This is a genomic window from Variovorax ginsengisoli (assembly GCF_030486595.1).
Taxonomy (GTDB): Bacteria; Pseudomonadota; Gammaproteobacteria; order Burkholderiales; family Burkholderiaceae_C; genus Variovorax; species Variovorax ginsengisoli_B.
The window spans coordinates 54848-108442 of sequence record NZ_JAUJZH010000025.1 but is presented as its reverse complement, the minus strand read 5'-3'; the positions used below and the strand labels follow the sequence as shown (position 1 = coordinate 108442).

General features: G+C 67.5%; 60 protein-coding genes, 1 tRNA gene and 1 riboswitch (2 of these 62 only partly in view). Of the genes, 25 read left to right on the top strand and 36 right to left on the bottom strand.

All coding sequences use genetic code 11. From position 1 onward, the window contains the following. The 8 genes from QZH52_RS28265 to QZH52_RS28230 all read right to left on the bottom strand — a co-directional run. A protein-coding gene (locus QZH52_RS28265; protein ID WP_301814155.1) for an ArnT family glycosyltransferase crosses the window boundary here: on the bottom strand, positions 1-1012 show its 5' portion. The gene continues 614 nt to the left of window position 1, outside the view; only the first 1012 of its 1626 coding nucleotides appear in the window; its start codon is at positions 1010-1012; the stop codon falls past the left edge of the window. A 132-nt stretch (positions 1013-1144) separates the two neighbouring features. Beyond that, a complete protein-coding gene (locus QZH52_RS28260; RefSeq protein ID WP_301814154.1) occupies positions 1145-1687 on the bottom strand; it encodes a DUF2514 family protein in 543 nt (180 codons plus the stop codon). A gap of 239 nt (positions 1688-1926) precedes the next feature. Further along, complete coding sequence (locus QZH52_RS28255) at positions 1927-2256, bottom strand: glycoside hydrolase family 19 protein (protein ID WP_301814153.1); 330 nt, start codon at positions 2254-2256, stop codon at positions 1927-1929. Positions 2257-2622: 366 nt separating this feature from the next. Continuing rightward, positions 2623-2766, bottom strand: coding sequence for a hypothetical protein (locus tag QZH52_RS28250; RefSeq protein ID WP_301814152.1), 144 nt, complete (start codon positions 2764-2766; stop codon positions 2623-2625). Between the two features lie 125 nt (positions 2767-2891). Beyond that, positions 2892-3167 carry a hypothetical protein gene (locus QZH52_RS28245; protein ID WP_301814151.1) on the bottom strand — a complete coding sequence of 92 codons (276 nt, stop codon included), beginning with the start codon at positions 3165-3167 and terminating at the stop codon, positions 2892-2894. Further along, a complete protein-coding gene (locus QZH52_RS28240; protein WP_301814149.1) occupies positions 3167-3439 on the bottom strand; it encodes a hypothetical protein in 273 nt (90 codons plus the stop codon). The genes QZH52_RS28245 and QZH52_RS28240 overlap by 1 nt, the downstream gene beginning before the upstream one ends. A 73-nt stretch (positions 3440-3512) precedes the next feature. Continuing rightward, complete coding sequence (locus QZH52_RS28235) at positions 3513-3896, bottom strand: hypothetical protein (protein ID WP_301814148.1); 384 nt, start codon at positions 3894-3896, stop codon at positions 3513-3515. Between the two features lie 183 nt (positions 3897-4079). After that, positions 4080-4478, bottom strand: coding sequence for a hypothetical protein (locus tag QZH52_RS28230; RefSeq protein WP_301814147.1), 399 nt, complete (start codon positions 4476-4478; stop codon positions 4080-4082). On the opposite strand from QZH52_RS28230, the gene QZH52_RS28225 reads away from it, so the two are divergent. Both QZH52_RS28225 and QZH52_RS28220 read left to right on the top strand, forming a co-directional pair. After that, complete coding sequence (locus QZH52_RS28225) at positions 4459-4611, top strand: hypothetical protein (RefSeq protein ID WP_301814146.1); 153 nt, start codon at positions 4459-4461, stop codon at positions 4609-4611. The genes QZH52_RS28230 and QZH52_RS28225 overlap by 20 nt on opposite strands. Before the next feature lie 24 nt (positions 4612-4635). Beyond that, positions 4636-5196, top strand: coding sequence for a tyrosine-type recombinase/integrase (locus QZH52_RS28220; protein ID WP_301814144.1), 561 nt, complete (start codon positions 4636-4638; stop codon positions 5194-5196). 97 nt (positions 5197-5293) lie between these two features. On the opposite strand, the gene QZH52_RS28215 is transcribed toward QZH52_RS28220, so the two are convergent. The 10 genes from QZH52_RS28215 to QZH52_RS28170 form a co-directional block, all read right to left on the bottom strand. After that, a tRNA-Pro gene (locus QZH52_RS28215) sits at positions 5294-5370 on the bottom strand. A 26-nt stretch (positions 5371-5396) separates the two neighbouring features. Further along, complete coding sequence (locus QZH52_RS28210) at positions 5397-5870, bottom strand: MerR family transcriptional regulator (RefSeq protein ID WP_286524348.1); 474 nt, start codon at positions 5868-5870, stop codon at positions 5397-5399. A 63-nt stretch (positions 5871-5933) separates the two neighbouring features. Beyond that, positions 5934-6305: an integration host factor subunit alpha gene (locus QZH52_RS28205; protein ID WP_286507527.1), complete on the bottom strand. Its 372-nt coding sequence runs from the start codon at positions 6303-6305 to the stop codon at positions 5934-5936. After that, positions 6302-8734, bottom strand: a complete 2433-nt coding sequence (gene pheT / locus QZH52_RS28200; RefSeq protein WP_301814141.1) for a phenylalanine--tRNA ligase subunit beta — start codon at positions 8732-8734, stop codon at positions 6302-6304. Before pheT ends, QZH52_RS28205 begins: the two co-directional genes overlap by 4 nt. A gap of 23 nt (positions 8735-8757) precedes the next feature. Then, complete coding sequence (gene pheS, locus QZH52_RS28195) at positions 8758-9834, bottom strand: phenylalanine--tRNA ligase subunit alpha (protein ID WP_286367343.1); 1077 nt, start codon at positions 9832-9834, stop codon at positions 8758-8760. A 134-nt stretch (positions 9835-9968) separates the two neighbouring features. After that, the gene (rplT, locus tag QZH52_RS28190) at positions 9969-10328 is read right to left on the bottom strand and encodes a 50S ribosomal protein L20 (RefSeq protein WP_012747009.1); all 360 of its coding nucleotides are present in this window, start codon (positions 10326-10328) and stop codon (positions 9969-9971) included. A gap of 24 nt (positions 10329-10352) precedes the next feature. Then, the gene (rpmI, locus tag QZH52_RS28185; RefSeq protein WP_028253491.1) at positions 10353-10556 is read right to left on the bottom strand and encodes a 50S ribosomal protein L35; all 204 of its coding nucleotides are present in this window, start codon (positions 10554-10556) and stop codon (positions 10353-10355) included. A 151-nt stretch (positions 10557-10707) separates the two neighbouring features. Further along, positions 10708-11331, bottom strand: coding sequence for a translation initiation factor IF-3 (gene infC / locus QZH52_RS28180; RefSeq protein WP_286507742.1), 624 nt, complete (start codon positions 11329-11331; stop codon positions 10708-10710). Between the two features lie 99 nt (positions 11332-11430). Continuing rightward, the gene (gene thrS / locus QZH52_RS28175) at positions 11431-13338 is read right to left on the bottom strand and encodes a threonine--tRNA ligase (protein ID WP_301814135.1); all 1908 of its coding nucleotides are present in this window, start codon (positions 13336-13338) and stop codon (positions 11431-11433) included. Between the two features lie 220 nt (positions 13339-13558). Continuing rightward, the gene (locus QZH52_RS28170; RefSeq protein ID WP_286524358.1) at positions 13559-13870 is read right to left on the bottom strand and encodes a putative quinol monooxygenase; all 312 of its coding nucleotides are present in this window, start codon (positions 13868-13870) and stop codon (positions 13559-13561) included. 113 nt (positions 13871-13983) lie between these two features. On the opposite strand from QZH52_RS28170, the gene QZH52_RS28165 reads away from it, so the two are divergent. Next, on the top strand, positions 13984-14946 hold the full coding sequence (locus QZH52_RS28165; RefSeq protein WP_301814134.1) for a GlxA family transcriptional regulator: 963 nt from the start codon (positions 13984-13986) through the stop codon (positions 14944-14946). A gap of 270 nt (positions 14947-15216) precedes the next feature. Here the strand turns inward: QZH52_RS28165 and aceA are convergent, their stop codons facing one another. Further along, positions 15217-16548 (bottom strand): isocitrate lyase, encoded by a 1332-nt coding sequence (gene aceA / locus QZH52_RS28160; RefSeq protein ID WP_286532817.1) that lies wholly within the window; start codon positions 16546-16548, stop codon positions 15217-15219. A gap of 249 nt (positions 16549-16797) precedes the next feature. Then, a complete protein-coding gene (locus tag QZH52_RS28155; RefSeq protein ID WP_301814131.1) occupies positions 16798-17193 on the bottom strand; it encodes a gamma-glutamylcyclotransferase family protein in 396 nt (131 codons plus the stop codon). Between the two features lie 30 nt (positions 17194-17223). Between QZH52_RS28155 and QZH52_RS28150 the strand changes: the two genes are divergently transcribed. Beyond that, the gene (locus QZH52_RS28150) at positions 17224-18150 is read left to right on the top strand and encodes a DMT family transporter (protein WP_286524361.1); all 927 of its coding nucleotides are present in this window, start codon (positions 17224-17226) and stop codon (positions 18148-18150) included. A gap of 172 nt (positions 18151-18322) precedes the next feature. After that, the gene (locus tag QZH52_RS28145) at positions 18323-18748 is read left to right on the top strand and encodes an SWIB/MDM2 domain-containing protein (RefSeq protein ID WP_286524872.1); all 426 of its coding nucleotides are present in this window, start codon (positions 18323-18325) and stop codon (positions 18746-18748) included. Positions 18749-18827: 79 nt separating this feature from the next. On the opposite strand, the gene QZH52_RS28140 is transcribed toward QZH52_RS28145, so the two are convergent. Beyond that, a complete protein-coding gene (locus QZH52_RS28140) occupies positions 18828-20555 on the bottom strand; it encodes a thiamine pyrophosphate-binding protein (protein WP_301814130.1) in 1728 nt (575 codons plus the stop codon). Positions 20556-20660: 105 nt separating this feature from the next. Here QZH52_RS28140 and QZH52_RS28135 point away from each other — a divergent pair, with 105 nt between their 5' ends. The 9 genes from QZH52_RS28135 to QZH52_RS28095 all read left to right on the top strand — a co-directional run bounded on the left by QZH52_RS28135 (position 20661) and on the right by QZH52_RS28095 (position 29787). Continuing rightward, positions 20661-21308: a TetR/AcrR family transcriptional regulator gene (locus tag QZH52_RS28135; protein WP_301814127.1), complete on the top strand. Its 648-nt coding sequence runs from the start codon at positions 20661-20663 to the stop codon at positions 21306-21308. 132 nt (positions 21309-21440) lie between these two features. Beyond that, on the top strand, positions 21441-22214 hold the full coding sequence (locus QZH52_RS28130; protein WP_286507517.1) for an ABC transporter permease: 774 nt from the start codon (positions 21441-21443) through the stop codon (positions 22212-22214). Positions 22215-22248: 34 nt separating this feature from the next. Continuing rightward, a complete protein-coding gene (locus QZH52_RS28125; protein ID WP_301814126.1) occupies positions 22249-23253 on the top strand; it encodes an ABC transporter substrate-binding protein in 1005 nt (334 codons plus the stop codon). A gap of 10 nt (positions 23254-23263) precedes the next feature. After that, positions 23264-24046: an ABC transporter ATP-binding protein gene (locus tag QZH52_RS28120; protein ID WP_286524369.1), complete on the top strand. Its 783-nt coding sequence runs from the start codon at positions 23264-23266 to the stop codon at positions 24044-24046. Between the two features lie 9 nt (positions 24047-24055). Next, positions 24056-25501 carry an enolase-like domain-containing protein gene (locus tag QZH52_RS28115; RefSeq protein WP_301814124.1) on the top strand — a complete coding sequence of 482 codons (1446 nt, stop codon included), beginning with the start codon at positions 24056-24058 and terminating at the stop codon, positions 25499-25501. Positions 25502-25534: 33 nt separating this feature from the next. After that, a complete protein-coding gene (locus QZH52_RS28110; protein WP_301814123.1) occupies positions 25535-26512 on the top strand; it encodes a tripartite tricarboxylate transporter substrate binding protein in 978 nt (325 codons plus the stop codon). Positions 26513-26535: 23 nt separating this feature from the next. Continuing rightward, a complete protein-coding gene (locus tag QZH52_RS28105; protein ID WP_286532803.1) occupies positions 26536-27699 on the top strand; it encodes a Gfo/Idh/MocA family protein in 1164 nt (387 codons plus the stop codon). Positions 27700-27712: 13 nt separating this feature from the next. Then, positions 27713-28900, top strand: a complete 1188-nt coding sequence (locus QZH52_RS28100) for a dihydrodipicolinate synthase family protein (protein ID WP_301814122.1) — start codon at positions 27713-27715, stop codon at positions 28898-28900. Positions 28901-28908: 8 nt separating this feature from the next. Continuing rightward, on the top strand, positions 28909-29787 hold the full coding sequence (locus tag QZH52_RS28095) for a sugar phosphate isomerase/epimerase family protein (RefSeq protein ID WP_301814121.1): 879 nt from the start codon (positions 28909-28911) through the stop codon (positions 29785-29787). Positions 29788-29793: 6 nt separating this feature from the next. Here QZH52_RS28095 and QZH52_RS28090 read toward each other — a convergent pair whose 3' ends face one another. The 3 genes from QZH52_RS28090 to QZH52_RS28080 are packed head-to-tail and all read right to left on the bottom strand — an operon-like array spanning position 29794 to position 31176. Then, positions 29794-30354, bottom strand: a complete 561-nt coding sequence (locus QZH52_RS28090) for a hypothetical protein (RefSeq protein ID WP_301814112.1) — start codon at positions 30352-30354, stop codon at positions 29794-29796. After that, positions 30338-30523: a hypothetical protein gene (locus tag QZH52_RS28085; protein WP_301814110.1), complete on the bottom strand. Its 186-nt coding sequence runs from the start codon at positions 30521-30523 to the stop codon at positions 30338-30340. The genes QZH52_RS28090 and QZH52_RS28085 overlap by 17 nt, the downstream gene beginning before the upstream one ends. A gap of 2 nt (positions 30524-30525) precedes the next feature. Beyond that, a complete protein-coding gene (locus QZH52_RS28080) occupies positions 30526-31176 on the bottom strand; it encodes an FMN-binding negative transcriptional regulator (protein ID WP_301814109.1) in 651 nt (216 codons plus the stop codon). Positions 31177-31362: 186 nt separating this feature from the next. On the opposite strand from QZH52_RS28080, the gene QZH52_RS28075 reads away from it, so the two are divergent. The 4 genes from QZH52_RS28075 to QZH52_RS28060 all read left to right on the top strand — a co-directional run bounded on the left by QZH52_RS28075 (position 31363) and on the right by QZH52_RS28060 (position 34404). Further along, positions 31363-31812 carry a GNAT family N-acetyltransferase gene (locus tag QZH52_RS28075; RefSeq protein ID WP_301814107.1) on the top strand — a complete coding sequence of 150 codons (450 nt, stop codon included), beginning with the start codon at positions 31363-31365 and terminating at the stop codon, positions 31810-31812. 48 nt (positions 31813-31860) lie between these two features. After that, positions 31861-32436: an NnrU family protein gene (locus QZH52_RS28070; RefSeq protein WP_301814106.1), complete on the top strand. Its 576-nt coding sequence runs from the start codon at positions 31861-31863 to the stop codon at positions 32434-32436. 11 nt (positions 32437-32447) lie between these two features. Beyond that, positions 32448-33542: a DNA glycosylase AlkZ-like family protein gene (locus QZH52_RS28065; protein ID WP_301814097.1), complete on the top strand. Its 1095-nt coding sequence runs from the start codon at positions 32448-32450 to the stop codon at positions 33540-33542. Positions 33543-33647: 105 nt separating this feature from the next. Further along, positions 33648-33806: riboswitch (FMN riboswitch) on the top strand. A gap of 85 nt (positions 33807-33891) precedes the next feature. After that, a complete protein-coding gene (locus QZH52_RS28060) occupies positions 33892-34404 on the top strand; it encodes a 6,7-dimethyl-8-ribityllumazine synthase (RefSeq protein ID WP_286532786.1) in 513 nt (170 codons plus the stop codon). Positions 34405-34423: 19 nt separating this feature from the next. Here QZH52_RS28060 and QZH52_RS28055 read toward each other — a convergent pair whose 3' ends face one another. Continuing rightward, positions 34424-35671 (bottom strand): MFS transporter, encoded by a 1248-nt coding sequence (locus QZH52_RS28055; RefSeq protein WP_301814096.1) that lies wholly within the window; start codon positions 35669-35671, stop codon positions 34424-34426. An 89-nt stretch (positions 35672-35760) separates the two neighbouring features. Between QZH52_RS28055 and QZH52_RS28050 the strand changes: the two genes are divergently transcribed. Next, on the top strand, positions 35761-36615 hold the full coding sequence (locus QZH52_RS28050; protein WP_286524395.1) for an AraC family transcriptional regulator: 855 nt from the start codon (positions 35761-35763) through the stop codon (positions 36613-36615). A 13-nt stretch (positions 36616-36628) separates the two neighbouring features. On the opposite strand, the gene QZH52_RS28045 is transcribed toward QZH52_RS28050, so the two are convergent. Continuing rightward, entirely contained in the window at positions 36629-38023 is a 1395-nt protein-coding gene (locus QZH52_RS28045) for a coniferyl aldehyde dehydrogenase (protein WP_301814094.1), read from the bottom strand. Between the two features lie 70 nt (positions 38024-38093). On the opposite strand from QZH52_RS28045, the gene QZH52_RS28040 reads away from it, so the two are divergent. After that, positions 38094-39806: a SulP family inorganic anion transporter gene (locus tag QZH52_RS28040; RefSeq protein WP_301814092.1), complete on the top strand. Its 1713-nt coding sequence runs from the start codon at positions 38094-38096 to the stop codon at positions 39804-39806. On the opposite strand, the gene arfB is transcribed toward QZH52_RS28040, so the two are convergent. Genes arfB through clpB form a run of 3 tightly spaced genes read right to left on the bottom strand, consistent with a single transcriptional unit; the run spans position 39775 to position 43174 of the window. After that, positions 39775-40188 carry an alternative ribosome rescue aminoacyl-tRNA hydrolase ArfB gene (gene arfB / locus QZH52_RS28035; RefSeq protein ID WP_286524403.1) on the bottom strand — a complete coding sequence of 138 codons (414 nt, stop codon included), beginning with the start codon at positions 40186-40188 and terminating at the stop codon, positions 39775-39777. The genes QZH52_RS28040 and arfB overlap by 32 nt on opposite strands. 26 nt (positions 40189-40214) lie before the next feature. Next, positions 40215-40547: a hypothetical protein gene (locus QZH52_RS28030; RefSeq protein ID WP_286524405.1), complete on the bottom strand. Its 333-nt coding sequence runs from the start codon at positions 40545-40547 to the stop codon at positions 40215-40217. 5 nt (positions 40548-40552) lie between these two features. Next, a complete protein-coding gene (gene clpB, locus QZH52_RS28025) occupies positions 40553-43174 on the bottom strand; it encodes an ATP-dependent chaperone ClpB (RefSeq protein ID WP_301814088.1) in 2622 nt (873 codons plus the stop codon). Between the two features lie 91 nt (positions 43175-43265). Between clpB and QZH52_RS28020 the strand changes: the two genes are divergently transcribed. Continuing rightward, positions 43266-44258, top strand: a complete 993-nt coding sequence (locus tag QZH52_RS28020; RefSeq protein ID WP_436411641.1) for a Bug family tripartite tricarboxylate transporter substrate binding protein — start codon at positions 43266-43268, stop codon at positions 44256-44258. A gap of 3 nt (positions 44259-44261) precedes the next feature. Here the strand turns inward: QZH52_RS28020 and QZH52_RS28015 are convergent, their stop codons facing one another. Next, positions 44262-44741: a molybdenum cofactor biosynthesis protein MoaE gene (locus QZH52_RS28015; RefSeq protein WP_301814086.1), complete on the bottom strand. Its 480-nt coding sequence runs from the start codon at positions 44739-44741 to the stop codon at positions 44262-44264. Between the two features lie 251 nt (positions 44742-44992). Here QZH52_RS28015 and dapA point away from each other — a divergent pair, with 251 nt between their 5' ends. Further along, positions 44993-45886 carry a 4-hydroxy-tetrahydrodipicolinate synthase gene (gene dapA / locus QZH52_RS28010; RefSeq protein WP_301814085.1) on the top strand — a complete coding sequence of 298 codons (894 nt, stop codon included), beginning with the start codon at positions 44993-44995 and terminating at the stop codon, positions 45884-45886. Here the strand turns inward: dapA and moaD are convergent. The 6 genes from moaD to QZH52_RS27980 are packed head-to-tail and all read right to left on the bottom strand — an operon-like array spanning position 45873 to position 51925. Next, complete coding sequence (gene moaD / locus QZH52_RS28005) at positions 45873-46124, bottom strand: molybdopterin converting factor subunit 1 (RefSeq protein WP_301814084.1); 252 nt, start codon at positions 46122-46124, stop codon at positions 45873-45875. The two genes, dapA and moaD, sit on opposite strands and share 14 nt — an antisense overlap. A 2-nt stretch (positions 46125-46126) precedes the next feature. Continuing rightward, positions 46127-47374, bottom strand: a complete 1248-nt coding sequence (locus QZH52_RS28000) for a molybdopterin molybdotransferase MoeA (protein ID WP_301814082.1) — start codon at positions 47372-47374, stop codon at positions 46127-46129. Next, positions 47367-47912: a molybdopterin-guanine dinucleotide biosynthesis protein B gene (mobB, locus tag QZH52_RS27995; RefSeq protein WP_286532716.1), complete on the bottom strand. Its 546-nt coding sequence runs from the start codon at positions 47910-47912 to the stop codon at positions 47367-47369. Before mobB ends, QZH52_RS28000 begins: the two co-directional genes overlap by 8 nt. Before the next feature lie 15 nt (positions 47913-47927). Next, positions 47928-49346: a threonine synthase gene (gene thrC, locus QZH52_RS27990; protein WP_301814080.1), complete on the bottom strand. Its 1419-nt coding sequence runs from the start codon at positions 49344-49346 to the stop codon at positions 47928-47930. Then, positions 49346-50668, bottom strand: coding sequence for a homoserine dehydrogenase (locus QZH52_RS27985; RefSeq protein WP_286532710.1), 1323 nt, complete (start codon positions 50666-50668; stop codon positions 49346-49348). Before QZH52_RS27985 ends, thrC begins: the two co-directional genes overlap by 1 nt. Before the next feature lie 30 nt (positions 50669-50698). Beyond that, positions 50699-51925 (bottom strand): pyridoxal phosphate-dependent aminotransferase, encoded by a 1227-nt coding sequence (locus QZH52_RS27980; RefSeq protein WP_286532708.1) that lies wholly within the window; start codon positions 51923-51925, stop codon positions 50699-50701. Between the two features lie 66 nt (positions 51926-51991). On the opposite strand from QZH52_RS27980, the gene QZH52_RS27975 reads away from it, so the two are divergent. From QZH52_RS27975 to QZH52_RS27965, 3 genes are all read left to right on the top strand, one after another. Then, positions 51992-52366: an Mth938-like domain-containing protein gene (locus tag QZH52_RS27975; protein WP_286524426.1), complete on the top strand. Its 375-nt coding sequence runs from the start codon at positions 51992-51994 to the stop codon at positions 52364-52366. 174 nt (positions 52367-52540) lie between these two features. After that, positions 52541-53017 carry a peroxiredoxin gene (locus QZH52_RS27970; protein ID WP_286507466.1) on the top strand — a complete coding sequence of 159 codons (477 nt, stop codon included), beginning with the start codon at positions 52541-52543 and terminating at the stop codon, positions 53015-53017. Positions 53018-53207: 190 nt separating this feature from the next. Beyond that, positions 53208-53595, top strand: the 5' end (the start) of a protein-coding gene (locus tag QZH52_RS27965) for a PhoH family protein (protein WP_301814077.1). The gene runs 1352 nt beyond the window's last position; only the first 388 of its 1740 coding nucleotides appear in the window; it begins with the start codon at positions 53208-53210; the stop codon falls past the right edge of the window.

Sequence of the window (53595 nt, the reverse complement as noted above, 5' to 3'; positions counted from 1 at the left end):
ACGCGGCAAATGCGACCGCGAAGACCGCTAGCGCGCGCCGACGCGATCGAGCCCAAATCGGGGACGAGGCGACCAACAGCGCCGTCGAAAGGAGCAACCACGGGCGCCCTATCGCCGTCGCCCCGCCCGGGCCAGTGAGGTAGTAAAGCGCATGCGCTCGCCGAGAGATATTCAGGGCGAAGACGGAAGCGTTGGTTCCGAGGACTGCCTCTGCCACGTACTCATAGATACTGCGAAAGCCGACAATGTAGTAAGGCAGCGCGAGCAGCATGCCTAGGCCGCCGAACAGGACCACGCGCTTCGAGATGCGCTTGGCATCGACCACCGACCTTGCGAACAGCGCAACGACGGCGATCGCCGCTGTGCCAAATACGAACACCGTGACCGGCGCCAACGTTGGCTTCGCGAGCAGTGCACCCGCGAAAAGTGCTGACGTGGTCAAGCCCGTGGCGCGATCCCCTTCACGCCAACGAGGGTCAGCAACGATCATGAAGGTACCTATCGCAGTGAACAGCGCGCACAGCATGTCAGGGCGGAACTCCACGATCAGCATGCCGAACAGTGGAACGCCGAGGAATGCCGCCGCGAGCACGACAGACACGTCCAAGGACAGCGACCGAACCGCCGTGCCCAAGAACAGCCGGATCATCAAGGTGAGCGGCAGTACATTCATCGCGTCTGCGGCCCACGGATGCCGGCCCAACAAACCAAACCCGAGCATTGCCAGAAGGGTCTGCAACGGCGCATGGGGCGGCACCGTGAAGAGATTCTTCAACGTGGCGGCGAAACCCTCTCGATAAAGGATCTCCAACCTCGCGAGCGCGTCAGTGAAATAGGCGACATCGTCGTAGGTCACCGGTACTGAGAGCACGCCGCTATGCAATGACGACTGGATCTGAAAGGCTGCGAAGAGGCAAGCCAGACAGAACGATAGAAGCCAAAGGGTGCCGGGACGAAGAGCATCTCGCGCCGCGTCGGCGACGGGCGCTCCAACTGTAGTTCTGTTTTCCATCGGTTCCGATTTGCTTCGGCGTGGTTATAGCAGACGGGTCGAGGGAGACGAACTGTATCGCGCGCAGCAAATGAGAAAAGGCCCCCCGGCCGAAGCCGAGGGGCGCAGTAGGCGCGGAATGATGGTCAGGGCTTAGGGAGGGGCTTGCCCTTGGGCAGGCTGTAGTCCGTCGGCGTAGCGCTCGCAGGTGGCCCCAGCAATCCGGAGCGCATCAGCGTATCGCTCGACCTTTCCCGCTCGAGCGTCAGCCCGTTCAAGCAGCCCTGCGAGCACTCCGATGGGATCTCCAGCAGGCTCACCCTGCCCTCGGCCGGCAGCGGCGGGATCCGCGCGCGCTCGATCGGCGGCGGCGCGGAAGGCGGCAAGCTGGCCGGACAGCCGCTCAGCAGCGATATCAGCGCGGCCAGCAGCAGCACGCGCAGCAACAGTTTCGGTTCGAGCATCATCGACGACCTTTCGGGTGTTGTCCTGGTAGCGCTGCTCCTCCGCGCGCTCGGCGCGGGCGGCCAGGCGGGCGGTTTCGGCCGCGGCGGCCCTGTAGTCGGCGAACTCGGACCGCAGTTCGGACAGGTCGGCCTTCCCGCCTGCCACGCGCAGCGTCTGCACGCCGGCGAAGGCCACCACCGCGGCGAAGGCGATGGCCAGCCAGAACTTGGGCGAGAGCAGCAAGGTCATAGGAAGCCCATGTAGACGGCCAGGATCGCCATGCCGACGATGAAACCGACGGCCGTGCCGACCATGATCCAGTAGGTCATAGCGTCCGCCGGCCGGCGCAGAGCCGGCATTGAATGCGGGTTGCCAGCCCGAGGAACGGCCGCAGGCAGTCGCCACACACGTTCCAAGTCGTGGGACGGTCGTAGTCCTCCGGCCAATCTCGCGGCTGGGCGGCGGCCCGGCGCTCTTCGATGTCGAGGTCAGGCGGGATCACGGGACATGGCTCCCTGCACAAGCCGCTTGAGGCGCTGCACGTCGCCCAGGCCGATGACGCCGCCGTTCACGCGCTGGCGGATGTTCGTGGTCTCGCCGAGCATGCTGTCGGGGATCTTGTCTTCCCACCACGCGATGCAGGCATCGAGCGCGAAGCGCGGCTGGCACAGCAGGTCCGGGATACCGACCAGGTCCTGCCCCATCAGGTCGCCGACGCGCTGGTAGTTGGCCAGGCCCGTGATGCCGATCGGACTCCGGCCGCGGTAGGTCCAACCGTCGTCCGAGCGCGAGTTGCCCATCCGGCCGCCGTAGACCATGTTCGCCAGGGTCGGTCTTCGGATTGTTCGCGTAGGGCAGCGCCTCGACGATCGTCCGGAACCGCGACGGCCACACTTGGACGATGCGCGAGGCGCTGTAGTTCAGTTTCTCTTCCATGCGCTGCAAGCCCGCGCTCTCGTGCAGGATCTGGGGCAGCAACTCGACGATGTCTGCGTCACCATTCGAGAAGGTGCCGTCCTTGATCTCGTCGGCGAACACCGGGCCCCAAGCCGAGGCGACTGATCCCAGGCCTCCGCAGGCCAGCAGGATCGCCGTCCATTGCGGCGCCGTGCGGCGCCGTGCGGCGGGTCATGATGGGTCAGCCTTCGTCGGTTCGGCCGTCGGGACCTCGATGCCCTGTGCCTTCAGTCGGAGCACGATGCCGACGACGAAATCCAGCCGGGCGAGATGCCGATGAGGCCCAGGATCGAAGACTTCTGGTCGTCGGTGAGCGCCATCCAGCCCGGCGCGGCCGCGGCGCAGATCAGATTCCACAGGACGCTCAGCATCTTGAGAGAGCTGCGCCACTGGGGGACGAGGGTCTTGTCGAAGAATGCGGTGATGGCGTTATGGGAATCCTTTCAGACAAAGCAAAACCCGCCGAAGCGGGCTGCGGGGTGGTGGTCGAGGCGCCCTATCGAGCAGCCTTCTTGTCGGACTCGAGGTTGTCGATCCGAAACTTCAGGATGGCGAGCTCACCCTGAACGGTGGCGGCTTGGCCGTTGCCCGCCTTGACCGCGATCTTCAGATCCGTCATGTCTTCGCCGAGCTGGCCCAGCTTGAAGTACATCCCGCCGATCAGCAGCGCCAGTGAAAAGGCCACCGTCAGTAGCCAGTTCAGCGGCAACTTCATGTCGATCACGCGCGTGACGCGCGGCAGGTCTCCAGGTTGGGTGTCGATCTGTCTCATCAGCTGTGCACCCCTCGCGGGTCGATGCTGTCGAGCAGGCCCTTGCGGACCTTGAGGGCCAAGCGCTGGCGCCAGCTAGGCGGACCGTTGCTCAGGCGCCAGAGCCGCGCGGACAGCGTCCATTCCTTCCTGGCTGGCCACTCCCAGAAGATCAGCGTGCCGAAGATCAGGTGGAACAGCAGGTCCATCAGCAGGCCCTCGACGAGCGCCGAGAAGCCGAGGACGGTCTGGCCGCGCGTGCGTCGTGGACCATCTTCAGGTTCATGGCGCACACGAAGTTGATCCACAGCTGGCGAGCCGCTACGAGCCCGATCAGCACCAGCCACAAAGGCGAAAGAGCAAGGGTCATGATGGAAGCTTCAAGGTGGGAAGCATTGCGATGAGCTCGGCGGGCGTGGGCTCAGCGGCCTCGCCCGCCTGGACCTGCGCCAACAGCGCGTAGCACTGCTGATAGGTCGCGTCCATCCAGGTCGCGAACGCAACGCCCTCGTCGTGGAACGGACCGGGATAGCCGGCTCGATGCGCGGCGGTGACGATGCTGTCGTAGCCCTTGGCTTTCGCCGCGGCGTTCAGGTGGGCGTCGACAGCCGCGAGATGAACCGCGGCGCGCTCCTCGATCGTGGGACCTGGCGGCTGGTCGGCCTGGTTCGTTTCGGCCCATTCAAGGTAGGCGCGATAGTCCGCGTTCTCGTCGGACAGCGGGATAGATGCACCATCGGCCTGGCGCAAGATGAACGTCGGGTAGATCGTTTACATCAGATCTCCGCATCGAAGGCAATGGAGCCACCAGACCCATTGCCTGCGTACAGCAGGCTGGCATTTCCAGCCGCCAGCCCGGATGCGACGTTGATCTGCACCAATGCGCTGTCGCTTGAGATGCCAAGGATGGACGAACCCGTAGGGGCAATCAGACTACCTGCCCCGTTGGTGGGGAAGAGGTTGCCCGAACTCAATGTTGGAGAGCCCCGCATCGTCACCGGGAACTGGATGAAGAACGCGGCGCTGGTCCCGCTGAACGCCAAGCCCGTCGCGACAAGCCCCCTGCCCAGCGTTCGTGTTGCGGTAGTAGTAGCGACGGCCGAGCATCAGCTCGAGCGTCGGATGGCGCTGCTCGAACGGCGTCGCGACCGAACCCAACTCGAACTGCACCTTCGACACGGCGCCTACGAACTTGACGGTGACGTTGGCGGCAGCCGTGAGCGAGGCCGTCTGCGCGCCGTTGGCGATTGCCGTGCCGTTCACAGACGCAGTTCCCGCGCCGACCCAGGACAGCGTGTAGACACCGCCCTCGATGTTGCTGCCCTCGATCACCTGCTCGCACCTGCACGACAACAAGGGCCGGGCGGCGTCTGCCGACAAGGACATCCAGCTGCTGTCGCGCATGTTTCGCCTGGCGCGCGTGCGCTGGGGCCTGACCACCTTCAACCCCTGCGAGGCCATCTAGTACCTGCCGGAAGGGCCGCGCACGATGGACGTGAGCAACAAGCGCTACGCCGACATCTACGCTGCCGCCAGCCAGGTCCTCCAGTGCATGCTGGAGATCTCGACCCAGACGGGCGCCCGCGAGGGGATGATCTTCGACATCCGGATCGGCGACTTCGACCAGGACCAGATCGAGCTGCGCGTCACGAAGAAGCGCAACGAGAAGGGCCATACGGCCAAGAGCTACACGATGACGCTCGACCTCTGGCGGGCCCTCGGCCGGGCGCTCGAGCTGCGCAAGAAGCGCCGGGGCGGCGCCGCCAGCCTGCCGAGCGACTACCTGTTCATCACGAAGAACGGCAAGCCCTACGGGAAAGCGTCGTTCAAGAGCCTCTGGCGCGTGGTGCGCACGAAGCTGAAGCTGGAGGCCCGCGAGATCACCTTCCACGACATGCGCGCCAAGGCCGGCTCGGATTCGGTGTCCGACGTGGCCGCGCACGAGCTGCTGCACCACGAAGACGTGAAGGTCACGAAGCGGGTGTACCGCCGCAAAGTGCCCTCTTCCACCCCTTTGCCGTCTGCAATTGGGGGGCGCGGGAAGGGCTGATTCGGGTCGGGTTTGTCACGGACCCCCGAATTTGTCACGGACAAAGAGAAACGGGTCACGCCTTGTGAGCGTAACCCGTTGATCTATCTAACGATTTTGGTCGGTGTGAAAGGATTCGAACCTTCGACCCCTTGCACCCCATGCAAGTGCGCTACCAGGCTGCGCCACACACCGAAGCTCTCGATTATAGCCGCCTGAATTCAGTGACTCGCGCCGAGCAGCTCACGAATTTCAGTCAGTTCGCGCCGCAAGTAGAGCAATTGCGACAGATCGATGGTGCGACCCGGTGCTTCGACGCCCTCGGGCGGCGGCTCGATGCCATCTTGCACCGCGGCGTCGAACTCCTCCTGGTCGATCTCGATCGCCTCCATGCCCTCGAGCGGAATCTCGCCGGCGCGGCGCCGGTCACGCTCGGTCTGGACCAGTTCCTGCAGCTTGTTGCGCGCCCCGCTGATCGTGAAGCCCTGGTCGTAGAGCAGGTCGCGGATGCGACGGATCATCAGCACCTCGTGGTGCTGGTAGTAGCGCCGGTTGCCGCGCCGCTTCATCGGGCGAAGCTGCGTGAACTCCTGCTCCCAGTAGCGCAGCACATGCGGTTTGACACCGCACAACTCGCCCACCTCACCGATCGTGAAGTAGCGTTTGACGGGGATCGGCGGGAGTGTTTTCTCCATTGAAATCAAGACAGTGCGAGCGAAACCTCATAGGTTACTCCACCGGCGCACGGAGCACCAATGTTATTCGGCGCCGACGCTCCATTCCACCTCTTGCGGCGCCGCGGCGTCGATGCTTCCGTGGATTTGTTCCTTCAGCTTGGCGCTCGCGTGGAAGGTCGCGACGCGCCGCTCGCCGATCGGAATGGCCTCGCCGGTGCGCGGATTGCGCCCCGGCCGCGGCGCCTTGACCCGGATCTGGAAATTGCCGAAGCCCGAGATCTTGACGTCGGTGCCTTCGATCAGGCTGCCGGCGATCAGGTCGAAGAAGGCTTCCACCATGTCCTTGGACTCGCGCTTGTTCAAGCCGATCTGCTCGAACAGCAGGTCGGCCAGGTGCGCCTTGGTCAATGCCGGCGTTTCGAGGGCTTCGAGCGTGAAATCCATGGCGTTCATACCCGCAGTCGGGCGCCGATGCGGGCGCCGAGTTGATCGATGATCTTGCGCACCGCCGCCTCGACCTGCTCGTCGGTCAGCGCACTGTCGCTGTTGAAGCCGAGGCGCACGGCCATGCTCTTCTCGCCGGCCGCCAGGCCCCCGGCTGCCACCGCGCCGTCGCGGCCGACCGTCGGGCGGTAGATGTCGAACAGCGCGAGATCACGCAGCAGGCTGGCATCGGAAGCAGCGCGGATGGCACCCATCAGCGCGTCGTGCGTGACCGACTCGGCAACCACCAGCGCGAGGTCGCGTTCGACCGGCTGCAGCTTGGGCACCGGCTGGGCCAGCGGCAGCGGCCGCGCCGTGACCGCATCGAGTTCCAGTTCGAACAGGATCGGCACCTGCGCGAAGTCCCATTTCTGGCGCCAGCGCGGATGCAGTTCACCGACGACGCCGATGGCGCGGCCATCGAGCAGCACACGCGCCGCGCGTCCGGGATGCAGCGCCGGATGTTCGACCGGCTCGAAGTCCGGCACGCGCGGGGCCAGCAGGGCCTCGACGTCTCCCTTGATGTCGAAGAAATCGACCCGTTCGGCCTTGCCTTCCCAGCGACCCTCGGCGGCATCGCCCCAGGCCAGGCCGGCCACCCGCATCGGCTGGTGGATGCCCTTGACAGTGCTGTCGGTGGTGACGACCGAGGCGTCGCGCAGGAACACCCGGCCGAGCTCGAACACGCGCACCTGGGTCGCCCTGCGATCGAGGTTGAACTTGAGCACCTGCAGCAAAGAACCGAGCAGCGACGAGCGCATCACGCTCATCTGGCTGGCGATCGGATTCAGCAGCTTGATCGGGTCGGCGTTGCCCGCCAGATCCTGCTCCCAGTGCGCCTCGACGAAACTGAAGTTGATGGTCTCCTGGTAGCCCAGGTCGGCCAGCCGATGGCGCACCTCATAGCGGCCGCGCTCGGCCTCGGGCCGCACCCGCGCGGTGATCGGCGCCAGCGGCGGCGTCGTCGGCAGGTTCTGGTAGCCCACCAGGCGCGCGACTTCCTCGATCAGGTCTTCCTCGATCAGCAGGTCGAAACGGTGCGGCGGCGGCGTCACGATCAGCGTGCCGTCGCCCTGCTCCACCGGCAGCGACAGGCGGTGCAGGGCATCGGCGCATTCGGCCTGCGTGAGCGGCATGCCGATCACGCGCGCCGCGCGGGAAACGCGCAAGGTCACGGGCTTCGCCTCGGGCAGCCGCAGGGTCTGGTCGTCCATCGCACCGGCTTGGCCGCCGCAGATCTCGACCACCAGTCGCGTGATGCGCTCGATGATCTCGACGGTGCGGCTCGGATCGACGCCGCGCTCGTAGCGATGCCCGGCATCGGTCGAGAAGTTGAAGCGGCGCGAACGGCCCTGGATGCTCTCGGGCCACCAGAAGGCAGCCTCGATGTAGATGTTGCGGGTGTCGTCGGACACCGCCGTGGCGTCGCCGCCCATGATGCCGGCCAGCGACTCGACCTCGCGCTCGTCGGCGATCACGCCGACCTTGTCGTCGACCGTGACCGTGTTGCCGTTCAGCAGCTTGAGCTGTTCGCCGGCCTTGCCCCAGCGCACCGTGAGGCCGCCGTGGATCTTGTCGAGGTCGAAAATGTGGCTGGGCTGGCCGTACTCGAACATCACGTAGTTCGAGATGTCGACCAGCGGCGTCACGCTGCGCTGGCCGCAGCGGGCCAGCCGGTCGACCATCCAGGCCGGCGTCGCGACCTTGGTGTCGACGCCGCGCACGATGCGGCCCGAGAAACGGCCGCAGAGATCAGGCGCTTCGACCTTGACGGGCAGCTTGTCGGCGAAGGCCGTCGTCACCGGCGCGATCGCCGGCTTCCTGAGCGGTGCGCCGGTCAGCGCGGCCAGTTCGCGCGCGATGCCGTAGACGCTCAGGCCATGCGCCAGGTTCGGTGTCAGCTTGAGGGTCAGCAGCGCATCGTCGAGCTTCAGGACCTCGCGGATGTCGGCCCCGACCGGCGCATCGGCTTCGAGTTCGAGCAGGCCGCCGTGGTCCTCGCTGAGCTGGAGCTCGCGCGCCGAGCACAGCATGCCCTGGCTCTCGACGCCGCGCAGCTTGCCGAGCTTGATCAGGAAGGGCTTTCCGTCCTCTCCCGGCGGCAGTTCGGCACCGACCAGCGCCAGCGGCACCTTGATGCCGACGCGCGCATTCGGCGCGCCGCAGACGATGTTGAGCAAGGCGCCCTGCCCGGCATCGACCTGGCACACGCGCAGGCGATCGGCGTTCGGGTGCTGGACGGCTTCCTTGATCTCGCCGACCACGATCTTGCTGAACGGCGGCGCCACCGGCCGGCGCTCCTCGACCTCGAATCCGCCCATCGTGAGCGTCTCGGCCAGGGCTTCGCTGCTGAGCTGCGGGTCGCAGAATTCGCGCAGCCAGGACTCGGGGAATTGCATCTCGTCGTACTCGTTCTAGTCGTTTATTGGAATTGGCTCAGGAAGCGCAGGTCGCCGTCGAAGAACAGGCGCAGGTCGTTGACCCCGTAGCGCAGCATCGTGAGCCGGTCCGGCCCCATCCCGAAGGCGAAGCCGATGTAGCGCTCGGGGTCCAGCCCCATGTTACGCACCACGTTCGGATGCACCTGGCCCGAACCCGCGACCTCGAGCCAGCGGCCGGCCAGCGGACCGCTCTGGAACTGGATGTCGATCTCGGCGCTCGGCTCGGTGAAGGGGAAGAAGCTCGGACGGAAGCGCAGCACCAGGTCGTCGCTCTCGAAGAAGGTGCGGCAGAAGTCGGTGAACACGACCTTCAGGTCCTTGAAGCTCACGTTCTCGCCCAGCCACAGGCCTTCGCACTGGTGGAACATCGGCGAGTGCGTGGCGTCGCTGTCGACGCGGTAGGTGCGGCCCGGCGCGATTACGCGGATTTCGGGCGCCTTGACCGTGCCGGTGGTGTCGGCGGCCGCGGCCTCGAATTGCGCGGCGTACTTCTTGACATGCTGGTTCGCATAGCGCACCTGCATCGGGCTGGTGTGCGGACGCAGGTTGTAGGGCACGCCGTCCTCGCCGTCGATGTCGACGTAGAAGGTGTCCTGCATGGAGCGCGCCGGATGGTTCGGCGGGTTGTTGAGCGAGGTGAAGCTGTGCCAGTCGCTCTCGACCTCGGGGCCGTCGGCGACATCGAAACCCATGCTCGAGAAGATCGCCTCGATGCGCTCCATCGTGCGGCTCACCGGATGCAGACCGCCGGCCACGCGGCGGCGGCCCGGCAGCGTGACGTCGAGCGCCTCGGCCCGCAGCTGCACCGCGAGCTCGTCGTCGGCCAGCTGCTGGCGGCGCTCGGTGAGCGCGGCCTCGATCGCCTGCTTGGCGACATTGATCTGGGCGCCGCGCGACTTCTTCTCTTCGACGCTGAGTGCCGCCATGCCTTTCATCAGCTCTGTGATGCGGCCGGACTTGCCGAGGAACTGCGCCTTCGCGTTCTCGAGTTCGGCCGGGGCCTTGGCTTCGGCGAAGGCGGCGCGGGCGGTGTCGACCAGGGAGTCCAACTCGTTCATGGAGAAATTCTTCGAGATCAATAAAGAAATGCGAGGGCTGCCGCGGGATGAAAAAAGGGCTGGAGCCCTTTCAAGCGCCAGCCCTTGACGTGGGCGCAAATCGCCGTCCGGAGACGGCGCTCTGCTGTGCAGGATCAAGCAGCCAGCTTGGCCTTGACCTGCTCCACGATGCCGGCAAAAGCGGCCTTGTCGTGCACAGCGATATCGGCCAGCATCTTGCGGTCGATCTCGATGCCCGCCTTGCGGATGCCGTTGGCGAACTGGCTGTAGGTCAGGCCCAGTTCACGGGAGGCGGCGTTGATACGCGCGATCCACAGTTGACGGAACACGCGCTTCTTGGTGCGGCGGTCACGGTAGGCGTATTGGCCTGCCTTCATCACCGCCTGCTTGGCGATGCGGAAGACATTGCCGCGGCGACCGCGGAAACCCTTGGCGAGTGCGAGAACCTTCTTGTGGCGGGCGCGAGCCGTTACACCACGTTTGACGCGAGGCATGTGTGTACTCCTTGTTCGTCTGGATTAAATGCCGCTACCGGGCAACATGGCGGCCATCGAAACCATGTTGGTCTCGTGAACTGCCGTGGCACCGCGCAGGTGGCGCTTGTTCTTGGTGGTCTTCTTGGTCAGGATGTGACGCTTGAAGGCTTGACCGCGCTTGACGGTGCCACCGGGACGAACGCGGAAACGTTTTTTCGCGCTGCTCTTGGTCTTCATTTTGGGCATGTGAATGCTCCTTTAGTTTGTGCTCGTGAGGCGCCGCGGAAACTCCGCGGGCTTGTTGGCCCCGAGACACTTCTTCATCCCGCCGCCGCCTTCACCCGAAGGCAAAGGCCACAGCGAAATCCCTGTAACAACTTGCCGGCTGATGCCGGACTCAGGCAGCCGCGGGCGCCGCCGTCGGCGCTGCCGCCGCATCGGCAGCCGGCTTGGCCGCCCCACCCGCCTTCTTGCGGCCCGGCGCGATCATCATGATCATCTGCCGGCCCTCGAGCTTCGGAAACTGCTCGACGACGATCAGGTCGGCGAGTTCGTCCCGAATGCGCTGCAACAGCGCCAGGCCGAGTTCCTGGTGGGTGATTTCACGACCGCGGAACCGCAGCGTGATCTTGCACTTGTCACCATCCTCAAGAAAGCGCCGGATGTTGCGCATCTTGATGTTGTAGTCACCATCGTCGGTACCGGGCCGGAACTTGATTTCCTTGACCTCGATGACCTTCTGCTTCGACTTCGCCTCGGCCGCCTTCTTCTGCTCGTGGTACTTGAACTTGCCGTACTCGATCAGGCGGCAGACGGGCGGATTGGCCGCCGCGACGACTTCGACCAGGTCGACGTCTTGTTCACCAGCCAGGCGCAAGGCCTCGGCGAGACTCACTACACCCAATGGCTCGTTCTCGGGCCCGATCAGGCGGACTTCCGGGGCCATGATTTCCCGGTTCAGGCGGTGTTGGCGTTCCTCGCGGTGGCGGCGGTCGCGGAATGCAGTAGCGATGGTCAGAATCCTTAAAACAATATGCTACAAAAAAATGTAGCGATTGCCTTCAAAGTCCGCGCCCACAAGCCCCCTGATCAAAAAATCAGCCCTTGAACTCGTTCAAATTCAAAGCTTGTGTTGGATGTCGTGGGCGATCTTTTGGGAGAACGCTTCCACCGACATGGCACCGAGGTCAAGATTGCCCCGGGCGCGCACTGCGACGGCACCTGCTTCCTTTTCCTTGTCGCCTACGACGAGGATGTAAGGCAGCTTTTGCAACGAATGCTTCCGTATTTTATACGTAATCTTCTCGTTGTGCAGGTCGAGCGCCACCCTAAGCCCTTGATTCTGCAGCGTTTTGGCAACTTCCCCAGCGTAATCGGCCTGGTTTTCGCTGATGTTGAGCACCGCGACCTGCACCGGAGCGAGCCAGGCAGGCAGTGCGCCGGCATGGTGTTCGATCAGCATCCCGATGAAGCGCTCGAGGCTGCCGACGATCGCGCGGTGCAGCATCACCGGGTGGGCGCGGCCGCTGGATTCCGTGACGTACTCGGCGCCCAGGCGCTCGGCCATGTTGAAGTCGACCTGCATCGTGCCGCACTGCCAGTGGCGGCCGATCGCGTCGCGCAGCGTGTATTCGATCTTGGGGCCGTAGAAGGCGCCCTCGCCCGGCGAGATGACGAACTCCACGCCCGAGCGCCGCAACGCCTCCATCAGCGCGTTCTCGGCCTTGTCCCACAGCTCGTCGGAGCCGATGCGGTTGTCGGGCCGCGTCGCGACCTTGTAGAGGATGTCCGTGAAGCCGAAATCGGCATACACCTTGAGCAGCTGCGCCGTGTAGGCCACGCATTCCTCGAGGATCTGGTCTTCCGTGCAGAACACGTGGCCATCGTCCTGCGTGAAGCCGCGCACCCGCATGATGCCGTGCAGGCCGCCGGATGGCTCGTTGCGGTGGCACTGGCCGAACTCGCCGTAGCGCAGCGGCAGGTCGCGGTAGCTGCGCAGGTCCGACTTGAAGATCAGCACGTGGCCCGGGCAGTTCATCGGCTTCAGGGCGTAGTCGCGCTTCTCGGACTCCGTCGTGAACATGTTCTCGCGGTAGTTCTGCCAGTGGCCCGTCTTCTCCCACAGGCTCCTGTCGAGGATCTGCGGACCCTTGACCTCCTGGTAGCCCGTCTCGCGGTAGATCTTGCGCATGTACTGCTCGACCTGCTGCCAGATCGACCAGCCCTTCGGGTGCCAGAACACCAGGCCCGGCGCGGCCTCGTCGATGTGGAACAGGTCGAGTTCCTTGCCGAGCCGGCGGTGGTCGCGCTTCTCGGCTTCCTCGATCCGCTTGATGTAGTCGTCGAGCTGCTTCTTGTCGGCCCAGGCCGTGCCGTAGATGCGCTGCAGCTGCTCGTTCTTGGCGTCGCCGCGCCAGTAGGCGCCGGCCAGCTTCGTGAGCTTGAAGACCTTCAGGAAGCGCGTGTTCGGCACGTGCGGGCCGCGGCACATGTCGACATATTCCTGGTGGTAGTAGAGGCCCATCGCCTGCTCGTCGGGCATGTCCTCGACAAGGCGCAGCTTGTAGTCCTCGCCGCGGGACTTGAAGACGTCGATCACCTCGTCCCGCGGCGTCATCTTCTTGACCACGTCGTAGTCCTGCGCGATCAGCTCGCGCATCCGCTTCTCGATGGCCTCCATGTCCTCGGGCGTGAAGGGGCGCTCGTACGAGATGTCGTAGTAGAAGCCTTCGTCGATCACCGGGCCGATCACCATCTTGGCCGTCGGGTAGAGCTGCTTCACCGCGTGGCCGACCAGGTGGGCCGTCGAGTGGCGAATGATCTCGAGGCCCTCGTCGTCCTTGGGCGTGATGATCTGCAGCTTCGCCGAGTGGTCGATGATGTCGCTGGCGTCGACCAGCCGGCCGTCGACCTTGCCGGCGACCGTCATCTTGGCCAGCCCGGGACCGATCGATTTGGCAACGTCGGCCACCGAAACCGGGCCGGGGAACTCGCGCTGCGAGTTGTCGGGAAGCGTGATCTGGATCATTGGAAAACCTCGTCGAGAAAAACAAAAAAGCGCGGTACGAGACCGCGCTTTGCTCTGGTTGATGGGCCGGGGATTTCCGGCGCGCGCGGCCTACCGGCCTTTTCCTTCGGGGAAAAGACCGCTCGTTGCGTGCGGTGTAGTTCGCGGTGTCATAACCAGGGTGCCTTTCTCGCTCTTGTGGGGTGCTGAGATGGAGCCGCAGATTCTATCCGCAGCGCCGTCAGCTCGCCGCGGCGGCGTTTTTGAGGCCCAGGACCTCGATCGGCTCGATGGACGGCGGCTTGGCGAACAGGTCCGGCGCCTTCGCCATGAGCGCCTGGGCGATCGGGCCGCTCAGGTGGGCCTGGCGCCCGGCTTCGTCCTCGAAGGCGTCGAAGACGCCGAAGACGCTGGGCGACAGGCGCAGCGCGAACCAGATCGGCGTGGTCTTCTCGTCGCGCGCCATGGCCAGGCCGGCTTCGAGGAACTGCTGGACCTCGGCTTCCTTGCCCGGCTTGGCTTCGAGGCGGGCGAACAGTGCGTACTTGATCATGAAAGTCTCCGGTGAATGCGGTTGCGCGAGATTGCGTCGACCGGCGTTCACTCTAGGCCCCGCCACGGATTCGCCCTATTGGCATTTTTGACATCTTTGCTATCGTTATTGCCATGAAGATCAGCATTCTCACCCTCGATGGCGTGTTCGATACCGGCCTGGCGACGGTACAGGACGTCTTCGGCACCGCCAACGAACTGGCCGGCATGCTGGGCCTCGCGGTGCCGCCGTTCGAGGTCGTGCTGGTCGGCATGCGGCGGAAGGTGCGCACCGCGCAGGGGCTCGGCGTGCCGGTGCTGCCGGCCGGCCAGGCAGGCACGCCCGATTGGACCGTGATTCCGGCGATCGGCGAGAAGATGCCCGACGGGCTCCAGGTGGCGCTGCGGCGGCGCGACATCGCCGACGCCACGGCCGCGCTGCGCGAGCAATCGGCGGGCGGCGCGCGGATCGCCGCCGCCTGCATCGGCACCTTCGTGCTGGCCGAATCGGGCCTGCTCGACGGCCAGGGCGCGACCACCACGTGGTGGCTGTCGAACCTGTTCCGCCAGCGCTATCCGGCGGTCCGGCTCGAAGAGTCCCGCATGCTGGTCAGCTCCGGCGCCTTCGTCACCGCCGGCGCCGCGCTGAGCCATGTCGACATGGCACTGCTGCTGGTGCGACAGGCCAGCCCCGAGCTTGCCGCGCTCGTGGCGAAGTACCTGATCGTCGACTCGCGGCCTTCGCAATCCGCCTATGTCATCACCGATCACCTGAGCCACTCGGACGCGACCGTCGAGCGCTTCGAGCGCTGGGCCCGCGGCCGGCTGGCGGAGGGGTTCTCGCTCGACGAGGCCGCGAGCGCCGCCGGCACCAGCAAGCGCACGCTGGCGCGCCGCATGCAGCAGGTGCTGGGCAAGACGCCGCTGTCGTACTTCCAGGACCTGCGGGTCGAGCGCGCGGTGCACCTGCTGAAGACCAGCGACAAAAGCCTGGAGCAGATCGCGACGCTGGTGGGCTATGCCGAAGGCGTCACCTTGCGCGCCTTGCTGCGCCAGCGGCTGGGGCGCGGGGTGCGCGATCTGCGCGTGGCGGACTAGGTTGAATCGAGCATCGGGGCGGGCTCACGCCGACGGTGTGCTCTGCTCCGCGAATGTCCCCCGGCCTGCGGCCTCCTCCTTTATTTCGCTGCGCAGAGCACACCATCGGCGCGAGCCGTCACGGCGGTTGTTGATCGGCTGGAACCACCTCCTGCTACCCGGTGCCCTCGGCACGCGCCCCGAACTTCCCGGATGACTGCCCCCCCCACCAAGACAAAAAAGCCCCGCGCGATCGCTCACGCGGGGCTGTCAATCAGCGACCGTCAGTTCTCAGTGGAACTGCTCTTCCTCGGTCGAACCGGTCAGCGCCTTGACGCTGGACGAGCCGCCCTGGATCACGGTCGTCACGTCGTCGAAGTAGCCGGCGCCGACTTCCTGCTGGTGCGACACGAAGGTGTAGCCCTTGTCGCGCGCCGCGAATTCGGGTTCCTGCACCATGTTCACGTAGTGCTTCATGCCTTCGCCGTTGGCATAGGCGTGAGCGAACTGGAAGGTGTTGTACCAGTTGATGTGGATGCCGGCGAGCGTGATGAACTGGAACTTGTAGCCCAGCGCCGAGAGGTCTTCCTGGAACGAGGCGATCTGCTTGTCGTCGAGGTTCTTCTTCCAGTTGAAGGACGGCGAGCAGTTGTAGGAGAGCAGCTTGCCCGGGCAGGCGGCATGCACGGCCTGCGCGAATTCGCGGGCGAAGCCGATGTCCGGCACGCCGGTTTCGCACCACACCAGATCGGCATAGGGCGCGTAGGCGACGCCGCGGCTGATCGACTGCTCGAGGCCGTTCTTGACGCGGTAGAAGCCTTCTTGCGTGCGCTCCCCGGTCAGGAAGGGCTTGTCGTTCGCGTCGTGGTTGGAGGTGATGAGGTTCGCGGCCTCGGCATCGGTGCGGGCCAGCACGATGGTCGAAACGCCCATCACGTCGGCCGCGAAGCGCGCGGAGATCAGCTTCTCGCAGGCTTCCTGCGTCGGCACCAGAACCTTGCCACCCATGTGGCCGCACTTCTTCACCGCGGCCAGCTGGTCTTCGAAGTGCACGCCCGCGGCGCCCGCGGCGATCATGTTCTTCATCAGTTCGAAGGCATTGAGCACGCCGCCGAAGCCGGCTTCGGCATCGGCCACGATCGGCAGGAAGTAGTCGATGAATTCCTTGTCGCCCGGGTTGACGCCGCGGCCCCACTGGATTTCGTCGGCGCGCTTGAAGGTGTTGTTGATGCGGCGGACCATGGTCGGCACCGAGTCGTAGGCGTAGAGCGACTGGTCCGGGTACATGGTTTCGGAGGTGTTGCCGTCGGCGGCGACCTGCCAGCCCGAGAGGTACACGGCTTCGAGGCCGGCCTTGGCCTGCTGCATCGCCTGCCCGGCGCTGATGGCACCGAAGGCATTCACGTAGCCCTTCTTGGCGTCGCCGTTGATCTTCTCCCACAGCTTCTCGGCACCCCGGCGTGCCAGCGTGTGCTCGATCGGCAGCGAGCCGCGCAGGCGCACCACGTCGGCGGCGCTGTAGCCGCGCTTGACGCCCTTCCAGCGCGGGTTGGTGGCCCAATCTTTTTCGAGGGCGGCAATCTGCTGTTCGCGGCTCAGTTGTTCTGTGAGGGTCTGGGGCATGGTCACTCCGAGGGTTGATTGAGAGGTGGGCGCTGTCGCGTCTTGGGCTTTACTGTAAGTCAGAGCCAGACTCTTATGTCTTATAGAAGACATATTTTTGCACGAGCAAAATCAATGACTTACAGACGTTTTTCTCAATGCAAAATTAATTTTCTCGTATTGAGAAAAAATATTGCAGCGCAGCACCACACCTTTTCACAATGCGAAGCGAGCTTTTCACGCGTGAAAACCAGCGCGAGCGAGGCGCATTCAGTCGCGCCGAAACCAATCGCCGCTGGCGATCGCCGACCGTCCGGCGATGCGATCGGGATGGATCTCGTAGACCAGGCAGCAAAGCGCCGCCCCGGCCACGCGCACCTCCACTTCGCGCTTGATGTACTCGCCGCAGTCGTCGGACCTGACCTCTTCGAGCACATCCAGTTGCGCCTCGAGGGCCGGCGTGATGCGATAGATCTCGCCCTGCACCCTCCCCTCGCCGCCCAGCACCGCGCCCGGATAGGCGCCGAGGTCGTAGAGCGTGCCGGCAATCACGCCGTCGGCGATGCGCTGCGGGGCGGGCGAGAAACGCGCGATGTCGTTGCTGCCGCCCGCGCGCAGGGTGCCGTAGACGAAGACGTGGCGGGGTGTCGGGGGGGAATCAGGCATCATCGAATCATCCTCGGAACGACGCCTCGATTGAACACCGCATCCCACGCACCCGGCCGGCTGGTGGCCTATGGCTGCCTCGCCCTGAGCATGTCGCTGGTCGGCAGCTACGTCGCCCTTTCCAAGCCGTTGGTCGCCGCCTTTCCGGTGCTGCTGCTGGCCTGGCTGCGCTTCGGCATCGCGGCGCTGGCGATGCCGCACTGGCTTCGGCGGCCGCCCGGAGAGGCACCGATGACCCGCCGCACCCGCGGGCTGGTCTTCCTCGAATCCTTTCTCGGCAACTTCCTGTTCTCGATCTGCATGCTGTTCGGCGTCAGCCTGACGAGTGCCGTGTCGGCCGGCGTGATCATGGCGTCGATCCCGGCGGTCGTGGCGATCGGCAGCCGGGTCTTCCTGCGCGAGGGCATCACGACGCGGGTCGCGCTGGCGATCGCCTGCGCCGCGCTCGGCATCGGGCTGCTCGCACTGGCCCCGGCGCCGGCCGGCGCGCATGCCGGGCCCGCGGCCGGCGCCTCTATGCCCTGGCTGGGCAACCTGCTGGTGTTCTGCGCGGTGGTCTGCGAAGCCGCCTATGCGGTGATCGGCAAGTCGCTCACCGGACGGCTCGGACCCAAGCGCATCTCCTCGCTGATCAACCTCTGGGGCTTCGTGCTGTCGACGCCCTTCGGCATCTGGTTCGCGCTGCGCTTCGACTTCGGCGCTGTGTCGATCGGCCTCTGGAGCCTGCTCTTCGTCTATGCGCTGGCGGCGAGCATCTGGACCGTGTGGCTCTGGATGACCGGCCTGAAGAGCGTGCCGGCCTCGCAGGCCGGCGTGTTCACGGTGATGCTGCCGGTGAGCGCCGCGGTGGTCGGCGTGCTCGTCCTCGGCGAGCGCCTGAGCACCATGCAAGGGGTCGCCTTCGCGCTCGCGCTGCTCGGCGTCGTGCTCGCGACATGGCCCTCGCGCCGCAACTGAGGCCGCTCCGAGGAGAACGGCACTGCTTCTCCCCTCTGAAAAAACAACAGCTCCCAATGAAAAAGTCGCTTTTTCCCTTGGAAACGCGTTTCTTCTCCTTTAGCATCCGCAATGCCGATGGAGACACTGCTTTTCATTGGTGAAAGTGTCCAACCAAAAAAGGAATTCAACCATGGCAACTGCAAAGAAGGCTCCGGCCAAGAAAGCTCCCGCGAAGAAGGCCGCTCCGGCCAAGAAGGCGGCTGCACCGGCGAAGAAGGCTGCTCCTGCAAAGAAGGCAGCACCCGCCAAGAAGGCTGCTCCTGCAAAGAAGGCTGCTCCTGCGAAGAAGGCGGCTCCCGCCAAGAAGCGCACCCCGAACGCTGCGTTCATGAAGGCACTGACCCCCAGCGCGGCCCTCGCCGCCGTGGTCGGCTCGACGCCTCTGCCGCGCACCGCCGTGGTGAGCAAGCTGTGGGACTACATCAAGAAGAACAACCTTCAGGACAAGGCCAACAAGCGCAACATCAACGCCGACGCCAAGCTGAAGGAAATCTTCGGCAAGCCGCAAGTGTCGATGTTCGAACTGGCTTCGCTGATCGGCAAGCACGTCAAGTGAGGCCGCGGGCGCCTCGCGCGCCTGCCTCAAGAAAGCCGGCAGCCGCCGGCTTTTTTTTCGCCCCTGCGGCGTGTTCGCCCTAGCGGCCCGCGGCCTGCGCCTGTGCCGATCGGGTGATGGCGCTCAGGGTGCCGCGCGTGGTGATGACCTCGGGATCGAGCGGGATCTCGATCAGCGTCCCGGTATCGGCCGCCAGCGCGCGCAGCAGCGCCGCCTCGAACTGCGCGGTCGCGGTCACGCGTTCGGCCGCATAGCCGTAGGCCCGCGCCAGGGCGCAGAAGTCGGGGTTGCGCAGCGCGGTGCCGCTGACCTTGGTCGGGTACTCGCGCTCCTGGTGCATGCGGATGGTGCCGAACATGCCGTTGTTGAGCAGCACGATGATGCTCTTGCCGCCGTGCTGCGAGGCCGTGGCCAGCTCCTGGCCGTTCATCAGGAAGTCGCCGTCGCCCGCGATCGTGAAGGCGATGCGGCCGGTCGCGATGCTGGCCGCGATGCCCGCCGGCACGCCATAGCCCATCGCGCCGCTGGTGGGCGCCAGCTGCGTCTTGTGGCCCTTGGCCAGGCCGTGGTAGCGGAAGTAGCGATGCACCCAGCTGGCGAAGTTGCCCGCGCCGTTGGTGATCGTGGCATCTTCCGGCAGGTGCTTCTGCAGCAGCTTCACCACCGCCACCATGTCGACCTCGCCGCGCGGCGCGTCGGCCGGCAGGCCGGCCAGCGGCTGCGGTTCGAGGTTGGCGAGGTAGTCGGCCTGGGCAGCCGCGGTCCAGGCCTCCCAGGGCAGCTCGGGCGGCGCGCTCAGCACCTCGAGGCTGCGCGCGGCCGAGGCCATGCCGGCATTGATCGCCAGGTCGGCCTGGTAGACGCGGTTGAGCTCCTCCGCGCTGGCATGGATGTGCACCAGCGTCTGTTTCGCCTTCGGCGCTTCGAGCAGCGTGTAGCCGCCGGTGGTCATCTCGCCCAGGCGCGGACCGATCGCGAGGATCAGATCGCTCTGGCGCACGCGCTCCGCCAGCTTCGGATTGATCGCGATGCCGACGTCGCCCGCGTACTGCGGGTGGTGGTTGTCGAAGGTGTCCTGGAAGCGGAAGGCGTTCGCCACCGGCAGCTTCCAGTTCTCGGCGAAGCGCTGCAGCGCCTGCGCCGCCTGCGGCGTCCAGCCGCCGCCGCCGGCGATGACCAGCGGACGCTCGGCCTTCAGCAGCAGCTCGCGCAGGGTGCGCAGCGCGCCGGGGTCGCTCCAGGCGGCCACCGGCTCGACCCGCCTGAGCGGCCGCGCGGCCGTCATGCTGCGCAGCATGTCCTCGGGCAGCACCAGCACCACCGGGCCGGGGCGGCCGTTCATGGCCGTGGCGAAGGCCCGCGCCACGTACTCGGGAATGCGGTCGGCGTCGTCGATGCGCTCCACGCGCTTGGCGAAGCCCTTGGTGCTGGGGCCGAAGAAGCTCGCGTAGTCGACCTCCTGGAAGGCCTCGCGATCGCGGAAGTCGCTGCCGACGTCGCCGACGAAAAGCACCATCGGGGTCGAATCCTGGAAGGCGTTGTGGACGCCGATCGAGGCATTGGTGGCGCCCGGTCCGCGCGTCACGAAGCACACGCCGGGCCGGTTGGTCAGCTTGCCGTGCGCCTCGGCCATGAAGGCCGCGCCGCCCTCCTGGCGGTTGACGATGAAGCGAATGCGATCGCCATAGGCATGGAAGCCGTCGAGCACCGCCAGGAAGCTCTCGCCGGGAACGCCGAAGGCCAGTTCGACGCCTTGCTCGACCAGGCACTCGACAATCAGGTGGCCGGCAGGTTGGGATGGACTCATGGAAGGGCGCCTCTTTCTGTCTGATCTGGATGCAACGGGGATGCCGGATTATCCGTTCGCCCCCTGCCCGCTTGCCTTAATTCCCCAATTGGTTAAATTCGCTGCATGAAAGCTTCCACCCCGGCCGCGGCCGAACCGCGCTCGCGCGATGCCGACCGCTCGCAGCTCGCGATCCTCGAGGCCGCCCGCGACGAGTTCTCGCAGCGCGGACTGGCCGGCGCCCGCATGGACAGCATCGCCGAGCGCGCCGGCCTCAACAAGCGCCTGATCTACTACTACTTCGGCAGCAAGGACGACCTCTTCCTGGCGGTGCTCGAAGGCACCTACGCCGACATCCGCGAGGCCGAGCAGCGGCTGCACCTCGACGAGGTCGAGCCGGTCGAGGCGATCCGGCGGCTGGTCTCGTTCACCTGGCACTACTACCTCGAGCATCCCGAGTTCATCACGCTGCTCAACAGCGAGAACCTTCACCGGGCCGCGCATCTCAAGCGCTCCGAACGGATCCAGGAAATGAACTCCCCGCTGGTCGCCCTGCTCGACGGCGTACTCGAGCGCGGCCGGCGCGACAACCTGTTCCGGGCCGGCGTCGACCCGGTGCAGCTCTACATCTCGATCGCGTCGCTGTGCTACTTCTACCTGTCGAACAACGACACGCTGTCGGCGGTGTTCGGACGCGACCTGCGGGCGCCTAAGGCGATGGCGCAGCGCCTGTCGCACATGACCGACCTGGTGCTCGGCTACGTGCTGCACTGATACGGGTATCTCCTAGTGGCTCGCCGGTTGACGGGCCGACGAGGGCGTTCCTAGAATTGCTAATTCACTTTTTGGTGAATTGAGTTGCGCGGCGCCGCCGTTCGATTCCAGGTCAACCCACCACCTTCGTCGATGCTCCGCAATCTCCTGCTCGCGCCCGCGCTCCGGCCCTTCCTGCTCATCCTGATGCTGCTGGTGCTGTGGGATCTCGCGATCCGCGTCTTCGGCATCCCGGCCTACCTGGTCCCGCCGCCGCTGGAGGTGGTCAAGATGCTCGGCGCCGAATGGCCGCGCCTGCTGGCCGAGAGCTGGAAGACCACGCTCGCCACCCTGGGTGGCTTCGCGCTCACGATCGTCATCGGCATCCCGATCGCGATGGTGATCGCCTATTCGCGCCTGGTGGAGTCGTATGTCTATCCGCTGCTGGTGTTCTCGCAGAGCATTCCTAAGGTGGCGATCGCGCCGCTGTTCGTGGTGTGGTTCGGCTTCGGCATCTTCCCGAAGGTGATCTCGGCCTTCCTGCTGGGCTTCTTCCCGGTGGTGGTGTCGACCGTGATGGGCTTCAAGTCGGTCGAGCCCGACATGCTGGACCTGGCCCGCTCGATGGGCGCGAGCCGGCTCCAGACCTTCTTCAAGATCAGCCTGCCGCAGGCCCTGCCCGCGATCTTCAGCGGGCTCAAGGTCTCGGTCACGCTGGCGGTGGTGGGTGCCGTGGTCGGCGAGTTCGTCGGCTCCAACTCGGGCATCGGTTACGTGCTGCAGGTCGCCAACGGCAACTTCGACCTGCCGCTGATGTTCGCCGCGCTGGTGGTGCTGTCGAGCATCGGCGTGATCCTGTTCGTCGCCGTCGACGGGGTCGAGCGGCTGATGATTCCGTGGCACGCCTCGCAGCGCCACGTCCAGTGAGTTCCGTCGCAACAACATCCCAAAGGAGACAAGCATGAAGATGATGACTTCGCTGATCGCCGGCGCCGCAGCCGCCCTGGTGCTCGCCGTGACGCCCGCGCAGGCGCAGAACAAGCCGCAGGACAAGGTCACGCTGATGCTCAACTGGTACCTCTACAGCGAGCACGCGCCCTTCTTCCTCGGCAAGGAGCGCGGCTACTACGCCGACGAAGGCATCGACCTGGAGATCCAGGAGGGCCGCGGCTCGGCCGTCACCGCCCAGGCAGTCGCCGCCCGCTCGGCGACCTTCGGCTACATCGACGTCACGACCATGATCAAGGCCGCCGCCAAGGGCGCGCCGCTGAAGTCGACCGGCGTGCTGTTCCAGGTCAGCCCGATGTCGGTGATGGGCTTCAGCGAGAAGGGCATCAAGGCGCCGAAGGACATCATCGGCAAGACCGTGGCGGTCACGCCGGGCGACTCGATGTCGCAGATGTGGCCGCTGTTCCTCAAGGTCAACAACATCCAGCCCGACCAGGTCAAGATCGTCTCGGGCGACGCCCAGACCAAGCTCAATGCCGTGACCACCGGCCAGGCCGATCTGCTGCTGGGCTACGTGATGGACCAGGCGATCAAGCTGCAGGACGCCACCGGCAAGCCGGTGACGCCGATCCGCTTCGCCGATTCGGGCGTCAACCAGATCAGCTCCGGCATCATCGCCAACAAGAACCTGCTGACCGAGAACCCCGACCTCGTGAAGCGCTTCATGCGGGCCTCCACGCGCGCCGCCGAAGCGGCCGAGAAAGACCCGGCCGCGGCGGTCGATGCGATGCTCAAGGCCAACCCCAAGGCCGGCGTGCGCGACACCCTGATCGTCGGCATGAAGCAGAGCGCGGCCCTCTATCACACCAAGGACACCGCCAACCAGCGGCCGTTCCGGGTGGCGATGAAGAACGTCAACGACTCGCTCGACCTGCTGGTGCAATACGGCGGCATGGACGCGGCCACCCGCGGCAAGCCCGAAGACTACGTCACGCTCGACTTCCTGCCGACCAACTGACCTGCTTTCCATGGCCCTGGACACACTCATCGAAGCGCGCGGCGTCGCCAAGACCTACCAGAGCAAGGACGGCCCGGTCGAGTCGCTCAAGCCGCTCGACTTCTCGATCCGCGAGGGCGAGTTCGTCTCGGTGGTCGGTCCCTCGGGCTGCGGCAAGAGCACGCTGCTGAAGATGGTGGCCGGGCTGCTGCCGATCAGCGCCGGCACCCTGACCCTCGCCGGCAAGCCCATCACCGGGCCGCAGAAGGACGTCGGCATCGTGTTCCAGAGCGCGGTGCTGCTGGCCTGGCGCAGCATCGAGGACAACATCCTGCTGCAGGCCGAGATCCGCCGCCTGCCCAAGGCCGCGGCGCGCGAGCGGGCCCGCGCGCTGATGCAGATGGCGGGCCTCGCCGGCTTCGAGAACAAATACCCGTGGCAACTCTCGGGCGGCATGCAGCAGCGGGCCTCGATCTGCCGCGCCCTGCTGCACGATCCCTCGGTGCTGCTGATGGACGAGCCCTTCGGCGCGCTCGACGCCATGACGCGCGAGAAGATGAACCTCGAGCTGCAGCGCATCTGGTCGGCCTCGAAGAAGACAGTGCTGCTGATCACGCACAGCATCCCCGAGGCGATCTTCCTGTCGGACCGGGTGATCGTCATGAGCGAGCGCCCGGGCTCGATCGCCGCCATCTACGACATCGACCTGCCGCGGCCCCGGCCGCTCGACGTCATGGGCACCGAACGCTTCGCTGCCTACGCCCGGACCCTGCGCGCGCATTTCTTCGCGCAGGGCCAGCTCGACGCCCACTGACGGCTCGCCGTGACCGCTTCCGCCTCGCCCAGCGCGCCGGCCGTGCGCATCCTCGCCGTCGATTTCGGCGTCCGCGCGATGAGCTTGCGCCTGCCGTTCAAGTTCGGCGCCGTCACGCTCACCCGCTGCCCGCAGGTGTTCGTGCGCGCCACCGTGGATTGCGGCGCGCAAGGCACGGCCCAGGGCTGGGCCGCCGAGCTGATGGTGCCGCGCTGGTTCGACAAGCGGGCAGGGCTGAGCCAGGCCGACAACGTCCGCCACCTTCAACTGGCGCTGGAAGCCGCCGCGGCGGCCTACACCCGCGGCGCGCCGGCGACGGCCTTCGATCTGTTCGCCCGGCACTACGAGGCGCTGACCATGCAGGGCGAAGCCGCGGGGCTCACGGCGCTGGCCACCGGCTTCGGCCAGGCGGTGCTCGATCGCGCGGTGCTCGACGCGCTGTGCCGCGCGATGCAGGTGCCGGTGCATGTCGCCTTCCAGCGCAACCTGGTCGGCATCGGCGACACGCCGCTGGCCGACGACCTGCGCGGCTGGAACTGGAACGGATGGCTGGCGCGGCTGGCGCCAGCCGCCCATCTCGAAGCCCGCCACACGATCGGCATGCTCGATGCGCTCGAAGGCGACACCGTGGATGTGGCCGGGCTGCCGGTCAGCCTTTCCGCGGTGGTGCGCCGCTACGGCCATCGCTATTTCAAGATCAAGCTCGGCGGCGACCCTGCCGCCGACCTTGCGCGGCTCGATGCGGTGCTGGAGGCACTCGACGCCGCCGCGCCCGGCCATCGCTTCAGCCTCGACGGCAACGAGCAGTACGCCGACATGGCGGCGCTGCAGGCGCTGTGCGCCGGGTTGCGCACGCTGCCCCGGCTGGCCGCGCGGCCCGACGCGCTGCTCTACATCGAACAGCCGCTGCCGCGCGAAGCCAGCATGACAGGCGCGCTGGCGGGGCTGGGCGCCCCGGCCCCGCTGCTGCTCGACGAGGCCGACGGCACGCTCGACGCTTTTCCGGTCGGCCGCGCGCATGGCTGGCGCGGCGTCTCGAGCAAGGGCTGCAAGGGCCTCTACAAGGCGGTGCTGAATCGCGCCCGCTGCGATCAGTGGAACTTGACGACGCGCAACACCGGCGACCGCTGCTTCATGTCGGCCGAAGACCTGACTTGCCAGGCCGGCCTGGCCGTTCAGCAGGACCTCGCGCTGGCATCGCTGCTGGGCCTGGTTCACTGCGAGCGCAACGGCCATCACTACGTCGACGGCTTCGGTGGCGCCCCGGCCGCCGAGCAGCAGGCCTTCGCCGCGGCCCATGGCGACCTCTACGAGAGCGCCGGCGGACCGCCGCGGCTCGCGATCCGCGGCGGCCGGATTGCGATCGGGTCGCTGGCACAACCCGGTTTCGCGCATGGCGCCGACCCCGACTTCAACAGCCTGCAACCCCTCTCGCAAGCGCCTGCCCTCGTGTAGCCGCTCGCTTCACCCCCACCACAAGGAGACTCCATGCCCTTCACCCGACGCGCCGGCCTCGCAGCCTGCCTCGCCCTCAGCACCGCCTTCGCGGCCACGGCAGCCGAAACGGCCTACCCGACCAAGCCGATCCGCGTGATCGTGCCGTTCGCGGCCGGCAGCACCACCGACATCATCGCCCGCGCCATCACCGACAAGATGAGCGCCAGCATGGGCCAGATGCTGGTGATCGACAACCGCGGCGGCGCCAGCGGCACCATCGGCCAGCAGGCCGTGGCCACGGCCGCGCCGGACGGCTACACGATCATGATCCACTCGTCGTCGCACACGGTGAGTCCCTCGACCTTCGCCAAGCTGCCCTTCGACACGGTCGCCGACTTCGCCGGCGTGACGCCGATCTCGACCCTGCCGAACGCGCTGGTGATCTCGCCGTCGAAGAACATCAAGACACTGAAGGAACTGGTCGCCGCCGCCAAGGCCAAGCCGGGCACGATCAACTTCGCTTCGGCCGGCCAGGGCAGCGCGACCCACCTGAACGCCGAGAAGTTCAAGCTGGCGGCGAAGATAGACGCCACCAACATCCCGTTCAAGGGCTCGGCCGACGCCGTGACCGAGGTGCTGTCGGGACGGGTCGACTACTACTTCTCGCCGATCGCGCCGGTCATCGGCCAGATCCGCGAAGGCCACCTGCTGGCCCTGGCGGTCGGCTCGCCGAAGCGCGCGGCCGCCCTGCCCGATGTGCCGACCACCGCCGAAGCCGGCGTGCCGGGCTCCGAGTTCAACTTCTGGATCGGCATGATGGCGCCCGCCAAGACGCCGCGCGAGGTTGTCAACAGGCTGCACGACGAGGTCGCGAAGGCCCTCGCCAGCCCCGAGGTCAAGGAGCGCTTCCTGAAGCTGGGCGCCGACGCCTGGACCCTCAAGCCCGAGCAGTTCGACGCCTACATCAAGGACGAGATCGCCAGCAACGCCACCCTGGTGAAGGCCGCCGGCCTGTCGCCAGCCCCCTAAGCCAACCTACAGCGGAGAACCCCATGGCACAACAACGACTCGGAATCATCATGCACGGCGTCACCGGACGCATGGGCATGAACCAGCACCTGATTCGCTCCATCGTCGCGATCCGCGCCCAGGGCGGCGTGACGCTCTCGAACGGCGACAAGGTCATGCCCGACCCGATCCTGATCGGCCGCAACGCCGAGAAGATCGAGGCCCTGGCCAAGGCCCACGGCATCGCGCGCTGGGGATGCGACCTCGACGCCGCGCTCGAGAACAAGGACGACACCATCTTCTTCGACGCCGGCACCACGCAGATGCGCCCGACCCTGCTGGCCAAGGCGATCCGCGCCGGCAAGCACGTGTACTGCGAGAAGCCGATCGCGACCAACCTCAACGAGGCGGTCGAGATCGCCCGCCTGGCCGAAGGCTCGGGCCTGAAGCACGGCGCGGTGCAGGACAAGCTGTTCCTGCCCGGCCTGCGCAAGCTCGACATGCTGCGGCGCGCCGGCTTCTTCGGCCGCATGCTGTCGGTGCGGCTGGAGTTCGGCTACTGGGTGTTCGAAGGCGACCTGCAGCCGATCCAGCGGCCGTCGTGGAACTACCGCAAGGAAGACGGCGGCGGCATGATCCTCGACATGATGTGCCACTGGCGCTACGTGCTGGACAACCTGTTCGGCGAAGTGCAGTCGGTGTCGTGCATCGGCGCCACCCACATCCCGAAGCGCTGGGACGAGGACGGCAAACCCTACGAGGCGACCGCCGACGATGCCGCCTACGCCACCTGCGAGCTCAAGGGCCACAACGGCGAGCCGGTGATCGCCCAGATCAACATGAGCTGGGTCACGCGCGTCCGGCGCGACGACCTCGTGACCTTCCATGTCGACGGCACCGACGGCTCGGCGGTCGCCGGCCTGTCGTCCTGCCGGGCGCAGTCGCGCGTGGCCACGCCGCGGCCGGTGTGGAACCCGGACGAGAAGCAGACCATGAACTTCTTCGACCAGTGGCAGGAGATCCCGGACTCGCAGGTCTACGACAACGGCTTCAAGATCCAGTGGGAACATTTCATCCGCCACGTGGTCGAGAACGCCCCCTACAAGTGGACGCTGCCCGAAGGCGCCAAGGGCGTTCAGCTGGTCGAGACCGCGCTCGAAAGCTGGAAGGACCGGCGCTGGGTCGACGTGCCGGCGCTGAAGATCTGACGAGGACATCGCCATGACCCTCTCGCTCACCCTCCCCGTGGCCGGCGGCGCGCTGGCGCCGTACGCGCTGCGCGGCAGCGCGCCGGTGCGGCCGCCCGCGGGCGTCAAGTTCAACCGCATCGCCTATTCGGCGGCGCACGTGGTGGCCGACCCGCTGGCCGCCATCGACCCCTGGCTGCAAAGCGCGGTCGACTGGGACGCCACCATCGGCTATCGCCGCCACCTGTGGTCGCTGGGCCTGGGCGTGGCCGAGGCCATGGACACCGCGCAGCGCGGCATGGGCCTGGACTGGCCGACCTCGCTGGAGCTGATCCGCCGCTCGCTCGATGCAGCGAAGGACGTGCCGGGCGCGCTGGTGGCCTCGGGCTGCGGCACCGACCACCTGAACATCGACGAGGTCCGCAGCGTCGATGACGTGATCCGCGGCTACGAAGAGCAGATGGCGGCGATCGAGGCGCTGGGCGGCAAGCTGATCGTAATGGCCAGCCGCGCGCTGGCGCGGGTCGCGAAGAGCCCGGCCGACTACGAGCGGGTGTACGACCGCATCCTGCGCCAGGCCAAGCAGCCGGTGGTGCTGCACTGGCTGGGCGACATGTTCGACCCGGCGCTGGCGGGCTACTGGGGAACGAAGGACATCGATGCCGCGATGGCCACCGCGCTAGGCATCATCGCAGCCCATCCGGACAAGGTCGACGGCATCAAGATCTCGCTGCTCGACAAGGACAAGGAGATCGCGATGCGCCGGCAGCTGCCGCCGGGCGTTCGCATGTACACCGGCGACGACTTCAACTATGCCGAGCTGATCGCGGGCGACGGCCACGGCAGCGAGCAGACCCACGGCCAGAGCGACGCGCTGCTGGGCATCTTCGACGCCATCGCGCCGGCCGCGAGCGCGGCGCTGGGCGAACTGGCGCAGGGCAACGTGGAGAAGTTCCACGCCATCCTCGGGCCCACGGTGCCGCTGTCGCGCCACATCTTCGCGGCGCCGACGCGTTTCTACAAGACCGGCGTGGTCTTCATGGCCTGGCTCAACGGCCACCAGAGCCACTTCACGATGGTCGGCGGCCAGCAGAGCACGCGTTCGCTGCAGCATTTCGCGGAACTGTTCCGGCTCGCCGATGCGGCCAACCTGCTGGAGCAGCCCGAACTGGCGGTGCGGCGCATGAAGACCTTGCTGGCGCTGCACGGCGTCGAGGGGTGAGGCCGGCCATGCGCGACTTCTCGCAGAACCACGACTGGCTGTCGATCAACACCGCGACGATCCGCAAGCAGCGAGGCGCCGAGGTGCCGCTGGACCGGATCATCGACCAGTGCGCCGAGCACGGCATCCGTGCGATCAGCCCTTGGCGCGACCAGGTCGCCGCCGTCGGGCTGGACAAGGTCGCAAAGCAGCTGAAGGCCCATGGCATCGGGCTCTCAGGCTACTGCCGCGGCGGCTTCTTCCCAGCGCCCGATGCGGCCGGCCTGCGGGCCGCGCTCGACGACAACCGCCGCGCCATCGACGAGGCGAAGACGCTCGACGCCCCCTGCTTGGTGCTGGTGGTCGGCGCCCTCCCCGGCGCGCTCGACGGCAAGGCCGCCTACAAGGACATCGGCCGCGCGCGCGGCGAGGTGCGCGACGGCATCGCGGCGTCGCTCGACTACGCGCGCCAGGTCGGCATGCCGCTGGCGATCGAACCGTTGCACCCGATGCAGGCGGCCGACCGGGCCTGCATCAACACGCTGGAGCAGGCGCTCGACCTGTGCGACGAACTCGACGCCGCACGCTCGGGCATGCTGGGCGTGGCGCTGGACATCTATCACGTGTGGTGGGATCCGAAGCTGCAGCAGCAGATCGCTCGGGCAGGCCGCGAACGCCTGCTGGCCTACCATGTCTGCGACTGGCTCACGCCGACGCGCGACCTGCTGTCGGACCGCGGGATGATGGGCGACGGCGTGGTCGAGCTGCGCAAGATCCGCGGCTGGGTCGAGGCCGCGGGCTTCGAGGGTTTCAGCGAGGTCGAGATCTTCTCGGCGCTGGACTGGTGGCAGCGCTCGGGCGAAGAGACGCTGGTCACCTGCATCGAGCGGCATCGCAGCGCGGTGTGAACGCCTTCATCGATGATGCGCCCGCAGGGCGGCATCATCGATCCGCACCAGCAGACGGCGCCGGATCAATCCGCTGACCGGACGGATCAGCCACCAGTACGGCGTGAAGCGACGTCGTGCACTGGCGTCGACGCAATGCACGCGGGTTTCGGTCATCAGTCGCGTGCGTCCGCCGGGCAGCGCCTCGGTGCTGAAATTCAGCACCAGCTTGGCCAGCCCGGGTTCGGAAAAGCCGGCGAACTGCTGCCTCGGGTGGGCCAGCGTGACGAGGCCGTAGTCGCGCTGCCAGAAGCGTCCCACCAGCCCGAAGACGAGTTCGCGGTCGGCGTCGCGGCCCAGGATCATGAAGTCCTCGATGCCGAAGGCGGGGCGCCCGGCCAGCCCGCTTCGGGCGCCGAGCAGCTGGTCCGGTGCCTCGCGCAGGCGGATGAAGAACCGCGCCAAAGGGTCTTCGGCCACGCCCGGAAGAAGCACGGCGTTCAGCAGCGCCTTGGGCGTCGCGCGAGTGATCAATGCGTGCCGCTCGCGGAACTGGAAAGCGGGCAGGAAGTCATCGATCAGCGGCATCTGCATTCCTCAGCGCCACGCCGCTCGCGGCCTCGGCTCCAATGGTGGCGTTGGCCGCGACCGAGTGCTCCGAACACAGCGCCAGGCCGTCCAGGCCCATGGCGCCGTACGCAGCGATCAGCAGCAATCTCAAGGCGCGGTGCGTCGGCAGCGGCGGTCGCGCGGCCATGGTCAGACGCCTTCGGACCGGCCGATGGCGTTTCGCACCAGCGACGCCATCGCCAGTGCGTTGTCGCTGCCTTCGGCCATCAGGCCCTCCACGGTGCCCCACCGGTCCTGCAGTTCCTCGTCCTGACTTGCCTTGCGCTTGCCGACGAGGTCGTCGATCGGAATCTCGATGCCGACGACGGCGCGCAGCAGCCTGTCGATGAAATCGCTCGGCGCGTCCGCCATCGACCACGGCATGGGTCGTTCTGCCTCGTTGTCGGAGGTGAGCCGCGCCAGCAGGTCGCGCAACCAACCCTCGTCGTGGATCGCCCGTGCGACGCCATGCGCGTGCGCGACCTCATAATTCCAGGTCGGGACGACCTTTCCGTGCTCGCGCTTGCCCGGGTACCAAGCCGGCGTGATGTAGGCGTCGGGACCCTGGAACATGACGATCGATTGCCTCGATGCATCAAGTTGGCGCCAGACCGGATTGGCTCGTGAAACGTGGCCAAGGAGGGTTCCGAATTTGCCGCGCGACCGATCCAGGAGAAACGGCAGATGGTTGGCAACGAGCCCGTCGGCACCTGGCACGACCCAGGCGCCGAGCGGATGGGCCTCGATCAATGCGAGGGCGGCATCGCTGCCGGGCAGTTCATGGTGTCTGGGAACGTACATGGGGAGATTTAGAGCGACGACCGGGACGCGCCTGCATGCGCGCAATGGTAGCCGTGGCGTCCAAGGCGAAGACTTGGAACCATCTGAAATCACTGGCCGGCTTTCGGACCTTTCCCATGTCATCGCGTGGTCGCATCGATAGGATGCGGGGAACAAAGTAGAAGCCGCTCTCCGCTCGATCCGCCCATGCAAATACGTGAGCTCGCCCACTCCGACCTTTCCGCACTGCTTCATCTCTACAAGCATCTCCACGACGCCGACGAGCCCCTCCCGGAACCCACGCGGATCGAAGCGGTCTGGCATGAAATCCAGGCGAACTGGGGCATTCGCTACTTCGGGGCGTTCGTCGAATCTCGACTGGTTTCCAGCTGCACGCTGGCCGTGATCCCTAACCTCACACGCGGCGGCAGGCCCTACGGCGTCATCGAGAATGTCGTCACCCTGGCGGAGCACCGCGCTTGCGGGTTCGGCAGGGCCGTCCTGGCAGAGGCACTGTCCGCCGCCTGGTCCCGAGGCTGCTACAAGGTCATGCTGATGACCGGCAGGAAGGACGAAGCCACATTCCAGTTCTATGAATCCGCGGGATTCGATCGACAGGCAAGGCAGGCCTTCATCGCCAAGCCCTCCTGGCTGTAAGCTGATTCGCCTCCCAACGACCGTTGAACACCATCCGGAGCGTTCGTCATGTCCCTTCTCGTCATCGGCCTCGTCCTGTTCCTCGGCATCCATTCCGTGTCGATCGTCGCGCCCGCCTGGCGCGATGCGCAGGTGGCGCGACGCGGCGAGCGGGCCTGGAAAGGCATGTACGCCCTGGCCTCGCTGGCCGGATTGCTGTTGCTCATTCATGGTTACGGTCAGGCACGCCTGACCCCCGTGGTGCTCTACACGCCGCCGACCGGGCTGCGGCATCTCGCGCTGCTGCTGATGCTGCCGGTGTTTCCACTGCTCTTCGCCGCCTACCTGCCCGGGCGCATTCAACGCGCGGCCCGGCATCCCATGCTGCTGGCGGTGAAGCTCTGGGCCACCGCCCACCTGCTGGCCAACGGCACCCTGGCTGACCTGCTCCTGTTCGGCGCCTTTCTCGCCTGGGCGGTGGCCGACCGCATTTCCGTCAAGCGCCGCGCGGTGCCGCGCAGCGTACCCGGTGCGCCGCCGAGCGCCGTGAACGACATCGTCGCCGTGGTCGGGGGCTTGGGCGTGTATGCCGCCTTCCTGTTCAAGGTCCACGGATGGCTCACGGGCATGCCGCTGCTCGGCTGACCCACCACCGCATGCCCACCGACCCCACGCTCGACCACCTGCGCCGCTACGCGGTGGCGCGCACCCTCTTCACGCCCACCACGCTGCCGGCCGCGATCCGGCGCCTGGGCTTCGTGCAAGCCGACCCGATCCGCGCCCCTGCGCGGGCCCAGGACCTGACCCTGCGCCATCGCGTCAAGGACTATCGCGCCGGCGACCTCGAAGGCCGCTACGCGCGGCTCGCGGTCGAGGAGGATTGCCTGGTGAACTACGGCTTCCTGCCGCGCGAGCACCTGGCGCTGATGCACCCGCGCGAGGCCGCCCGCCCTTGGGACGCCGAGACCCGGCGCAAGGCCGCCGAGGTGCTGGCCTTCGTGCGCGAGCGCGGGCCGGTGCATCCGCGCGCGGTCGAGCTGCAATTCGCGCACGGCCGCATGAAGAACTACTGGGGCGGCTCCAGCAATGCCAGCACGCACCTGCTCGACGACATGCACTACCGCGGCCTGCTGCGGGTCCAGCGGCGCGACGGCGGCACCCGCATCTACGAGGCGGTGACCCACCCGCCCGCCGACGACAGCCCGGCCGGCCGCGCCCGGCGCGCCGGCGCGCTGGTCGACCTGATCGTGCGCAAGTACGCGCCGCTGCCGGCCGCGAGCCTCACCTACCTGGTGCGGCTGCTCGGCTACGGCGCCCCGCACCTGTCGGCACAGACGCAAGCCGCGCTGGCGCTGGCGCGCAAGCAGCTCGCCAGCTGCCGCATCGACGGCACGACCTGGTACTGGCCGGCCGACGAGAACCCGCGCTCGCAGCGCCACACGCCGGACGATGAACTGCGCCTGCTCGCGCCCTTCGACCCGGTGGTCTGGGACCGCCGCCGCTTCACGCTGCTGTGGGGCTGGCCGTACAAGTTCGAGGCCTACACGCCGGCTGCGAAACGGCAGTTCGGCTACTACGCCCTGCCGATGCTGTGGCGGGACCAGGTGATCGGCTGGGCCAACGTCCCGGCCCGCGACGGCCGGCTGCAACCCGACTTCGGCTACGCCGCAGGCCAGCCGCAGGGCGCCGCGTTCCGTGCCGCGCTCGACGACGAACTGCAGCGCATGGCGCAATTCCTGGCCGCCCGCTGATGCGCCGTGGCGCGGCCCTGCCCCGCGATGGGGCTTGGCTCGTGGGCGACAGCGCGTCGCGGCCGACTTGCCTAGAATCCGGGCTGCTTCGACAACCGTCGAGGCAAGCGTTCTCAGGGCGGGGTGAAACTCCCCACCGGCGGTGATGGCAGCCCGGGCTGCACGAGCCCGCGAGCGCCTGCGGCGACGCAACTCGCCGCAGGGTCAGCAGACCCGGTGCGATCCCGGGGCCGACGGTCACAGTCCGGATGAAAGAGAGCGCGACCCCATGGCGGGGCCGGCACGTTCGTACCGGCCCCTGCCGCGGGTTCGTGCGCCCTGATTCAGGCAATCCTTGCAAAGGCAAACCATGAGTCAGATCAACGACCTTCCCCTCTCCGCCATTCCGGCCGCCGATGCACCGCGCGGCCAGCGCATCGCCTTCGTGCAGGCGCAGTGGCATTCGGACATCGTCCACCAGGCGCGCGACGCCTTCCTGGCCGAGATGAAGCGCCTCGGCGTGCCGGTCGACACCATCGACGTCTTCGACGTGCCCGGCGCCTTCGAGATCCCGCTGCATGCCAAGCGCCTGGCCGGCTCGGGCCGCTATGCAGCGATCGTCGGCTGCGCGCTGGTGGTGGACGGCGGCATCTACCGCCACGACTTCGTGGCCGCCACGGTCGTCGATTCGCTGATGAGGGTGCAGCTCGAGACCGGCGTGCCGGTGCTGTCGGCGGTGCTGACGCCGCACCACTTCCACGAGCATGTGGAGCACCGCAAGTACTTCCACCGGCATTTCGCGATCAAGGGCACCGAGGCGGCCGAGGCCTGCGTCAAGACCATCGAGGGCTTGCGCCGCGTCGAGGCGCTGATCGCCGCCTGAGCGAGCGGCGGCGCGGCGGTCAGGCCGAGGCCGGCACCAGCGCCTCGCGCCGCACCCGCCGGACATTGAAAGCGCTGGCGATCAGCACGCCCTGCACCACCGCCAGCCCGACGATCACGCTGACGTACTGGCCGTGGTCCATGAGCCGGCCGAAGATCAGCGGCGCCACCGCCTGACCGATGTCGAGCCCGGCATACACCACGCCGTAGACGCGGCCCGTGGCATTGGCCGGGGTCGAGCGCTTGACCAGCAGGTCGCGCGACGGCCCGGCGATGCCCGAGGCGAAGCCCATGGCGCCGAACATCACCGGCACCAGCACCGGCGCGAAGTCGGCCAGGGCCAGCACCAGCGCGAGCCCCGCCGCCACCCCGAAACCGCCACCGACGATGCGCTCGCAGCGCGTCGGGTCCGAGGCCAGGAAGCCGCCCACCACCATGCCGGCCGCACTGGCGACCATGTAGATCGTCAGGCACATCGCGATCAGCGCCACCGGCACGTCGTGCAGCCGTCCGGCCGCGGACGGCGCAAAGGTCTGCACCACGCTCAGGGCCATGGCATAGAAGAAGAAGAAGCCGAAGCACATCCAGACCGCCGGGATCTTCAGGAAGGCGAATTCGCCGCCCGCCGCCGCCGGGCCGGCCGTGCCGGTCGCGTGCTGCACCGCCTTGACGTCGAGCGACAGCACGCTGCGGTTGAGCCACAGCACCAGCAGCACCACCACCGCCACGCCGCCGCCCGCCGCCAGCGCCACGCGCCAGCCGAAAGCCATCGCCAGCGGCACCATCATGGCCGGTGCCAGCGCCCAGCCCAGGCTGCCCGTGATGCCGTGCACGCTGTAGGCGTGGCCCAGGCGCGTCGGCGCCACCTTGCGGTTGAACAGGGTGTAGTCCACGGGATGGAACACGCCGTTGCCGACGCCGGCGACGACCGCCGCGCCGAGCAGCATCCAGTAGTTCTGCGCCAGCGCATAGCCGAAGGCCGCCAGCCCGAGCAGGCCCAGCCCGACGAACAGAACCGGCCGCGGGCCGAGCTTGTCGACGATGAAGCCCGAGGCGGCCTGCACCACGCAGGAGACCACGAAGAACGCGGTCAGCACCGCGCCGAGCTCGGTGTAGCTGACATTGAAGGCGTCCTTCAGCCACGGGAACAGCGGCGCCAGCAACAGCTGGCTGAAGTGGCTGACGGCATGCGCGAGGCCGACCAGGCCGATCAGCTTGACGTCGGAACGCACGGTGGGCGCGGCGGGGGAATGGGAGGCGGAAGACATGGATTGCTACAAGAAACTGGCTCGGGGGTCGATCCTAAGCCGGGTCGGAGCGGCAGAATGGCGATACAGAGACAAGATTTGTCGAATTCATGCCGCCCATCGCTGCCCCTTCCGCGACCGACCGCGCTCCCGGCTCCGCGCCCGCCAACAGCGTCGGCCCGCTCACGCCGCATCTCTACGCGCCCGATGCGCTGCGTCCGTTGCGGGCCAAGGAGCACTTCCTCAACGCCGACACGCAGGTCGAGCTGCACCAGCATCCCTGGCCGCAGCTGACCTTCTCGACCCGTGGCGTGATCCGCCTGAGCACCGAGGACGGCAGCTACATCGTGCCGCCCTCGCGCGCCCTCTGGGTACCAGCCGACATGCCGCACAGCATCTCGCTGATCGAGGATGCCGAGCTGCGCACCGTCTACCTCCACAGCTGGCTCGGCCCGGCCTGGGAGCGCTGCGAGGTGCTCGAGATCAGTCCGCTGCTGCGCGCGCTGATGCTGGCGCTGGACACCACGCCCGACGGGCTGCCGCCGGCCGACCCGCACGCCGCCCAGCGCGAGCGCTGGATCGCGCCGCTGCTGGTCGACGAGCTCGAGCGCGCCACCCAGATCCGCATCGACGTGCCGCTTCCCACCGACAAGCGCCTGCGCCAGTTGTGCGAGGCGCTGCTGCGCAATCCGGCCAACCGGGCCACGCTGGCCGAGCGGGCGCAGCAGATCGGCGCCAGCGAGCGCACCGTGGCGCGGCTCTTTCGCGACCAGCTCGGCATGAGCTGGCAGCAATGGCGCCAGCAGGCGGTGCTGGCCCATGCGCTGCCGCTGCTGGCGCGCGGCATGGCGGTGAGCCTGGTGGCCTCGGCCAGCGGCTACGCCACCGACAGCGCCTTCTGCGCGATGTTCAAGGCCGCCACCGGGCAGTCCCCGACCGCCTTCCAGCACAAGAAGCGCGGCTGACGCCGGGGCTTCATCAGAGCAGCCGCAACAGCTTCATCATGCGGCGGAACCTCTGGCCGTACGGCGGGTAGATCATCGCGCCGGCCGACCAGCGCGACTGCACCAGCACCGCCTTCTGCTGGGTGAAGCGCAGGAAGCCGACCTCGCCGTGGTAGGAACCCCAGCCGCTCTCGCCGACGCCGCCGAACGGCAGGTTGTCGTGCACGATGTGCATCAGCGTGTCGTTGACCGTCACGCCGCCGCTCACGGTGCGCGCCAGCACGCGGTCGCGGGCCGCCGTGTCGGTGCCGAACCAGTAGAGCGCCAGCGGCCGCGGACGGGCGTTGATGTAGCGGATCGCCTCGTCGCCGTCGTCGCAGGGCAGCACCGGCAGGATGGGGCCGAAGATTTCCTCGCGCAGCAGCCGCAGACCGGCGTCCGGACCGATGACGAGCGCCGGTGCCAGCTGGCGCGAGCCCGGCGGCCCGGCAGCGGCCGCCTGCTCGATGCGGGCGCCGCTGTCCTTCGCCTCCTGGAGCAGCGCACGCAGGCGCGCCAGGTGGCCCTCGCCCAGGATCGATGCGTAGTCGGGATTGCCGTCGAAGCGCGGGAACAGCCGCGCCACCGCGCGCTGCCAGGCGGCCGCGAACGCATCCTCGCGGCCGCGCGGCAGCAGCACATAGTCGGGTGCGATGCAGGTCTGGCCCGCATTGAGCAGCTTGCCGTGCGCGATGCGCAGCGCCGCCTTTTCCAGGTCGGCCGAGGCATCGACGATGCACGGCGACTTGCCGCCCAGCTCGAGCGTGGTCGGCGTCAGGTTGGCCGCCGCGGCCTGCGCCACCTTGCGCCCGACCGCGGTCGAGCCGGTGAAGAACAGGTGGTCGAAGGGCAGGCTCGCGAAGCGCGCGGCAACGTCGGCATCGCCCTGCACCACGGTGAATTCCTCCGGGGCGAAAGCCTGCCGGATCAGCTCTGCCAGCAGTGCCGAGGTGCGCGGCGTGAGTTCGCTCGGCTTGAGCATCACGCGGTTGCCCGCCGCCAGCGCGGTCGCCGCCGGCCCGAGCGACAGCTGAAGCGGATAGTTCCAGGGCGAGATCACGCCGACCACGCCCAGCGGCTGGCGCTGGACGAAGGCCCGCGCGGGCTTCAGCTGCAGCGGCGTGCGCACGCGCACCGGCCGGCTCCAGGCCTCGACGCGGTGCAGCAGCTGCTTGAGCAGGCTGCGCAGCACCAGCAGGTCGGCCACTTCGGTAAGCGCCGCGGAACGGACGCCGAAGTCGGCCTCGACCGCGGCCGAGATCGCTTCCCCGTGCTGGTCGAGCAGGCGCTGCACCCGCCGCACGCGATCGCGCCGCTCGGCGACCGACAGGTCGGCGGTCTCGCGGCTGGCCCGGTGCTGGGCGTCGAAAAGGGATCGCAGTTCGGTCATGGAGGGAATCTACCTTGGCGCTTTCGTATCATCGGCGGGTGCATTCCCCAACACCCCGCGGACACCGCGCATGGCCCTGACCCGCGACCAGCTCGAGCGCTGGCTCCCCTTCCTGACCTGGCCACGCCCCGACCGGGCCCTGCTCGTCAACGAGGCCGCGGCCGGCGTCACCGTCGCGCTGATGGTCATCCCGCAGGGCGTGGCGTACGCGGCGCTGGCGGGCATGCCGCTGGTGACCGGCGTCTACGCCGCGCTGCTGCCGGCCTTGATCGCGTTGCTCTTCAGCTCCTCGGCCCGGCTGTCGGTCGGGCCCACTGCGCTGACCAGCCTGCTGGTCGGCGCCTCGCTGGCGCCGCTGGCGATCCCGGGCAGCGCCGAATGGGTGGCCTACGCGGTCTGGCTCACGCTGCTGTCGGGACTGATGCAGGTCACGCTGGGCGCGGCCCGCTTCGGCTGGCTGCTGCGAATGGTCAATTCGCCGGTGCTGATGGGCTTCACGCAGGGCGCGGCGGTGCTGATCACGCTGTCGCAGCTGCCGGCCCTGCTGGGCTACACCGGCCGCTCGGTGGTCCAGGTGATGCATGGCCCGCTGCCCGACCTGGTCGCGATCGCCTTCGGGCTCGGCGGCATGGCGATGCTGTGGCTCGGCAAGCGGCTGGCGCCCAAGTTCCCGACCACCATGGCGCTGGTCGCGGCCGCCGCGGCGATCAGTGCCGCGGTCGGCTATGCGCTGAACGGCGGCGCGGTGATCGGCAAGCTGCCCGCGGGCCTGCCGCACTTCTACTGGCCGGGCGGCCTCACGGTCAACGAACTCGGCAACCTGCTGCTGCCGGCCTTCCTGGTCACGCTGGTGAGCTTCCTGGAGACCGCATCGAGCGCCAAGGTCGACAACGCCCGCGCCGGCAAGCTCTGGAACGAGAACCAGGACCTGATCGGCCAGGGGCTGGGCAAGATCGCCTCGGGCCTGACAGGATCGTTCCCGACCAGCTCCTCGTTCTCGCGTTCGGCCATCACGCTGTACGCCGGCGCCAAGACCCAGTGGGCGACGCTGTTCAGCGTGGCCGTGGTGGCGGCCGCGCTGCTCTGGGCCATGCCGCTGCTCTACCACGTGCCGCAGGCGGTGCTGGCGGCGATCGTCGCCACCGCCACCATCGGCTTGCTGCGGCCTTCGGCCTTCGTGGCCCTGTGGCGGATCTCGCGCATCGAGGCCGCGATCGCGCTCGGCACCTTCGTGCTGACCATCGCCACCGCGCCGTCGATCTACTGGGGCGTGCTGGGCGGCCTGCTGGCGGCGCTGGCGCACTACATGTACCGCCACCTGCACCCGCGCATCATCGAGGTCGGCCTGCACCCGGACGGCAGCCTGCGCGACCGCCACCTGTGGCACCTGCCGCCGCTGGCGCCCGACCTGTACGCGCTGCGGATGGACGCCGAACTCGACTTCGCATCCGCCAGCACGCTGGAGCGCGCCATCACGGTGGCGCTGGCCCAACGGCCCGGGCTGACCGACGTCTGCCTGTTCGCCTACCCGATCAACCGGATCGACATCACCGGCGCCGAGGTGTTCGGCAGCATCCGCCGCCTGCTGGAGTCGCAGGGCGTGCGGCTGCACATCTCGGGCCTGAAGCTGCCGGCGCAGCAGGTGCTCGAACGCGCCGGGCTGCTGGCGCCGGGGCCGATGCTGTTCAGCTACCGCACAGATGCGGAGGCGCTGGCTGCGCTCTCGCGTCCGGGTGGCACGCCGCAGGACCTCAGTCCCGCACCGGCCCGCGCAAGCTCTTGATCTCCGAGCGCTGGCTCTTGCCCGCCAGCCGTCGCTGCTTCGAGCCGTAGCTCGGCTTGGTGGCGCGCCGCACGCGCGGCGCGACGGCGACGCCGTCGACCAGTTCCTGCAGCCGCGCCAGCGCGTCGGCGCGGTTCATGTCCTGGCTGCGGTGCTTCTGCGCCTTCAGCACCAGCACGCCTTCCTGCGTGATGCGGCTGTCGCGCAGGGCAAGCAGCCGTTCCTTGACGTCCTCAGGCAGCGAACTGGCGGGAATGTCGAAGCGCAGATGCACCGCGCTCGAGACCTTGTTGACGTTCTGGCCGCCCGCGCCCTGCGCGCGGATCGCGCTGAACTCGACTTCGAGCGGTTCGACGAGGACGGGCGGGCGCGGCGTGGACATCCGCTATTTTGACCGGCCCCGGGGTGTCAGTCGTCGCGCGACACCGGCCGCGCCTGCACGTCGGTGACCACGCCCGGATCGCGCAGGCGCACCGGCGCATCGGCCGCCTGCCCCTGGGCCCGGGCGCCCGCGACGTCGGCCGCCGTCGGCTCGGCCGGTCGGCCCGCGGCGCGAAAACGGTCGAAGCCGCCGCGAGGGTCGAAGCGCATGACCCACGGCTGCACCGGCTTGCCGGTCAGGCGGGCCCAGGCGTAGCGCAGCCCCCAGACGGCCGCCAGCAGCAGCACGGCGACCGCCAGGCTGGCCGCGAAGACCAGGCCCAGCATGAAGAAGACCAGACGGAGAAAGAAATTCAGCATCGTTCTTAGGATACGGCCTCGGCCAGGGGTTCCCGGTCATTGGTGAACGTGAACTGCCCAGGCGCGCGGATCGGATCGGTCCCGACGCTGATCGTGTCCTTGGGCCCGAAGCTGCCGTCCAGCAGCAGCTTCGACAGCGGGTTCTCGATCCGCTGCTGGATCGCCCGCTTCAGCGGCCGGGCACCGAACACCGGGTCGAAACCGACCTTGGCGATCTCGGCCAGCGCCGCCGGCGACACCTCCAGCCCCAGGTCCATCTTGGCCAGGCGGTCCTTCAGCACCTTGAGCTGGATCGCCGCGATCGCCTCGATGTTCTTGGCGTCGAGCGCGTGGAACACCACGGTCTCGTCGATGCGGTTCAGGAACTCGGGCCTGAAGTAGTTCTTGAGCTCGTCCCAGACCGCTTCCTTGATCTCCTCGGCCGGCCTGCCCACCATCGACTGGATGATCGGCGAGCCGATGTTGCTGGTCATCACGATCACCGTGTTCTTGAAGTTCACGGTGCGGCCCTGGCCATCGGTCAGGCGGCCGTCGTCCAGCACTTGCAGCAGCACGTTGAAGACGTCCGGGTGGGCCTTCTCGACCTCGTCGAGCAAGAGCACGCTGTAGGGCTTGCGGCGCACCGCCTCGGTCAGGTAGCCGCCTTCTTCGTAGCCCACGTAGCCCGGCGGCGCGCCGATCAGGCGGGCGACCGAATGCTTCTCCATGAACTCGCTCATGTCGACGCGAATGAGGTGGTCTTCGCTGTCGAACAGGAAGCCGGCGAGCGCCTTGCACAGCTCGGTCTTGCCCACGCCCGTGGGCCCGAGGAACAGGAACGACCCGGTCGGGCGGTTCGGGTCCGCGAGGCCCGAGCGCGAGCGGCGGATCGCGTTGGCGACCGCACCGATGGCCTCGTCCTGGCCGACCACACGCTCGTGCAGCTTGCCCTCCATCATGAGCAGCTTGTCGCGCTCGCCCTGCATCAGCTTGGACACCGGGATGCCGGTGGCGCGTGCCACCACCTCCGCGATCTCCTCGGCGCCGACCTGCGTGCGCAGCAACGTAGGCGCGCTGGACTTGCCCTTGCTGGCCTCGGTGTCCTGCGCTTCCTTGAGCCGCTTCTCGAGCCCCGGCAGCTTCCCGTACTGCAGCTCGGCGACCTTGTTGAAGTCGCCCTTGCTGGTGAACTCGGCGATCTGGAACTTGATCTTGTCGATCTCCTCGCGGATCTGCGCACTGCCCTGGGCCTGCGCCTTCTCGGCCTGCCAGACTTCGTCGAGGTCGGCGATCTCCTTCTGCAGCTTCGCGATGTCGTCCTCGATCAGGCCGAAGCGCTTCTGCGAAGCCTCGTCTTTCTCGCGGCGCACGGCTTCGCGCTCGATCTGCAGCTGGATCAGGCGGCGGTCGAGCCGGTCCATGACCTCGGGCTTGGAGTCCATCTCGATCTTGATCTTGGCCGCCGCCTCGTCGATCAGGTCGATCGCCTTGTCAGGCAGGAAGCGGTCGGTGATGTAGCGGTCGGACAGCTCGGCCGCGGCGACGATCGCCGGGTCGGTGATGTCGACGCCGTGGTGGACCTCGTACTTTTCCTTCAGGCCGCGCAGGATCGCGACCGTGGCCTCGACGCTCGGCTCGCCCACGAGGATCTTCTGGAAGCGGCGCTCCAGCGCGGCATCCTTCTCGATGTACTTGCGGTATTCGTCGAGCGTGGTGGCGCCGACGCAGTGCAGCTCGCCGCGCGCCAGGGCGGGCTTGAGCATGTTGCCGGCGTCCATCGCGCCTTCGGCCTTGCCGGCGCCGACCATGGTGTGCAGCTCGTCGATGAAGACGATGGTCTGGCCTTCGTCCTTCGCGAGTTCGTTGAGCACGGTCTTGAGCCGCTCCTCGAACTCGCCGCGGAACTTGGCGCCGGCCAGCAGCGCCGCCATGTCGAGCGACAGCACGCGCTTGCCCTTGAGCGAATCGGGCACCTCGCCGGCGACGATGCGCTGGGCCAGGCCCTCGACGATCGCCGTCTTGCCGACACCCGGCTCGCCGATCAGCACCGGGTTGTTCTTGGTGCGGCGCTGCAGCACCTGGATCGCGCGGCGGATTTCCTCGTCGCGGCCAATCACCGGGTCGAGCTTGCCCAGGCGGGCGCGCTCGGTGAGGTCGAGGCAGTATTTCTTGAGGGCCTCGCGCTGGCCTTCGGCGTCGGCGCTGTTGACGGCCTGGCCGCCGCGCACCGCATCGATCGCGGCCTCGAGCGACTTGCGCGTCACGCCATTGCTGCGCGCGAGGTTGCCGATGTCGGCCTTGCTGTCGGCGAGCGCGAGCAGGAACAGTTCGCTGGCAATGAACTGGTCGTTGCGCTTGATCGATTCCTTCTCGGTCGCCTGCAGCAGCTTGCCCAGTTCGGGGCCGACCTGCACCTGGTCATGGCCCTCGACCTTCGGCAGCTTCTTGATCGCCGCCTCGGCGGCCTGCAGCAGGCCCGGCACATTGGCGCCGGCGCGCTCGAGCAGCGCACGCGGTCCGTCGTCCTGGCGCAGCATCGCGACCAGCAAGTGCGCCGGTTCGATATAAGCGTTGTCGTTTCCCAGCGCGAGCGACTGCGAGTCGGCGAGGGCTTCCTGGAATTTGGTGGTGAGTTTGTCTTGTCGCATGGCTTGATTCCTGCATTCAAAATAGGGCCGTTCCGTGGCGAGTTCAAGACCGTCCGGACTTTTTTCTACCCGCAATCATTGGAGTCGATAGATGCTGAAGTCAACATGGAGTGGCGCCACGCGCCTCATGCGCGGCCTTTTCGCGGCTGGCCTTCTGGCCGCTGGAGGCGTGGCGCTGGCCCAGCCGGCCGGCGCGCCGATCCGGCTGCTGGTCGGCTTTCCGGCCGGCGGCGGCACCGACGTGATCGCCCGCACGCTGGCCGAGAAGCTCAAGGACGAGCTGGGCACCTCCGTGGTGGTCGACAACCGTGCCGGGGCCGGCGGCCAGATCGCCGCCCAGGCGCTGAAAGCCGCGCCGGCCGACGGCCACACGCTGTTCCTCTCGCACGACCATTCGATCTCGATCCTGCCGCTGGTGGTGAAGAACCCGGGCTTCGATGCGGCGCGCGATTTCGTGCCGGTGGCCGGCTTCGCCACCTTCGCCAATGCGCTCGCGGTGTCGGGCGGCACGCCCGCCAAGTCGGTCAGCGACTACGTGGCCTGGGTCAGGAAGGAGCGCGGCGGCAAGGACACGATCGGTGTCCCGGCGCCGGCCTCGATCCCCGAGTTCCTGGTCAAGCTGATCGGCGCCAAGTACAAGATCGACGTCCAGGCTGCGCCCTACCGCGGCAGCGCACCGATGCTGGCCGACATGCTGGGCAACCAGATCTCGGCCGGCATCGGCTCGGTTCCCGACTTCATCGAGAACCAGAAAGCCGGCAAGATCCGCGTCGTCGCCGTGATCGGCGACAAGCGCCAGGCCGTGCTGCCGCAGGTGCCGACCTTCGCCGAACTGGGCCTGGCGGGCCTGGAAGACCTGCCCTACTACGGCATCTTCGCGCCGGTCGGCACGCCGCAGCCCGTGATCGACCGCTTCGGCGTCGCGCTGGCCAAGGTGCTCAAGATGCCGGATGTGCGCGAGCGCCTGACCGCGATGGGCCTGAGCGTCGACTACATGCCGCAAGGCCAGTTCGCCGGCCGCGTTCGCAGCTACACCCAGACCTGGGCGCAGATCATCAAGAACAGCGGCTTCCAGCCGCAGTGAGGCTCAGGCGGCATTGCCGGAGGCGATGCCCCAGCGCGCGATGGCCTCATCGTCCGTCGCCCGCGCATCGACCCAGCGGGCGCCTTCGGGCGTCTCTTCCTTCTTCCAGAACGGCGCCTGGGTCTTCAGGTAGTCCATCAGGAACTCGCAGGCCAGGAAGCTCTGGCCGCGGTGCGCCGAGGTCACGGCGACCATCATGATCTGGTCCTGCGGCTGCAGCAGGCCCACGCGGTGGATCACGCGGGCGCCGAGGATGTCGAAGCGCTTGCGGGCCTCGTCGATCATGGCCTCGATCGCCTTCTCGGTCATGCCCGGGTAGTGCTCGAGTTCCATCGAGGCCACGGCGCTGCCGTCGTTGCGGTCGCGCACCGTGCCGATGAAGCAGCACACTGCGCCGACTCCGGCGTCGCCGGCACGCAACGCGGCGACCTCCTGCTGCAGGTCGAAGTCCTCTGTCTGGATCGAAACACGGGCGGTGCTCATGCCTGGATTGTGGCACCGCGATACACTCGCGCGATGCCTTCCAGCGCCCTCCAACGCCTGCCCGCTTCTCGCGAAGCAACGGCCAGCGTGCGCCTGCAAGGCAAAGCCAAAAAACCCGAGCTCGTCTGACCGGAGCCCAGGTTCCGTCGTCGGATGAGCGACGGAACTGCAAGGCCTCGGGCCGAAGTGGGTGGCGTGCGCGCATTCGACGGTGGTTTCCTCCATCGGTCGATTCCTGAAAGGACCACTGCGTGCAAGACGCTCATCACTCCCCTTCCCCCGACTTCTCGGGCCTCTGGATCCCGCTCGTGACCCCGTTCCGGGACCACGCGGTCGACCATGCCGCGCTCGCCGCGCTGGCCGAAAAGCTGGCCGCCACCGGCATCGCCGGCTTCGTGGTCTGCGGCTCGACCGGCGAGGCCGCCGCGCTCGACGAAGACGAGCAGATGGCGGTGCTGGCGACGGTCGCCGCGGCCGCCCCCTCGCTGCCCCGCATCATGGGCCTGTCGGGCTACCACCTCGGCAAGACGCTGGCCTGGGTCCGGAAGCTGTCTGGCTGCGGCCTGGCCGGCCTGCTGGTGCCGGCGCCGAGCTACATCCGCCCTTCGCAAGCCGGCCTCGAAGAGTGGTTCGGGGCCATCGCCGACGCCAGCGCGGTCCCGCTCCTGGTCTACGACATTCCATACCGCACCGGCGTCGCGATCGAGCGCGAGACCCTGCTGGCGCTGGCGGCCCACCCGCGGATCCGCGGCATCAAGGACTGCGGCGGCGACATGGCCAAGACCCGGGCCCTGATCGCCGACGGCCGCCTGCAGGTGCTGGCCGGCGAGGACGCGCAACTCTTCGCCACGGTGGCCGAAGGCGGTGCCGGCGCGATCGCCGCCAGTGCGCATCTGCAGACCGAGCGCTTCGTGAAGGTGCTGCGCCTGCTGGAGGAGGGGCGCCTGGCCGAGGCACGGGCCGAATGGCAGCCGCTGCTGCCCCTGATCGAAGCCATGTTCTCCGATGCCAACCCGGGTCCGCTGAAGGCGGCGCTGGCCGCCCGGGGCTTGATGCAGGACGAGCTGCGCCCGCCGATGACCCGCGTTCCGCCCGAGCGGCGCCAGCGCCTGCTCGACACGCTCCAGGGGCTCAGCCGCCCGTGACCGGCGGGAAGAAAGCGACCTCGCTGCCCTCGCGCAGCGCTGCGCTCTCGCTGCTCATGACCTGGTCGAGCGCCATGCGCACGGCCCGGCCCCGGGCCAGCGCGCTGGCATGCGGTTCGCCACGCGCGATCAGTTCGTCGCGCAGGGCGCCGAGGTCGGCCGCGCGGGTGTCGACGGTCTCGCTGCCGGTTCCCAGCGCCTCGCGCACCGAAGCAAAGTAACGGACCTTGACTTGCATGGTCAGCCGAGCAGCGAGGCGAAGGGAATGAACTGCACCGTGTCGCCGGCCTTGAAGGGCTGGCCCGCCGGCGTGTCGATCACGCCGTCGCCCCAGACCATGGAGGTCAGCACGCCGGAGCTCTGGTTGCCGAACACGTCGAGCCCGCCCGCCGCATTGCGCCGGGCGCGCAGGAACTCGCGCCGCCGGTCGGCCCTCGGCCAGTCGAAATCGGCCCGCACCGCGATCGGCTCGGGCGCCACGCGCGTCGCGCCCTGCAGGGTCAAGAGGAAGGGCCGCACCAGCAACAGGAAGGTCAGGAAGCTCGACACCGGGTTGCCCGGCAGGCCCGTCAGGTGCGCGTCGCCGATGCGGCCATAGGCGAAGGGCTTGCCCGGCTTCATCGACAGCGACCAGAGATCGAGCTGGCCGAGATGCTGCACCGCGGCCTTGATATGGTCTTCCTCGCCGACAGAGACGCCGCCGGTGGTGATGATCAGGTCATTGCCGAGCGATGCGGCGGCCAGCGCCTCGATGGTCGTCTCGCGCCGGTCCGGCACGATGCCCAGGTCGTTGACCTCGCACCCGAGCCGCACCAGCAGGGCCCGCATGAAGAATCGGTTCGAGTTGTAGATCGAGCCCGGCTTCATCGCCTCGGGCGCCACCTCGCCCGGCATCACGAGTTCGTCGCCGGTCGACAGCAAGGCCACGCGCGGGCGCCTCGACACCTGCAGCCGGTCGAGCCCGACGCTGGCCGCCAGGCCGAGTCCGGCCGGCGTCAGCCGCTCGCCGCGGGCAAGGACCACGTCGCCCGCCGCGACGTCTTCGCCGGCGCGGCGGATCCACTGGCCGGCCGCCGGGGTGATCTCGATGCGCACGCGGCCCAGGCCGCCTTCCTCGGCCAGCGCAGCCGTGTCTTCCTGCATCACGACGGCATCGGCGCCCTCGGGGATCTGGGCGCCGGTGAAGATGCGCGCCGCGGTGCCGGCGGCGAGCGGCGTGCCGACACTGCCGGCCGGAATCCGCTGCGCTACCCGCAGCACGGTGCCCGCAGTCGCGCAATCGGCTCTGCGCACCGCGTAGCCGTCCATCGAGCTGTTGTCGCGCGGCGGCACGGTCAGGCCCGACACCACGTCCTGCGCCAGCACCCGGCCGTCGGCCTCGAAGGTCGACACGCTCTCGCTGCCCAGGCGGGGCGTGGCGGCGGCGAGCAATCGCGCCAGCGCCTCATCGAGCGGCATCAGGGGGGGACGGTTCGAAGCGCTAGCCATGGTGGTCTACCTTGTAGTCGAAACGCTCGGCATGCCGCAGCAGCCAGTCGCCGATGCCATCGACGTCGTCGAGGTCAAAGATCGGCAGCTCGGTGGGCCGGGGCAGGCGCGCGGGATCGTCGGTCGCGATGCCGACGACGAAGGCGTCCTCGAGGTAGCGTGCCGGGCGCGGCGCCTCACCCTCGGCGGGCGCGCGAAAGACCTCGATCTTGAACAGGTCGCTGTGCTTGAAGCCCTCGACCAGCACCCAGTCGACCCCGTGGTCGAGTTCCGCGATGAGCGCGTGCACGCCGAGCTCGGTCGGGCGCTCGAACTCGCGCATCAGCGCCAGCCGCTTGTCGGAGGCCACCACGACCTCGAAGGCACCGGCCTCGCGATGGCGGAAGGTGTCCTTGCCCGGATGGTCGATGTCGAACTTGTGGTGCGCATGCTTGACCACCGACACGCGCTGGCCCAGCAGCCTGAGCACAGGAATGAGCCGCTCGACCAGCGTGGTCTTGCCCGCACCCGAGTAGCCGGCGAAGCCGATGACTTTCATGCGCGGTCGGCCCGCTCAGTCGTCGCAGTGCTGGGCAATGTAGGCTTTCACGGCCTCGGCATCGGCCGGCAGCTTGACGACCCGCTTGGGCAGCGCCTCGATGCCCTCGAAGCGCGCAGGCCGCTCCGGCTCGTGGCCCAGCGCCTCGACGATGGTCTCGGCGAACTTGATCGGCAGCGCGGTCTCGAGCACGATCATCGGCACGCCCGCGACCAGGTGCTCGCGCGCAGCCTTGAGGCCGTCGGCGGTATGGGTGTCGATCAGTGTCGCGAAGCGCTTGTCGGTATCGCGAATGGTGGCCAGGCGGTCAGCATGGGTGCTGCGGCTGCTGGCGAAACCGAAGCGCTTCGCCGCCTCGGCGAAGACCGGGTCGCCGCTCAGGTCGAATCGGCCGGCGCGGCCCAGTTCGCCTTCGAAGAGTGCACGTGTCTTGGCGCCGTCGCGGCCCACCAGGTCGAACACGAAGCGCTCGAAGTTGCTGGCCTTGGAGATGTCCATCGAGGGGCTCGAGGTCTCGTGGGTGTCGGCGGCCGCGCGCACGCGGTAGACGCCGGTGCGGAAGAACTCGTCGAGCACGTCGTTCTCGTTGGTCGCCACCACCAGCGTGCGGATCGGCAGGCCCATCATGCGGGCCACGTGGCCCGCGCAGACATTGCCGAAATTGCCCGAAGGCACGGTGAAGCTCACTTGCTTGTCGTTCGAAGCCGTGGCCTGGAAGTAGCCGGCGAAGTAATACACGACCTGGGCCAGCAGCCGCGCCCAGTTGATCGAATTGACCGTGCCGATCTTGTACTTGCGCTTGAAGCCCAGGTCGTTCGACACCGCCTTGACGATGTCCTGGCAGTCGTCGAACACGCCGCTGATGGCGATGTTGTGGATGTTCGCGTCCTGCAGGCTGAACATCTGGGCCTGCTGGAACGGGCTCATGCGGCCGTCGGGCGAGGTCATGAAGACCCGCACGCCCTTCTTGCCGCGCATCGCGTACTCGGCCGCGCTGCCGGTGTCGCCGCTGGTGGCGCCGAGGATGTTGAGCTGCTCGCCGCGGCGGTTCAGTTCGTACTCGAACAGGTTGCCGAGCAACTGCATCGCCATGTCCTTGAAGGCCAGGGTCGGGCCGTTCGACAGGGCTTCGAGGTAGACGCCGTCCTCGAGTTCGCGCAGCGGCACGATCTCGTCGCTGCCGAACACTTCGGCGGTGTAGGTCCTGGCGCAGAGTGCCTTCAGGTCGGCGGCCGGGATGTCATCGACGTAGAGCGAGAGCACCTCGAAAGCCAGTTCGGCGTAGCTCAGGCCGCGCCATTTCTGGAGCGTCGCCGCATCGACCTTCGGATACTGCTCGGGCAGGTAGAGGCCGCCGTCGGGCGCCAGGCCCTCGAGCAGGATGTCGCAGAAGCGGCGGCGGTCCGGGTGACCGCGCGTGGACAGGTAGCGCATCAGGAGAGCTCTTCCTTGCGGATGCGCACGATCGGCGCCAGCACGGTCGGCAGTGCCTGCAGCTGCGCCATGGCGTCGTCGAGCGTGCCCTCGCGGGTGTCGTGCGTGAGGATGATGAGGTCAGTCTGGGTCGAGCCTTCGCCGCCCACTTCGTCGGCTTCGCGCTGCAGCACGGCGTCGATGCTGATGCCCGCGCTGGCCAGCAGGCCCGTGACCTTGGCCAGCACGCCGGCTTCGTCGGCCACGCGCAGGCGCAGGTAGTAGCTTGTCACGACCTCGGCCATCGGCACGATCTTCAGGTCGCTCATCGCGTCCGGATGGAAAGCCAGGTGCGGCACGCGGTGCGCGGCGTCGGCCGTGTGCAGGCGCGCGATGTCGACCAGGTCGGCGATCACCGCGCTGGCGGTCGGCTCGCTGCCCGCGCCCTTGCCGTAATAGAGCGTGGTGCCGACGGCGTCGCCGTGAACCACCACCGCATTCATCGCGCCCTCGACGTTGGCCAGCAGGCGCTTCGACGGCACCAGCGCCGGATGCACGCGCAGCTCGACGCCCTGCGCCACGCGGCGGGTCACGCCCAGCAGCTTGATGCGGTAGCCCAGCTGCTCGGCGTACTTGATGTCCTGCGCCGCGAGCTTGGTGATGCCCTCGACGTGCGCACGGTCGAACTGCACCGGGATGCCGAACGCGATCGCGCTCATCAGCGTGACCTTGTGCGCCGCATCGACGCCTTCGATGTCGAAGGTCGGGTCGGCCTCGGCGTAGCCCAGGCGCTGCGCCTCCTTGAGCACGGTCGCGAAATCGAGCCCCTTGTCGCGCATCTCGGACAGGATGAAGTTGGTGGTGCCGTTGATGATGCCGGCGATCCACTGGATCGAGTTGGCCGTCAGCCCTTCGCGCAGCGCCTTGATGATCGGGATGCCGCCCGCCACCGCCGCCTCGAAGGCCACCATCACGCCCTTGGCATGGGCGGCCGCGAAGATCTCGGTGCCGTGCACCGCGAGCAGCGCCTTGTTGGCCGTGACCACGTGCTTGCCGGCGGCGATCGCCTCGAGCACCAGCTGCCTGGCGATGCCGTAGCCGCCGATCAGCTCGACCACGATGTCGATCTCGGGGTTGGCGATCACGGCGCGCGCGTCGGCGACCACCTGCACGCCCTCGCCGACCACCGCCTTCGCGCGCGCCGTGTCGAGGTCGGCGACCATCGTGATCTCGATGCCGCGGCCGGCGCGGCGCTTGATTTCTTCCTGATTGCGGCGTAGCACCTGGAAGGTGCCGCTACCGACGGTGCCGATGCCGAGCAGGCCAACTTGGATGGGTTTCATTCGATGTGTCTTCTGGAGCAATGGGGGGACTCAGGCCGCAACCCGGTTTCGATAGCGTTCGAGGAAGCCGGCGATGCGGTTGACCGCCTCGCGCAGATCCTCTTCGTGCGGCAGGAACACGATCCTGAAATGGTCGGGCGTGGCCCAGTTGAAGCCCGTGCCCTGCACCAGCATCACCTTGGTCTCCTTCAGCAGATCGAGGAAGAACTGCCGGTCGTCCTCGATCGGGTAGACCTTCGGATCGAGCTTGGGAAACATGTAGAGCGCCGCGCTGGGCTTGACGCAGCTCACGCCCGGAATCGCGGTGATCAGGTCGTAGGCCAGGTCGCGCTGGCGGCGCAGGCGCCCACCCGGGGCGACCAGGTCGTTGATGCTCTGGTAGCCGCCGAGCGCGGTCTGGATCGCCCACTGGCCCGGCACGTTGGCGCACAGCCGCATGTTCGAGAGCATGTTGAGGCCCTCGATGTAGTCGCGCGCCATCTTCTTGTCGCCCGACACCACCAGCCAGCCGGCGCGGTAGCCGCAGGAGCGATAGCTCTTGGACAGCGAGTTGAAGGTCAGCGTCAGGACGTCCTTCGACAAGCTGGCGATCGCCGTGTGCCGGACGCCGTCGTACAGGACCTTGTCGTAGACCTCGTCGGCGAAGATCACCAGGCCGTGCTCGCGGGCGATCGCGACGATGCCCTTGAGCAGGTCGTCCGAGTAGAGCGCGCCGGTGGGATTGTTCGGGTTGATCACCACGATGCCGCGGGTGCGCGGCGTGATCTTGGCGCGGATATCGTCGAGGCTCGGCATCCAGCCGTTGTCCTCGTCGCACACGTAATGCACCGGGCGGCCGCCCGACAGGCTCGCGACCGCGGTCCACAGCGGATAGTCCGGGGCCGGCAGCAGCAGCTCGTCGCCGTCGTTGAGCAGCGCGTTGGTGGCCATCGCGATCAGCTCGCTGGCGCCGTTGCCGAGGTAGATGTCGTCGAGCGTGACGCCGGCGATGCCCTGCTTCTGGGTCTCGTGCATCACCGCCTTGCGCGCCGCGAAGATGCCCTTGCTGTCCGAGTAGCCGGCCGAGGCCGGCAGGTTGCGGATCATGTCCTGCTGCACCTCCTCGGGCGCATCGAAACCGAACACGGCCAGATTGCCGATGTTGAGCTTGATGATCTTCTGGCCCTCTTCCTCCATCTGCTTCGCGGCGTCCATGATCGGGCCGCGGATGTCGTAGAGCACATTGGCCAGCTTGGCCGATTTCTTGAGCGGTTTCAAAGTCCCTCCAAGGGGGTCTGCGCAGGGGAAAACCTATAATTTGACCACATTTCAACCCCCTCTCCGATGAAGCTCCAGCCTGACAAATCCGACGTCCAGACCCTCACTGCGCACGGCCCGGGCTGGGTCGCGATCAACAATGAACGGGTCGAATCCAGCGTCGTGGTCGGCTCCCGCGGGGAGCGCTTCGAGTGGGACGCCAGCGACTTCGGCCAGCTCGGCGCCGAGCATTTCGCCCAACTGGCCTCGCTGGGCGCCGAACTGATCATCTTCGGCAGCGGCAAGCGCATCCGCTTCCCGCAGCCGGCCTGGCTGCAGCCCCTGATGGCGCAGCGCACCGGCGTCGAAACCATGGACACGGCCGCGGCCTGCCGCACCTACAACATCCTCGCGAGCGAGGGGCGCCATGTGCTCGCTGCGCTGTTGATCGAGAAGCCCTGAGGGGCAATTGGAGTCGCCCTGAGGGCAATTGGAGTCATTTCGGGGTAAAATCGCGGGTTGCGAACCGGCAGCCAGCCTAGTAGCCAGCCCAGTAGCTAGCCCAGTAAAGCAACGACCAATCCTCCATGATCCCGACCGGGTCGGACATGGAATCAAACGGAGAAAACAAGTTTCATGGCGATCGTTGTCAACAAACCCATTCCCGAATTCGACGCCAATGCGACAGGCGGCCTGAAGGTCTCGAACACCTCACACCTCGGCCATGTGCTGGTCATGTACTTCTACCCCAAGGACAATACCCCGGGTTGCACGACCGAGGCGATGCAATTCCGCGATCGCTACAAGGATTTCGAGAAGGCGGGCGCCACCGTGTTCGGCGTCTCGCGCGACAACATGAAGTCGCACGACGAATTCAAGGCGAAGCTCGAACTCCCCTTCGAGCTGATCGCCGATACCGAAGAGAAGATGTGCCACATGTTCGGTGTGGTCAAGAACAAGATCATGTACGGCAAGAAGGTCAAGGGCATCGAGCGCAGCACCTTCCTGATCGGCGCCGACGGCATCCTGAAGGCCGAATGGCGGGGCCTCAAGGTCCCGGGCCACGTCGACGACGTCCTGAAGGCAGTCAAGGCGCTCAAGAAATCCGCCTGAAACCCGAATTCGTGTGGTTTTTCGCGCTCGCGTTGGCGAAGCGCAACGATCACCGGCTGCGTCACGTGCGATGTGCATAATGGCTTCATGCCGTTGAGCTCCACGACCGCATCCACCGAAAAAAGCCGCCCTGGTCTTCAGGCGGCTTTTTCGCTTTCTGGCCCCTTTACTTTTGCGAGCGACACCCTCCATGCCCTTGCCTCCCGCCCCCACGAAACGCGCCGCACTGCTTTCGCCGGACGCCCACGACGCGCCCGCCCGTTCCTCGCACGGACGCAGCGGCCGCCGCTCGGCCGACCGCAGGACTGAGCAAAGCGACTCGAACGGGCCCCATCCGCTCGAATTGTTCGATCGCCATGCGGCCGAGGCCGGCGCCGCGATCGAGCCGCCGCCGCTGCCCCGGGCCAAGGCGCCGCCGCGTCCGGTGCAGGAACCGGCCGTGCAGGTCGAGACCCGCGTCCGCGCGCCCGCCCCGGCACCGCAGGTCGCCCAGCGCCCCAAGCGCAGCAAGTCCAACGGTCCGGCGAAGCTCTTCGTGCTCGACACCAACGTGCTGCTGCACGATCCGATGTGCCTGT

What these genes read in the sequence shown, in the direction of transcription:
- QZH52_RS28090 (WP_301814112.1), bottom strand. Translation starts at nt 30,354, where the DNA reads ATGCCGCTGATCGATGACTTCCTGCCCGCTTTCCAGTTCCGCGAGCGG.
- QZH52_RS28255 (WP_301814153.1), bottom strand. Translation starts at nt 2,256, where the DNA reads ATGGTCTACGGCGGCCGGATGGGCAACTCGCGCTCGGACGACGGTTGG.
- QZH52_RS28245 (WP_301814151.1), bottom strand. Translation starts at nt 3,167, where the DNA reads ATGAGACAGATCGACACCCAACCTGGAGACCTGCCGCGCGTCACGCGC.
- QZH52_RS28210 (WP_286524348.1), bottom strand. Translation starts at nt 5,870, where the DNA reads ATGGAGAAAACACTCCCGCCGATCCCCGTCAAACGCTACTTCACGATC.
- QZH52_RS28165 (WP_301814134.1), top strand. Translation starts at nt 13,984, where the DNA reads ATGAAGATCAGCATTCTCACCCTCGATGGCGTGTTCGATACCGGCCTG.
- QZH52_RS28135 (WP_301814127.1), top strand. Translation starts at nt 20,661, where the DNA reads ATGAAAGCTTCCACCCCGGCCGCGGCCGAACCGCGCTCGCGCGATGCC.
- QZH52_RS28045 (WP_301814094.1), bottom strand. Translation starts at nt 38,023, where the DNA reads ATGACCGAACTGCGATCCCTTTTCGACGCCCAGCACCGGGCCAGCCGC.
- QZH52_RS28155 (WP_301814131.1), bottom strand. Translation starts at nt 17,193, where the DNA reads ATGCCTGATTCCCCCCCGACACCCCGCCACGTCTTCGTCTACGGCACC.
- clpB (WP_301814088.1), bottom strand. Translation starts at nt 43,174, where the DNA reads ATGCGACAAGACAAACTCACCACCAAATTCCAGGAAGCCCTCGCCGAC.
- QZH52_RS28050 (WP_286524395.1), top strand. Translation starts at nt 35,761, where the DNA reads ATGCCGCCCATCGCTGCCCCTTCCGCGACCGACCGCGCTCCCGGCTCC.
- rpmI (WP_028253491.1), bottom strand. Translation starts at nt 10,556, where the DNA reads ATGCCCAAAATGAAGACCAAGAGCAGCGCGAAAAAACGTTTCCGCGTT.
- QZH52_RS28080 (WP_301814109.1), bottom strand. Translation starts at nt 31,176, where the DNA reads ATGTACGTTCCCAGACACCATGAACTGCCCGGCAGCGATGCCGCCCTC.
- aceA (WP_286532817.1), bottom strand. Translation starts at nt 16,548, where the DNA reads ATGCCCCAGACCCTCACAGAACAACTGAGCCGCGAACAGCAGATTGCC.
- thrS (WP_301814135.1), bottom strand. Translation starts at nt 13,338, where the DNA reads ATGATCCAGATCACGCTTCCCGACAACTCGCAGCGCGAGTTCCCCGGC.
- QZH52_RS28070 (WP_301814106.1), top strand. Translation starts at nt 31,861, where the DNA reads ATGTCCCTTCTCGTCATCGGCCTCGTCCTGTTCCTCGGCATCCATTCC.
- QZH52_RS28095 (WP_301814121.1), top strand. Translation starts at nt 28,909, where the DNA reads ATGCGCGACTTCTCGCAGAACCACGACTGGCTGTCGATCAACACCGCG.
- QZH52_RS28085 (WP_301814110.1), bottom strand. Translation starts at nt 30,523, where the DNA reads ATGGCCGCGCGACCGCCGCTGCCGACGCACCGCGCCTTGAGATTGCTG.
- QZH52_RS28260 (WP_301814154.1), bottom strand. Translation starts at nt 1,687, where the DNA reads ATGACCTTGCTGCTCTCGCCCAAGTTCTGGCTGGCCATCGCCTTCGCC.
- pheS (WP_286367343.1), bottom strand. Translation starts at nt 9,834, where the DNA reads ATGAACGAGTTGGACTCCCTGGTCGACACCGCCCGCGCCGCCTTCGCC.
- QZH52_RS28040 (WP_301814092.1), top strand. Translation starts at nt 38,094, where the DNA reads ATGGCCCTGACCCGCGACCAGCTCGAGCGCTGGCTCCCCTTCCTGACC.
- QZH52_RS28100 (WP_301814122.1), top strand. Translation starts at nt 27,713, where the DNA reads ATGACCCTCTCGCTCACCCTCCCCGTGGCCGGCGGCGCGCTGGCGCCG.
- QZH52_RS28075 (WP_301814107.1), top strand. Translation starts at nt 31,363, where the DNA reads ATGCAAATACGTGAGCTCGCCCACTCCGACCTTTCCGCACTGCTTCAT.
- QZH52_RS28250 (WP_301814152.1), bottom strand. Translation starts at nt 2,766, where the DNA reads ATGCTGAGCGTCCTGTGGAATCTGATCTGCGCCGCGGCCGCGCCGGGC.
- QZH52_RS28015 (WP_301814086.1), bottom strand. Translation starts at nt 44,741, where the DNA reads ATGAGCACCGCCCGTGTTTCGATCCAGACAGAGGACTTCGACCTGCAG.
- QZH52_RS28205 (WP_286507527.1), bottom strand. Translation starts at nt 6,305, where the DNA reads ATGAACGCCATGGATTTCACGCTCGAAGCCCTCGAAACGCCGGCATTG.
- QZH52_RS28145 (WP_286524872.1), top strand. Translation starts at nt 18,323, where the DNA reads ATGGCAACTGCAAAGAAGGCTCCGGCCAAGAAAGCTCCCGCGAAGAAG.
- QZH52_RS28020 (WP_436411641.1), top strand. Translation starts at nt 43,266, where the DNA reads ATGCTGAAGTCAACATGGAGTGGCGCCACGCGCCTCATGCGCGGCCTT.
- rplT (WP_012747009.1), bottom strand. Translation starts at nt 10,328, where the DNA reads ATGCCTCGCGTCAAACGTGGTGTAACGGCTCGCGCCCGCCACAAGAAG.
- QZH52_RS28140 (WP_301814130.1), bottom strand. Translation starts at nt 20,555, where the DNA reads ATGAGTCCATCCCAACCTGCCGGCCACCTGATTGTCGAGTGCCTGGTC.
- pheT (WP_301814141.1), bottom strand. Translation starts at nt 8,734, where the DNA reads ATGCAATTCCCCGAGTCCTGGCTGCGCGAATTCTGCGACCCGCAGCTC.
- QZH52_RS28030 (WP_286524405.1), bottom strand. Translation starts at nt 40,547, where the DNA reads ATGCTGAATTTCTTTCTCCGTCTGGTCTTCTTCATGCTGGGCCTGGTC.
- QZH52_RS28110 (WP_301814123.1), top strand. Translation starts at nt 25,535, where the DNA reads ATGCCCTTCACCCGACGCGCCGGCCTCGCAGCCTGCCTCGCCCTCAGC.
- QZH52_RS28060 (WP_286532786.1), top strand. Translation starts at nt 33,892, where the DNA reads ATGAGTCAGATCAACGACCTTCCCCTCTCCGCCATTCCGGCCGCCGAT.
- QZH52_RS27985 (WP_286532710.1), bottom strand. Translation starts at nt 50,668, where the DNA reads ATGAAACCCATCCAAGTTGGCCTGCTCGGCATCGGCACCGTCGGTAGC.
- QZH52_RS28105 (WP_286532803.1), top strand. Translation starts at nt 26,536, where the DNA reads ATGGCACAACAACGACTCGGAATCATCATGCACGGCGTCACCGGACGC.
- QZH52_RS28170 (WP_286524358.1), bottom strand. Translation starts at nt 13,870, where the DNA reads ATGATCAAGTACGCACTGTTCGCCCGCCTCGAAGCCAAGCCGGGCAAG.
- QZH52_RS28225 (WP_301814146.1), top strand. Translation starts at nt 4,459, where the DNA reads ATGTTGCTGCCCTCGATCACCTGCTCGCACCTGCACGACAACAAGGGC.
- QZH52_RS28125 (WP_301814126.1), top strand. Translation starts at nt 22,249, where the DNA reads ATGAAGATGATGACTTCGCTGATCGCCGGCGCCGCAGCCGCCCTGGTG.
- QZH52_RS28000 (WP_301814082.1), bottom strand. Translation starts at nt 47,374, where the DNA reads ATGGCTAGCGCTTCGAACCGTCCCCCCCTGATGCCGCTCGATGAGGCG.
- arfB (WP_286524403.1), bottom strand. Translation starts at nt 40,188, where the DNA reads ATGTCCACGCCGCGCCCGCCCGTCCTCGTCGAACCGCTCGAAGTCGAG.
- QZH52_RS27970 (WP_286507466.1), top strand. Translation starts at nt 52,541, where the DNA reads ATGGCGATCGTTGTCAACAAACCCATTCCCGAATTCGACGCCAATGCG.
- QZH52_RS28120 (WP_286524369.1), top strand. Translation starts at nt 23,264, where the DNA reads ATGGCCCTGGACACACTCATCGAAGCGCGCGGCGTCGCCAAGACCTAC.
- QZH52_RS28130 (WP_286507517.1), top strand. Translation starts at nt 21,441, where the DNA reads ATGCTCCGCAATCTCCTGCTCGCGCCCGCGCTCCGGCCCTTCCTGCTC.
- QZH52_RS28220 (WP_301814144.1), top strand. Translation starts at nt 4,636, where the DNA reads ATGGACGTGAGCAACAAGCGCTACGCCGACATCTACGCTGCCGCCAGC.
- thrC (WP_301814080.1), bottom strand. Translation starts at nt 49,346, where the DNA reads ATGCGCTACCTGTCCACGCGCGGTCACCCGGACCGCCGCCGCTTCTGC.
- moaD (WP_301814084.1), bottom strand. Translation starts at nt 46,124, where the DNA reads ATGCAAGTCAAGGTCCGTTACTTTGCTTCGGTGCGCGAGGCGCTGGGA.
- mobB (WP_286532716.1), bottom strand. Translation starts at nt 47,912, where the DNA reads ATGAAAGTCATCGGCTTCGCCGGCTACTCGGGTGCGGGCAAGACCACG.
- QZH52_RS27975 (WP_286524426.1), top strand. Translation starts at nt 51,992, where the DNA reads ATGAAGCTCCAGCCTGACAAATCCGACGTCCAGACCCTCACTGCGCAC.
- QZH52_RS28065 (WP_301814097.1), top strand. Translation starts at nt 32,448, where the DNA reads ATGCCCACCGACCCCACGCTCGACCACCTGCGCCGCTACGCGGTGGCG.
- QZH52_RS28055 (WP_301814096.1), bottom strand. Translation starts at nt 35,671, where the DNA reads ATGTCTTCCGCCTCCCATTCCCCCGCCGCGCCCACCGTGCGTTCCGAC.